The organism is Nitrospira sp. (assembly GCA_016715825.1).
Taxonomy (GTDB): Bacteria; Nitrospirota; Nitrospiria; order Nitrospirales; family Nitrospiraceae; genus Nitrospira_D.
Genome location: JADJXO010000007.1, coordinates 57672 through 115342, shown reverse-complemented (window position 1 = coordinate 115342; position 57671 = coordinate 57672). Strand labels below are relative to the sequence as shown.

At 57.6% G+C, this 57671-nt stretch carries 59 protein-coding genes (2 of these 59 cut by a window edge); 18 read left to right on the top strand and 41 right to left on the bottom strand.

Features of this window, described 5'->3' with window-relative positions:
* The 20 genes from IPM58_14475 to IPM58_14380 form a co-directional block, all read right to left on the bottom strand.
* Positions 1–839, bottom strand: the 5' portion of a protein-coding gene (locus IPM58_14475) for a sodium:calcium antiporter (protein MBK9308248.1). Its footprint begins 175 nt before the window's first position; only the first 839 of its 1014 coding nucleotides appear in the window; the start codon lies at positions 837–839; its stop codon lies off the left edge, out of view.
* A gap of 64 nt (positions 840–903) precedes the next feature.
* A complete protein-coding gene (ppsA, locus tag IPM58_14470) occupies positions 904–3321 on the bottom strand; it encodes a phosphoenolpyruvate synthase (protein ID MBK9308247.1) in 2418 nt (805 codons plus the stop codon).
* Between the two features lie 84 nt (positions 3322–3405).
* Positions 3406–4674: a glycosyltransferase gene (locus IPM58_14465; GenBank protein ID MBK9308246.1), complete on the bottom strand. Its 1269-nt coding sequence runs from the start codon at positions 4672–4674 to the stop codon at positions 3406–3408.
* Positions 4674–5699, bottom strand: a complete 1026-nt coding sequence (galT, locus tag IPM58_14460) for a galactose-1-phosphate uridylyltransferase (protein ID MBK9308245.1) — start codon at positions 5697–5699, stop codon at positions 4674–4676. The genes IPM58_14465 and galT overlap by 1 nt, the downstream gene beginning before the upstream one ends.
* Before the next feature lie 6 nt (positions 5700–5705).
* Complete coding sequence (locus IPM58_14455) at positions 5706–5891, bottom strand: YHS domain-containing protein (protein ID MBK9308244.1); 186 nt, start codon at positions 5889–5891, stop codon at positions 5706–5708.
* Positions 5892–5947: 56 nt separating this feature from the next.
* Positions 5948–6841 carry a F0F1 ATP synthase subunit gamma gene (locus tag IPM58_14450; GenBank protein MBK9308243.1) on the bottom strand — a complete coding sequence of 298 codons (894 nt, stop codon included), beginning with the start codon at positions 6839–6841 and terminating at the stop codon, positions 5948–5950.
* Positions 6838–8478 carry an alternate F1F0 ATPase, F1 subunit alpha gene (locus IPM58_14445; protein MBK9308242.1) on the bottom strand — a complete coding sequence of 547 codons (1641 nt, stop codon included), beginning with the start codon at positions 8476–8478 and terminating at the stop codon, positions 6838–6840. Before IPM58_14445 ends, IPM58_14450 begins: the two co-directional genes overlap by 4 nt.
* 2 nt (positions 8479–8480) lie before the next feature.
* Positions 8481–9302, bottom strand: a complete 822-nt coding sequence (locus tag IPM58_14440; GenBank protein MBK9308241.1) for a F0F1 ATP synthase subunit delta — start codon at positions 9300–9302, stop codon at positions 8481–8483.
* A 3-nt stretch (positions 9303–9305) separates the two neighbouring features.
* Complete coding sequence (locus tag IPM58_14435; GenBank protein ID MBK9308240.1) at positions 9306–9587, bottom strand: F0F1 ATP synthase subunit C; 282 nt, start codon at positions 9585–9587, stop codon at positions 9306–9308.
* Between the two features lie 32 nt (positions 9588–9619).
* Entirely contained in the window at positions 9620–10315 is a 696-nt protein-coding gene (locus IPM58_14430) for a F0F1 ATP synthase subunit A (protein MBK9308239.1), read from the bottom strand.
* Positions 10305–10619: an ATP synthase subunit I gene (locus IPM58_14425; protein ID MBK9308238.1), complete on the bottom strand. Its 315-nt coding sequence runs from the start codon at positions 10617–10619 to the stop codon at positions 10305–10307. The genes IPM58_14430 and IPM58_14425 overlap by 11 nt, the downstream gene beginning before the upstream one ends.
* Complete coding sequence (locus IPM58_14420; GenBank protein MBK9308237.1) at positions 10612–10950, bottom strand: AtpZ/AtpI family protein; 339 nt, start codon at positions 10948–10950, stop codon at positions 10612–10614. The genes IPM58_14425 and IPM58_14420 overlap by 8 nt, the downstream gene beginning before the upstream one ends.
* Positions 10943–11347: a F0F1 ATP synthase subunit epsilon gene (locus IPM58_14415; protein ID MBK9308236.1), complete on the bottom strand. Its 405-nt coding sequence runs from the start codon at positions 11345–11347 to the stop codon at positions 10943–10945. The genes IPM58_14420 and IPM58_14415 overlap by 8 nt, the downstream gene beginning before the upstream one ends.
* 1 nt (position 11348) lies before the next feature.
* The gene (locus tag IPM58_14410) at positions 11349–12836 is read right to left on the bottom strand and encodes a F0F1 ATP synthase subunit beta (protein MBK9308235.1); all 1488 of its coding nucleotides are present in this window, start codon (positions 12834–12836) and stop codon (positions 11349–11351) included.
* A gap of 417 nt (positions 12837–13253) precedes the next feature.
* Positions 13254–13505 carry a bacteriophage holin gene (locus IPM58_14405; protein MBK9308234.1) on the bottom strand — a complete coding sequence of 84 codons (252 nt, stop codon included), beginning with the start codon at positions 13503–13505 and terminating at the stop codon, positions 13254–13256.
* A 31-nt stretch (positions 13506–13536) separates the two neighbouring features.
* Positions 13537–14097, bottom strand: coding sequence for a hypothetical protein (locus tag IPM58_14400; protein MBK9308233.1), 561 nt, complete (start codon positions 14095–14097; stop codon positions 13537–13539).
* A gap of 73 nt (positions 14098–14170) precedes the next feature.
* Positions 14171–15796 carry an NAD(P)-binding protein gene (locus IPM58_14395; protein MBK9308232.1) on the bottom strand — a complete coding sequence of 542 codons (1626 nt, stop codon included), beginning with the start codon at positions 15794–15796 and terminating at the stop codon, positions 14171–14173.
* On the bottom strand, positions 15793–16794 hold the full coding sequence (locus tag IPM58_14390) for a pyruvate ferredoxin oxidoreductase (GenBank protein ID MBK9308231.1): 1002 nt from the start codon (positions 16792–16794) through the stop codon (positions 15793–15795). Before IPM58_14390 ends, IPM58_14395 begins: the two co-directional genes overlap by 4 nt.
* A gap of 11 nt (positions 16795–16805) precedes the next feature.
* Positions 16806–18059 carry a pyruvate ferredoxin oxidoreductase gene (porA, locus tag IPM58_14385; GenBank protein MBK9308230.1) on the bottom strand — a complete coding sequence of 418 codons (1254 nt, stop codon included), beginning with the start codon at positions 18057–18059 and terminating at the stop codon, positions 16806–16808.
* Entirely contained in the window at positions 18043–18645 is a 603-nt protein-coding gene (locus IPM58_14380; GenBank protein MBK9308229.1) for a 2-oxoacid:acceptor oxidoreductase family protein, read from the bottom strand. Before IPM58_14380 ends, porA begins: the two co-directional genes overlap by 17 nt.
* Positions 18646–19024: 379 nt before the next feature.
* Between IPM58_14380 and IPM58_14375 the strand changes: the two genes are divergently transcribed.
* Positions 19025–20158 (top strand): site-2 protease family protein, encoded by a 1134-nt coding sequence (locus IPM58_14375; protein MBK9308228.1) that lies wholly within the window; start codon positions 19025–19027, stop codon positions 20156–20158.
* Positions 20159–20180: 22 nt separating this feature from the next.
* A complete protein-coding gene (locus IPM58_14370; GenBank protein MBK9308227.1) occupies positions 20181–21875 on the top strand; it encodes a hypothetical protein in 1695 nt (564 codons plus the stop codon).
* Here IPM58_14370 and IPM58_14365 read toward each other — a convergent pair.
* The 12 genes from IPM58_14365 to IPM58_14310 all read right to left on the bottom strand — a co-directional run bounded on the left by IPM58_14365 (position 21849) and on the right by IPM58_14310 (position 34515).
* Positions 21849–22430 carry a DUF3365 domain-containing protein gene (locus IPM58_14365; protein MBK9308226.1) on the bottom strand — a complete coding sequence of 194 codons (582 nt, stop codon included), beginning with the start codon at positions 22428–22430 and terminating at the stop codon, positions 21849–21851. The genes IPM58_14370 and IPM58_14365 overlap by 27 nt on opposite strands.
* Before the next feature lie 111 nt (positions 22431–22541).
* The gene (gene acs / locus IPM58_14360) at positions 22542–24476 is read right to left on the bottom strand and encodes an acetate--CoA ligase (protein ID MBK9308225.1); all 1935 of its coding nucleotides are present in this window, start codon (positions 24474–24476) and stop codon (positions 22542–22544) included.
* A 102-nt stretch (positions 24477–24578) separates the two neighbouring features.
* The gene (locus tag IPM58_14355) at positions 24579–25160 is read right to left on the bottom strand and encodes a superoxide dismutase family protein (GenBank protein ID MBK9308224.1); all 582 of its coding nucleotides are present in this window, start codon (positions 25158–25160) and stop codon (positions 24579–24581) included.
* 26 nt (positions 25161–25186) lie between these two features.
* Complete coding sequence (locus IPM58_14350; protein ID MBK9308223.1) at positions 25187–25411, bottom strand: YtxH domain-containing protein; 225 nt, start codon at positions 25409–25411, stop codon at positions 25187–25189.
* A gap of 112 nt (positions 25412–25523) precedes the next feature.
* A complete protein-coding gene (locus IPM58_14345) occupies positions 25524–25868 on the bottom strand; it encodes a PepSY domain-containing protein (protein MBK9308222.1) in 345 nt (114 codons plus the stop codon).
* 212 nt (positions 25869–26080) lie between these two features.
* Positions 26081–27478, bottom strand: a complete 1398-nt coding sequence (locus IPM58_14340; GenBank protein MBK9308221.1) for a hypothetical protein — start codon at positions 27476–27478, stop codon at positions 26081–26083.
* Between the two features lie 135 nt (positions 27479–27613).
* Positions 27614–28045, bottom strand: a complete 432-nt coding sequence (locus IPM58_14335) for a response regulator transcription factor (protein ID MBK9308220.1) — start codon at positions 28043–28045, stop codon at positions 27614–27616.
* A gap of 164 nt (positions 28046–28209) precedes the next feature.
* A complete protein-coding gene (locus IPM58_14330) occupies positions 28210–28452 on the bottom strand; it encodes a PDZ domain-containing protein (protein MBK9308219.1) in 243 nt (80 codons plus the stop codon).
* A 354-nt stretch (positions 28453–28806) separates the two neighbouring features.
* Complete coding sequence (locus tag IPM58_14325; protein ID MBK9308218.1) at positions 28807–29157, bottom strand: hypothetical protein; 351 nt, start codon at positions 29155–29157, stop codon at positions 28807–28809.
* A gap of 380 nt (positions 29158–29537) precedes the next feature.
* Positions 29538–29756, bottom strand: coding sequence for a hypothetical protein (locus IPM58_14320; protein MBK9308217.1), 219 nt, complete (start codon positions 29754–29756; stop codon positions 29538–29540).
* 232 nt (positions 29757–29988) lie between these two features.
* Positions 29989–30675: a response regulator transcription factor gene (locus IPM58_14315; protein ID MBK9308216.1), complete on the bottom strand. Its 687-nt coding sequence runs from the start codon at positions 30673–30675 to the stop codon at positions 29989–29991.
* A 78-nt stretch (positions 30676–30753) separates the two neighbouring features.
* Positions 30754–34515, bottom strand: a complete 3762-nt coding sequence (locus IPM58_14310) for a PAS domain S-box protein (GenBank protein ID MBK9308215.1) — start codon at positions 34513–34515, stop codon at positions 30754–30756.
* Between the two features lie 266 nt (positions 34516–34781).
* Here IPM58_14310 and IPM58_14305 point away from each other — a divergent pair, with 266 nt between their 5' ends.
* Positions 34782–35243: a hypothetical protein gene (locus IPM58_14305; protein MBK9308214.1), complete on the top strand. Its 462-nt coding sequence runs from the start codon at positions 34782–34784 to the stop codon at positions 35241–35243.
* Positions 35244–35312: 69 nt separating this feature from the next.
* On the opposite strand, the gene IPM58_14300 is transcribed toward IPM58_14305, so the two are convergent.
* From IPM58_14300 to IPM58_14285, 4 genes are all read right to left on the bottom strand, one after another.
* Positions 35313–35738 (bottom strand): hypothetical protein, encoded by a 426-nt coding sequence (locus tag IPM58_14300; GenBank protein MBK9308213.1) that lies wholly within the window; start codon positions 35736–35738, stop codon positions 35313–35315.
* A gap of 132 nt (positions 35739–35870) precedes the next feature.
* Positions 35871–36263, bottom strand: coding sequence for a hypothetical protein (locus IPM58_14295; protein MBK9308212.1), 393 nt, complete (start codon positions 36261–36263; stop codon positions 35871–35873).
* 421 nt (positions 36264–36684) lie between these two features.
* Complete coding sequence (locus tag IPM58_14290; protein ID MBK9308211.1) at positions 36685–37158, bottom strand: tetratricopeptide repeat protein; 474 nt, start codon at positions 37156–37158, stop codon at positions 36685–36687.
* A gap of 78 nt (positions 37159–37236) precedes the next feature.
* A complete protein-coding gene (locus IPM58_14285) occupies positions 37237–37602 on the bottom strand; it encodes a hypothetical protein (GenBank protein ID MBK9308210.1) in 366 nt (121 codons plus the stop codon).
* A gap of 693 nt (positions 37603–38295) precedes the next feature.
* On the opposite strand from IPM58_14285, the gene IPM58_14280 reads away from it, so the two are divergent.
* The 7 genes from IPM58_14280 to IPM58_14250 all read left to right on the top strand — a co-directional run bounded on the left by IPM58_14280 (position 38296) and on the right by IPM58_14250 (position 41854).
* Positions 38296–38559 (top strand): hypothetical protein, encoded by a 264-nt coding sequence (locus IPM58_14280; GenBank protein ID MBK9308209.1) that lies wholly within the window; start codon positions 38296–38298, stop codon positions 38557–38559.
* Positions 38560–38650: 91 nt separating this feature from the next.
* The gene (locus IPM58_14275) at positions 38651–39343 is read left to right on the top strand and encodes a hypothetical protein (GenBank protein MBK9308208.1); all 693 of its coding nucleotides are present in this window, start codon (positions 38651–38653) and stop codon (positions 39341–39343) included.
* Positions 39283–39648: a hypothetical protein gene (locus IPM58_14270; protein MBK9308207.1), complete on the top strand. Its 366-nt coding sequence runs from the start codon at positions 39283–39285 to the stop codon at positions 39646–39648. Before IPM58_14275 ends, IPM58_14270 begins: the two co-directional genes overlap by 61 nt.
* Positions 39649–39656: 8 nt before the next feature.
* Positions 39657–39905 carry a DUF2934 domain-containing protein gene (locus IPM58_14265; GenBank protein ID MBK9308206.1) on the top strand — a complete coding sequence of 83 codons (249 nt, stop codon included), beginning with the start codon at positions 39657–39659 and terminating at the stop codon, positions 39903–39905.
* Positions 39906–40155: 250 nt separating this feature from the next.
* Positions 40156–40410 carry a hypothetical protein gene (locus IPM58_14260; protein MBK9308205.1) on the top strand — a complete coding sequence of 85 codons (255 nt, stop codon included), beginning with the start codon at positions 40156–40158 and terminating at the stop codon, positions 40408–40410.
* Positions 40407–40787 (top strand): hypothetical protein, encoded by a 381-nt coding sequence (locus IPM58_14255; GenBank protein MBK9308204.1) that lies wholly within the window; start codon positions 40407–40409, stop codon positions 40785–40787. Before IPM58_14260 ends, IPM58_14255 begins: the two co-directional genes overlap by 4 nt.
* Before the next feature lie 8 nt (positions 40788–40795).
* Positions 40796–41854, top strand: a complete 1059-nt coding sequence (locus IPM58_14250; GenBank protein ID MBK9308203.1) for a potassium channel family protein — start codon at positions 40796–40798, stop codon at positions 41852–41854.
* Between the two features lie 53 nt (positions 41855–41907).
* Here the strand turns inward: IPM58_14250 and IPM58_14245 are convergent, their stop codons facing one another.
* Together IPM58_14245 and IPM58_14240 are read right to left on the bottom strand one after the other, a co-directional pair.
* Positions 41908–43140 (bottom strand): sodium:proton antiporter, encoded by a 1233-nt coding sequence (locus IPM58_14245; GenBank protein MBK9308202.1) that lies wholly within the window; start codon positions 43138–43140, stop codon positions 41908–41910.
* 42 nt (positions 43141–43182) lie between these two features.
* Positions 43183–44457 (bottom strand): cation:proton antiporter, encoded by a 1275-nt coding sequence (locus IPM58_14240; protein MBK9308201.1) that lies wholly within the window; start codon positions 44455–44457, stop codon positions 43183–43185.
* A 1095-nt stretch (positions 44458–45552) separates the two neighbouring features.
* On the opposite strand from IPM58_14240, the gene IPM58_14235 reads away from it, so the two are divergent.
* From IPM58_14235 to IPM58_14220, 4 genes are read left to right on the top strand one after another with little or no spacing between them, the layout of a single operon-like run.
* Entirely contained in the window at positions 45553–46728 is a 1176-nt protein-coding gene (locus IPM58_14235; protein MBK9308200.1) for a mechanosensitive ion channel family protein, read from the top strand.
* A 57-nt stretch (positions 46729–46785) separates the two neighbouring features.
* On the top strand, positions 46786–48573 hold the full coding sequence (locus tag IPM58_14230) for a sodium-coupled transporter (GenBank protein MBK9308199.1): 1788 nt from the start codon (positions 46786–46788) through the stop codon (positions 48571–48573).
* Positions 48570–49823, top strand: a complete 1254-nt coding sequence (locus tag IPM58_14225) for an outer membrane beta-barrel protein (GenBank protein MBK9308198.1) — start codon at positions 48570–48572, stop codon at positions 49821–49823. The genes IPM58_14230 and IPM58_14225 overlap by 4 nt, the downstream gene beginning before the upstream one ends.
* A gap of 12 nt (positions 49824–49835) precedes the next feature.
* Positions 49836–50723, top strand: coding sequence for a mechanosensitive ion channel family protein (locus IPM58_14220; GenBank protein ID MBK9308197.1), 888 nt, complete (start codon positions 49836–49838; stop codon positions 50721–50723).
* Between the two features lie 127 nt (positions 50724–50850).
* Here the strand turns inward: IPM58_14220 and IPM58_14215 are convergent, their stop codons facing one another.
* From IPM58_14215 to IPM58_14205, 3 genes are all read right to left on the bottom strand, one after another.
* Positions 50851–52155: an ammonium transporter gene (locus IPM58_14215; protein MBK9308196.1), complete on the bottom strand. Its 1305-nt coding sequence runs from the start codon at positions 52153–52155 to the stop codon at positions 50851–50853.
* A gap of 211 nt (positions 52156–52366) precedes the next feature.
* Positions 52367–53632 (bottom strand): DUF2130 domain-containing protein, encoded by a 1266-nt coding sequence (locus IPM58_14210; GenBank protein MBK9308195.1) that lies wholly within the window; start codon positions 53630–53632, stop codon positions 52367–52369.
* On the bottom strand, positions 53625–53774 hold the full coding sequence (locus IPM58_14205) for a hypothetical protein (GenBank protein MBK9308194.1): 150 nt from the start codon (positions 53772–53774) through the stop codon (positions 53625–53627). The genes IPM58_14210 and IPM58_14205 overlap by 8 nt, the downstream gene beginning before the upstream one ends.
* Positions 53775–53950: 176 nt before the next feature.
* Between IPM58_14205 and IPM58_14200 the strand changes: the two genes are divergently transcribed.
* The 4 genes in view from IPM58_14200 to IPM58_14185 are tightly spaced (at most 12 nt apart) and all read left to right on the top strand, a layout consistent with a single transcriptional unit that may run on beyond the window.
* Entirely contained in the window at positions 53951–54919 is a 969-nt protein-coding gene (locus IPM58_14200) for a hypothetical protein (GenBank protein MBK9308193.1), read from the top strand.
* A 10-nt stretch (positions 54920–54929) separates the two neighbouring features.
* Positions 54930–55730 carry a bifunctional hydroxymethylpyrimidine kinase/phosphomethylpyrimidine kinase gene (thiD, locus tag IPM58_14195; GenBank protein ID MBK9308192.1) on the top strand — a complete coding sequence of 267 codons (801 nt, stop codon included), beginning with the start codon at positions 54930–54932 and terminating at the stop codon, positions 55728–55730.
* 12 nt (positions 55731–55742) lie between these two features.
* Positions 55743–57065: a hypothetical protein gene (locus IPM58_14190; protein MBK9308191.1), complete on the top strand. Its 1323-nt coding sequence runs from the start codon at positions 55743–55745 to the stop codon at positions 57063–57065.
* An 8-nt stretch (positions 57066–57073) separates the two neighbouring features.
* A protein-coding gene (locus IPM58_14185) for an alpha/beta fold hydrolase (GenBank protein ID MBK9308190.1) crosses the window boundary here: on the top strand, positions 57074–57671 show its 5' portion. It continues 239 nt past the right edge of the window; the window shows 598 of its 837 coding nt (coding positions 1–598); it begins with the start codon at positions 57074–57076; its stop codon lies beyond the right edge, outside the window.

Sequence of the window (57671 nt, the reverse complement as noted above, 5' to 3'; positions counted from 1 at the left end):
AACGGCCCGCTCTGATGGGCCACATCCACGAAAAAGAACGCGGCCATGTTAAAGGCGTTGCTGCCGAACAAGTTGCCGACGGCCAGGTCGAATGCGCCCAACCGGACTGCCGCCACCGCCGTCACAAGTTCGGGAAGCGAGGTCGTAATAGCCACGAGCGACGTGCCGATAAACGTCGCGGACACACCGGACTGTTCGGCGATCTGATTCGCCGAGCTCGCGAGAAACGGCGCGGCGATCAAGAGACCGAACGCAGCTGATCCGAACCCGAGCGCGGCTCGCTTCAGCCCATCGCGCTTGCTCGGTCCGTCATCCTCCTCACGCGCGTGACCTTCGACCACTTTTTCTTGTTCGCGCTGACGGCGCTTCACGGACTCCTGCCTGAAAATGACGCGCATACCGAGAATGTAGAACAGCAGTACAACCGTACTGCCCAATCCGATGCCGCCATATTTGATATCTTGTCCCAGGAGGATGAAAAACGCCGCGAGCCCCGTCAAAAACATGGCTAATCCGGCGCTCAACGCATGTTCGAAGGCCGCCTGCTGCCACACCCGTTTCTGCCGGTGCATCAAATCGATGAGTCCCAGCGTCAGCATATTCGTCATACAGGCACCGAACAGATCGCCGGCCGCCAGATCCGGCGCATCGAGCAGGCTCGCGCTGACGGTCGTGAACACTTCCGGAAGCGATGTGGCTCCCGCCATCAGCACGACACCGATCCAGAGTCCCCCTAACCCGGTGAGATCCGCGATCTGGTCCCCATAACGAGACAATTTCGTACCGGCATAAACGATCACGGCGGCGCTCACCAAAAAGATCGCCCAGGATGTGAACATCGGGCCTACCGTCCCCTCTCTTTCCTCTGCCCACATTTTTCCGATCCAGTTTCATCTTGCAGGCTCATCGTGAACGTTGTTTCTCCTGTTCCAGCACCGCCATCGTCGTTTTGATGACCGCGTCTGGGTTCAAGGACATGCTTTCAATCCCCTGCTCGACGAGGAAGTTTGCGAACTCCGGATAGTCGCTCGGCGCCTGGCCGCAAATGCCGATCTTCCTTCCCTTCGCCTTGGCGGCTTTGATCACGGTCGCCACCATCTTCTTAACCGCCTCGTTTCGCTCGTCGAAGAGATGGGCCACGATTTCCGAATCGCGATCCACGCCGAGCACCAGCTGCGTGAGATCGTTCGACCCGATTGAAAACCCGTCGAAGATCTCGGCGAATTCTTCCGCCAAAATCACGTTGCTCGGGATTTCGCACATGACGTAGACTTCAAGTCCCTTCTCTCCCCGCTTCAACCCATGCCGCTCCATTTCTGCCAGAACGAGTTTCCCTTCTTCAACCGTGCGGCAGAACGGGACCATGAGTTTTACGTTCGTCAGACCCATCACATCCCGCACCTGTTTCATCGCCCGGCATTCCAATGCGAAACCTTCACGATAGCGTGGATCGTAATAGCGGGACGCCCCTCGAAACCCCAACATCGGATTCTCTTCCTGCGGTTCGTAGCGCCGGCCTCCGATCAGATCGGCATATTCATTACTCTTAAAGTCGCTGAGCCGGACGATCACGTCCTTCGGATAAAAGGCCGCCCCGATCATCGCGACGCCCTGCGCCAACTTATCGACGAAGAACTCGGCCTTGTCCGAATACCCGGCCGTGACTCGGTTGATCTCAGCCCTCAGGGCCTGATCGTCCAGTCGGTCGAACTCGAGGAGCGCCAGCGGATGCACTTTGATATAGGTACTGATAATGAATTCTTCCCTCGCCAAGCCGACGCCGTCATTCGGGAGGAAGGAAAGGCCGAAGGCTTCTTGCGGGCTTCCGACATTCATCATGATCTTGGTCGTGGGCCGGCGGATCTCGTTCACATCAAGCTTCTCGACGTGAAACGGAATCTGTCCCTCGTACACAAACCCTGTATCGCCTTCCGCACAGGACACGGTGACGAGTTGTCCATCATGGAGCAGATCGGTCGCATGTTCCGTCCCCACGATGGCCGGTAGTCCTAATTCGCGGCTGACGATTGCGGCATGGCAGGTTCGTCCTCCTCGATTGGTCACGATCGCCTGCGCGTTCTTCATAACCGGTTCCCAGTCCGGATCCGTCTTATCCGTGACCAAGACTTCGCCTCCTCTGAATTCATGAATCTGCTGAACGGATTTAATGACCCGCACCGGTCCCTGCGCGATCTTGCCCCCGATGCTACGCCCCTCGACTAAGACTCGCCCTCGTTGTGTGAGTCGATAGGTTTTCAATACCCGCCCCTTTTTCAACGATTGCACGGTTTCAGGGCGAGCCTGCACGATGAAGAGTTCCCCTGTTAGGCCGTCCTTGGCCCATTCCATATCCATCGGGCTAGGAACTCCTCGCTTCGCGCTGTAATGATCCTCGATGGTGCAGGCCCATCGGGCGAGTGTCAGAATGTCATCGTCCGTCACGGCGAACTGTTCCCTCTCCCACGAAGGAACCGGGAGATTCTTGACCATTTTCCCGCCGCCGATGTCGTACACCAGTTTGAATTCTTTCGTACCGAGTATTTTCTGCAGAATGGGACGGTGGCCCAGCTTTAATGTCGGCTTGAAGACATAGTATTCATCCGGATTCACCGAACCCTGCACGACGTTTTCGCCGAGGCCATAGGCGGCGTTGATCAACACTGCGTCGCGGAAACCGGTTTCCGTATCGATCGAAAACATCACGCCGGATGTCGCCAGGTCGGAGCGCACCATCCGTTGGACGCCGATGGACAGCGCGATCTTGAAATGATCGAACCCTTTGTCGGCTCGGTATGAAAGCGCCCGGTCGGTGAACAGCGACGCGAAGCAGCGTTTGCAGTATTCCAGTACAGCAAGATGGCCTTGCACATTCAGATACGTTTCCTGTTGGCCCGCGAAACTGGCGTCGGGAAGATCCTCAGCTGTCGCACTGCTCCGCACGGCGACATCCACCGGTTCTGCATGGCTGCCGCTCAACTGATCGTACGCATCGCTGATCGCCTCCGACAACTCGAGCGGCAAGACCGCGCCCAGAATCGCCTGCCGGACTTGCCTGCTGCGCTGACGCAGATTCTCCAGATTATGGGTGTTCAGGTCTTTGAGAATGGTCCTAATCGTGCCGTCGAGGTCCGTATCCTTCAAGAAGGCGCGGTACGCGTCCGCGGTCACGGCAAACCCGTTCGGCACCTTCACACCCTTGGCAGCCAGCTCGCGATACATTTCGCCCAACGACGCGTTCTTCCCTCCGACAGACGGCACATCTTTAATGCCCAAGTCTTCAAACCATCTCACCAGCTCAAGACTCTGTGTGACTCTGCCCATGGCTGCTCCTTTCTTGGATCATTTGATTAGTCATGTCGGCAGCCCAACCCTTTATGCAACGGCGTGTAGAACCATCATCGAACCTCAGCCGACCAGTCGCTTGATCAACCGAAGCTCATCGCGAACCAATCGAGGCAGAAGGAAGTTCTTCCGCACGTGTTCGCGGCCGGCCCGTCCGAACGAACCCCGCTCACCGGGATGACGCAACAGATGGACGATGCGTTCCGCACAGGCTTCGACGCTGTGAACCAGATTGTCCTCGAAGCCTTCCGGGTACTGCATCGGAATTCCTCCTGCCTGTCCGGCCACGACGGCCTTCTCCTTCCAGAACGCTTCCGACACGACGAGTCCGAATCCCTCGCGAAGCGATTTTTGAATGACGACGTCGCAGCCTCGCTGAAACACGTTGACCTCCATGCTGCCGACACCGGCCAGATTCGTAAATACGAACATGTTCGGATCTCCGGAGGCTTCCTCTTCCACTCGGTCGAGTAGAGCCCAGCCCTCTGGATCATCCCCGGCCATCGCACCGATCAAGGCCAACTGCACGTCGGGAATTTCCTTCTTGACCAAACGATAGGCTTCGATGACGCCCAAAGGGTCTTTCCAAGGATCGAACCGCGACACTTGCACCAGCAGCGGTTTGCTCGGATCGACTCCCGAATCCGCGATGGCCCGGCGGCATAGGTCCTGAGAGAGCTCCATGTTCTTGGTCGCCAATGGATCGATGGCCGGCGCAATGAAAGCCGCTCGTTGAGCCCTGAGACCCGGCAAGAGGAACTCAGACATCGTGAAGACCACGGCATCATACTCTTCGAGGTACGGCAGCAAGAATCCGCTCACCTGCTTGTCCGGCGATGAACTATCGATATGACAACGCCAGATCCATTTCGCGTGACGAGGACCGGTGAAATGCCGCAGCGCCGCCGGTTGAGGGTCGTGCACGATATAGACATCGTAGTCGTCGCCAAGCGCTTCCGCGCTTCGCTCGTTTACCTCCAGATACAGTTTCTGTTCCGTTTCACCCAAGGCGTAATGTCCGCCTTGCAGCGCGTTGTGAAAGGCCTTCGTGACGGTGAAGAATTCCGGTTGGCCGTGGATCAAACGCCAGTCGGCAGAAAGGTCCAAGGCTTGGAGCATCGGCAGGTATCGAGAGAGAAGTTCAGCGACGCCGCCGCCGAACGCGGTCGAGTTGAGATGGCAAATCCGTACATCCCTCAACTCATGCGCCAACTGAGACAGTTCTTCGCTCAGTTCGTCGCTAATGAGCATACGGTACCGCTGAACATTGGCCAAGATTGCCCCGCATCGCCGGCTGACGGAGATTTTCGGAAGCATCGTTGCTCCTTTCATCAGGCGGATCCTCCTTCTGCTGTCGCCTGCGCATATTCTCTGATGACGGCTGCCGAATCTTCAGGCTGCATGGTCGACACGTAAATGCCCGATCCCAGTTCGAATCCGGCAATGGTCGTCAGCCGAGGAAGGATTTGAATGTGCCAAAGGTAGTAGTCCTTGTTTTCATCTTCTGCCGGCGCACTGTGGATGATGTAGTTGAAATCCGGATCACCCAGCGTGTCGTATAAAGTCCGCAGCGTGCGACGCAACACCGGCGCCAATTCACGGAGATCCTCTCCACTCACCTGTCCGAACGACGGTTGATGCCGCTTGGGCATGATCCATGTCTCGAACGCCACCCGGGAGGCGAAGGGATGGAAGACCAAAAACCGATCTGTTTCCATGACAACTCGGCTCCTCGCCTTTCGTTCTTCGTCCATGACATCGCAATACAAGCATCGGCCGGTGTCATCGTGGTGGGCGACGGCGACTTCGTATTTCCGGCGCAACAGCATCGGCGGGACCGGCGTTGCGACCAGTTGCGAATGCGGATGCACGAGCGATGTCCCGGCCGCTTCGCCATGGTTCTTGAAAACGATGATGTATTTGAGGCGTGGGTCGTTCTGTAGCGACCGATATCTCGCTTGATAGGCGGTCAGGACATCGGCCACCTCAGGGTCCGTCATCAGGGGCAAGCTTTGGTCGTGAATGGGCGTCTCAATGATGACCTCGTGGATCCCGACTCCATCCATTTCACGGAACAAGGATCCCGTTTCTCGTCGTTCGAGCTGACCCGTTGCTCCAAGCGCCGGATATTTGTTCGAGGTCACGCGCACGGCCCAGGCGGTTCCACTCACGCCCGGTATTCTGAAGACCTCATCAGGCGTCGCCGCTTCATGCCCGGGACAGAATGGGCAGGAACCGATGTCAGTTGGTTGCGAGCGAGTACGAACCGGCCGAGCATATTCGTGCGGGCGTCTTGTCCGCTCCGCGGCAATGATGACCCATTCTTTCGTCGTCGGATCTTGACGGATGATGGACATAGCACGTTACCCGTCTGATTGACTCTTTCGCCCCAGAGGGTCTGTCTGCTTCGACACATATCGGCCAGGGTCTTTCTCAAAGGCTTCCTGGCAGCCTGGCGCGCAAACATAGTAGTTCTTTCCTTGATAGCTGCTGTGCGCAGCCGCCGTCTGCACATCCACGTCCATCTGACAGACAGGATCTCTTTGCATGGTGGTCTCCTTTCATCAGCCGCGTGATTATCGTCGACGCAGCACGGTGAAGCTGCTCAACATCGACTGCGTGACAGCGCCTCGAAGCCGGATGTGACATCGAACAGTTCTTCATCGATACCGCTCTGGCGCAAACGATGGAATGTCCCGTTGAGGTACTCCAGCAATTCGTCGATATTTTTGTCGGCGCGCTGCATCGCTGCCAGGCGGCTCGCGTTCTCGCTCGCGAGGGATTCGGCGCAGGCTCGGAAGAGCGAGACAAAAAGATATTCGCGGATGAGCACCCGCAAGGTCACGGTGCCGCGACCGATGACCTCGGGCAAGTTTCCGGTCGGCCAAGGACGTTCCGCCAACTTGCGTCGCCAGGACTCGTCCAGCGGTAGCAGTCGCTGACTAACCGGGGCATATACCGCACCGGCGGTGGGGCGGTTGTAGAAGAGGTGAAGTTCGGTGAGGTCACTCTGGCTGTGGTGGGTCTCGCTCTCGACGAGAATCTGCCCGACGAGCGGGGTGATGGTCTTGATGGAGTTCGGCACAGCGAAAAGTCCAACCAGCGGCAGCCCCGCGTCCGACAGGCGGCCGTGCACGCGTTCGCCGACCGCCCAGATCTTCGGTGTGCCGGGAAGAGCGGCCAGGGTTTTCACCGCAAAATCACCCACCACATCATTGAACTGCCCAACCAGCCCCTGATCGGAACCGAATACAACCGCACCGACGGAGGTCTCGTCGGTGCGTCCGGTATCTTCTGTCAACAGCCCTTCCGGCCCGCTTTCACGGAAACACACGCTCAACCCCAGCTCCACAGTTCGATAGTAGTCGGCCAGCGCGCGCACTGATTGCTCATATTGGCCGATACTCGCTCCGGCCAGGGCTTTCATTGTGCGAACGACGGATTGGAGATCGCCGGCACTGGTGATCTTGCGGCGCAGGCTCGCCGTCGTCTCGCTCATGACTTCTCCTCGGCCTCTGCCTTTCGCTTCGGTGTAGTCACCGGCTCGGGCTTCGGTTTGGGGTGCACATCAGATATGGGCTTGTCGTTGGGTTCAGGTTTTGATCCCGGCGGAGGCTGGAAACGGACGAGTGCATGACGGGCGATTTCAAGAATCGTTGTGTGATCCTCATCGCTCAACGCCTTGGCGGTTTCGAATCGCGCGCATACCTCCGATGGGATGTGCACCGCCGCCGCCTCGCGTAAGGCGTGCTCGGCGTCCGTCATCTGGTCGATCGGCACCGAGTCGAAGAGTTTCGCGGTCAACGCCAGCAGCACAGCGATTTGTGCGGCCATGGATACCGGGGCGAATTCCGGCTGTTTGAGACAGGCACGGATACGCCGCCCATGTTCAATGATCATGCGGGTGTCTTCATCCAGCCTGGCGCCGAACCTGGCAAAAGTCTCGAGCTCCTCGAACTGCGCGTAGGCGAGCTTGAGATCGCCCGCCACGGCACGGTAGGCCGCGCGTTGCGCCTTGCCGCCGACGCGCGAGACGGATTTACCCACATCGACCGCGGGCAGTACGCCTAATTCGAACAACGACGGCGAAAGGTAAATCTGCCCGTCCGTGATGGAAATGAGGTTGGTCGGAATGTAGGCGGAAATGTCCTGCGCTTCAGTTTCGATAATAGGCAGCGCGGTCAGTGATCCGCCGCCGAGTTCCGGGCGCACGTGCGTGGCGCGCTCCAGCAGCCGCGCGTGGAGGTAGAAGATGTCGCCGGGAAACGCCTCGCGTCCGGGCGGGCGACGCAGCAGCAACGACAGCTCGCGATAGGCGCGCGCATGATGGGTGAGGTCGTCGTACACGATCAGCACATCTCGGCCTTGTGCCATGAAATGCTCCGCAATGCTGGTCGCGGCATACGGAGCGATGTAGGCGAGGCCGGGTGGATCGTTGCCTTCGGTTACGACGACAATGGTGTAATCCATCGCACCCTTTTCGCGCAGGGCGGCGACTACTTTGGCCACCCCGGATGCGCGCTGGCCAATGGCGCAATAGACGCAGAGCATGTTTTGGTCGCGTTGATTGAGAATCGTATCAAGCGCGATCGTGGTCTTGCCTGTCTGTCGGTCGCCGACGATCAGTTCGCGCTGGCCACGCCCGATGGGGATGAGCGCATCGATGACCTTGATACCAGTTTGTACCGGTACGGTGACGGGCGAGCGGTCCATGATGTGCGGTGCAGTGCGCTCGATAGGTAGGCGCCCACTGGTCACCACCGGCCCCTTGCCGTCCAGAGGCCGGCCCAATGGATTAACAATGCGTCCGATCAATGAGTTTCCCACCGGCACGTCCATCACGTGCCCCCTGCGTTCGACTTCATCGCCCGTATGCAGCTGCCAGTAGTCGCCCAACAGAACCACGCCGATTTCGTCTTCATCGACGTTGAATGCGATGCCATACGCATCTCCGGCAAACCTCAGCACCTCCTCAAAACCCACGCCGGGGAGGCCGGAGACCTTTGCGATGCCCGTGGCGATACTCGTAATCGTGCCGATTTCCCGCAGCCTCAGTTGGGGCACGAATGCATCCCGCACCTGGCGTATTCCGGTAAACGCGCGGTCGAACACGCTCTGAAGACTCTCAGGTTCCATGTTCAGGGGCTCTGTGTTTGTAGCCGAGGTTGTTCGGATTGAGGTTCGGCCTTGGCCTGAGACGTATCTTTCTTTGTCAGTAATTCGCCGACGCCTTGTTCCAGCGACAGGAGATAATCCGCGATGCTCCATGCCACTTTGTGTCCGTTCGTAGTGAGTTCGATTCCGCTGATCAAATCCGGCGCGGTCTCAAACCGGACGGAGATTTCAGCCGAGAAGGTTTCATTGAGTGCCTGTTGTATCGCCGCCCGTTCCTCCGCCGGTAAGTCAACTGCGCTGCGCACGCGCGCGGGGCTCGATGATGTCTTGAGGGCCGCGGCGAGGCCTGCTTTTGCCTGACCGTCCATCTCTTGCAAGCGGCGAATGAACACCTCTCTTATGCGCTCTTCCAGACTGGTCGTGGCGAGATCCGTCAGTGCCTTTCGCGCAATGGCAAACACTTCCTGCTGGGTCCGGCGACCGATCGCTTGATTGAGGTGATGAGCATCGTTTCTCAGCGTCTCCTGTCGCTTGGCACTCAAGGCGTCGGCCGCCTGCCGTGCTTCATCCAGGAGCCGCTGACGTTCAGCTTTCGCCTCGTCTGTCGCCTGGCGCAAGAGTGCGGCAAGCTGCCGGTCGAACTCCTTGTTTTTGCGCTGGAACTCGTCACGCTCCTTTTGGGCTTCAGTTTGTTGCGCGGCGGCATCGGCGAGTTCACCGACGATACGCTTCTCCCGCGCGTCGATGGCATCGAGGATAGGTTTGTATAGAAAACGCCGCATCAACCACACCAAGATAAGAAAGTTGAGCGCCTGTGCAATGACAGTGAACCAATCGATCAGCATCGGTTACTTTCCTGCGGTTTGGGCGATGACGTGGTTCCAGAACGGGTTCGCGAATATCAGGATCATCGAGACCACGAAGCAGTAGATGGCCGTGGACTCGATCATCGCCAGGCCGACGAATAAGGTCCGGGTGATGGTCGCGGAGGCATCTGGTTGCTGGGCCAGCGACGTCAGCGCGCTTGAGACCGCCCTCCCCTCGCCCAATGCAGGCCCTATGGCGCCGAAGCTCGTGGTAATGCCCGCAGTAACAATTGATGCCACCGCAATAATCGTCAAACTATCCATCCGTATCTCCTTTGGTTGTCGTAGTTCATCATTCAATGTGTTGCATCTGGTTCAGGCTTGGGCCTACGGACTCGCGTGGCAGCCGCGATGTACACCGCCGCCAGGATGCTGAAGATGTAGGCCTGTACCATGCCGGTAAGCAGACCGAGCGCCGTCATGGCGACCGGAAAGATAAAGGGCGTAATCGTCAGCAGGATGCCGATAATCATGGCTCCGCTCATCATGTTGCCGAATAGACGGACGGCCAGGGCCAGCGTGCGGGACATTTCGCTGATGATATTGAACGGCAACATAATGGCCGTTGGCTGTGCGTAGGACTTGAGGTATCCGCCCACGCCTTGCTCTTCAATGCCGAACAACGGGACGGCCACGAACACACACAACGCCAGCGCCGTGGTGGTCGAGAGCGAACCGGTCGGCGGTTCATAGCCGGGGATCACGGTGCCGAGGCTGGCGGCGGCGACAAATAGGAAGAGCGTACCCAGAAAAGGGAGATATTTCTCCGGGTGGCGGAGACCGACCTCTTCGATTTGTTTCTCGATAGCAGTCACGATGATTTCCAAGAAGTTCTGCCAGCGGGAGCGTCGCAGGCCAGTGGACAGTTTGCGCGTGATGAGTTCTGAACCGACCGCTAGTACGAACATCAGCCCCCACGTCACCACAATCGTGGCGTTGAGTTTGAAAAACCCATATTGCCAGAAGATGATCTCGTCGGGACTAAGACGCATGACCGGCCTCCTTCGCCGGGGAATGGTGGCGTCCGACCGGTGGGCCGGTAAACCGCGTCACCATGAAATGCGCGATGACGAATCCAAGGAGGCACAGCAGCAACCGCTCCCAATGACCGCCCGCTACAAAGTAAAATCCGGCAAGGACGATCCCAGCCCGCAACAGCAAGCTTCCCAGAAACCACAGCCCTGGACGTGTGGCAACAACACCCTGCCGTACCGTCCACCAAAGGCCGCCAAAGAACAGTGTCCCTAGCAATACGCCCGCTATCAATGCATCCATCAGGCTCACTGATTCAGTCATGGTTATTCTCCTCTTGCTCGCGTATTTCTCTGTCTTCCTTCGCAACCCAATGCCACGCAATGAAGCAGCCGATCGCGAGGCCGGCGACCAGCAGGGCCACCGTCCAAGAACGGCCTCCCGGATAGTGCCGGTCCAGCCAGAGCCCAGTCGCTGCGCCCAGCAGTGTCGGCACCGCCACCGACCACCCCACCATGCCCATCATGCCCAAGCCGGACCAGACGGTCTGCGTGACATGACGTTGCGCCTTGAGCTTGCGAGCCGCCTTCACGCTTACCTGGTGGCTGAATTCCGTCTCGCCCTCCGCAGGCTTTTCTTCCGGCTCTTCACTCATGATGAAACGCTGCGAAGCGACGAATAAATCCGCTCTCTAATTTCGCCAGCACCGAACGCACACTCTTCTCCTGTTCGTCCAGATTTAGAAATTCCCGCTCGACCGCCTCGTGCAGTGTATCGAGGTCCGTTCCGCCGATTGCGTTGCGCACGGAGACGAGCACATCCAGGCCGGTCTTGACCAACACCCCTTCATCCACGGCCACGTACACCTCGCCCTCCGCTTCGTGTTCGTAGACCAGAATCCCGGGCGCGAGCGCCGCGACGCAATCGAGACGGTGCGGCAAGAGTCCGAACGAGCCCTCACTCGTCTCCGCGACGATGCGCGACACGCCGGTTTTCTCGGCGAAGATTTGGAAGGGCAGGAGAATCTTAAGATTCATGAGTATCGGCGGCATGTTAGACCTTCGATTGAGGTTCGCCACCGGGATTCGTATGCGGTTCGGACTTGGCGTTGGGCTTGGAATCGGCGGTAGGCTTCTGATCGGCCTTGACTTCGTCAATTGCCCCGATCATGTACAGCGCACTCTCCGGGATATCTTTGAACTCGTCATGCAAAATGCGCTCACAGCCGTCCAGTGTATCCTTGAGGTTGACGAGCTTTCCTTTAATCCCGCTAAACTGCTCGGTGGCGAAAAAGGGCTGGGTGAGAAACCGCTCCAGACGTCGGGCTCGCGCAACCACGTTACGGTCCTCCCGCGACAGTTGCTCCAGACCGAGCATGGCAATGATATCCTTGAGTGCGGCGTATTGCGCGAGCGTCCGCCGGATGTCCTGCGCGAGAGCATAATGGCGCTCACCGATAATGCCGGGCGTGGCCATTTTGGAACTGGACTGCAACGGGTCGATGGCCGGGTACAGCCCCTCACTCGCCCGTTTGCGCGACAGCACGATGGACGCAGAAAGATGTGAGAACGTATGCACCGCTGCCGGATCGGTGAAATCGTCGGCCGGCACATAGACCGCCTGGATCGAGGTAATCGCGCCGGTATCGGTATTGGCGATACGCTCCTCCAATCGCGACAACTCGGTGCCCATCGTCGGCTGATAACCCAATCGGGAAGGCATCTGCCCCATCATGCCGGATATCTCCATGCCGGCCTGGATGAAACGAAAAATATTATCGATGAGCAGCAGCACATCGCGATGCTCATCGTCGCGAAAATACTCGGCCATCGTCAGTGCGGCATGGCCCACACGGAAACGGGCGCCGGGTGGTTCGTTCATTTGCCCGAACAGCATCACCATATTCCGCAGCACGCCAGCCGCCTTCATGTCGCGGTAGAGCTCCTCCCCTTCGCGACAACGTTCGCCGATGCCGCAAAAAATACTCATGCCTGCGTGTTGCCCGACCATGTTGTGAATCATCTCGGTCAGTAACACCGTCTTACCCACGCCCGCCCCGCCAAGCAAGCCCGCTTTACCACCGCGCTCCAGTGGCAGGAGCACGTCGATGACCTTGATGCCCGTCTCGAAGATCTCTGATTTGGTGGAACGCCGTGCTAACGCCGGCGGGGCACGATGGACGGAGCGCCATTGCACATCTGTCGGTGGCGCTTGGCGGTCAATGGGGTTCCCGAACACGTCGAACATGCGCGAGAGAATGCCCTCGCCAACCGGCGCCTTCAACGGTCCACCCGTATCTTCCACTGCCATGCCGCGTGAGAGACCTTGGGTCGGGGTCAGCGCGATTCCACGGACGCGATGCGCATCAAGTTGCGACAGCACTTCGATGGCGATGCGCCCGTCATTCCCCGCGCGCAGCAACGAGTAGATGGGCGGCAAACGTTTATCAAAGCGTATATCGACGACACTGCCGCGAACCGAGACCACGGTACCAAGACGAGGCGATAAATCTTCCGCTTTCCGACTTTCTTCCCTCCTCATACGCCTTCCCAATCCAGCGAAGCACAGCCTAACGCACTAGCACATTATCAGTGGTAGGTCATCGAACACCGGCATCAACTAGCGAGATTGCAGCGGCCGCTCCGAATCTTGTCTATGTTGCGACACGTCTTTTGACAGTTCCGTGTAACGCAGTGGAATAGAAAATCAGTCGTATCTGGGGCGTGCGCGCCTCGCTGGAGTGCTCGACGAGTTCGGAAGTACAACCCCTCACTCAGGTTCTGCTGATCGAGGAACTGCACCGTGGCTCGATCATCCGGATCTACCCACTGAGCGATCTTTTTCACTTTTCCTTCATCCGCCATAGGCGCCGCATCCGGACTCCGCGTTTATATTGAATCTCAGCCGAGCAACCCTTAATAGCGACTGCGAACCGAATCACAGGGGCTATGGCTATCGTTATCGCCCCGTCACCGATCGGTTGTACAGCCACGCGAACACCGCGCCTCCGATCCAGCCATCAAAAAACCTCCAGACCATGCCGACCATGCTCCCTATCGGAGTGATGGAATAACCTCGATAGACACGCCCAATGAATGTCGCCTCTCCCGTCGAACCGTCAAAGGCAATGACCCACCAGGTGAGCACAAACAGCCCCACGCCCCAGATCAGTCCGCACGCCAGAGCACAAGCTTTGACGTCGAGTTTCATCGTCTGGCCTTTCAGATGAAGCCGCGCTCTTCTACGACGACTCCTTGCGACGAGATGTCGTTGGTTTTGCCTTTACCTCAGGCCCCTGCCAGGTCACCCGGACCATCATGTCGCGATGCGCCCATTTGTATTCGGCCTTCCCTTTATAGGCCCGCACCAGCGCGCGTCCGAGCCGCTGAGCCAACCGATCATTGGTCGTCTGGATTTCCAAGTCCTTCTTGCGTCTGGCGATCTTCATCACCCGGTCGAGGGGATTCACAGAGACGGCACGCGCTTCCACATTGGCGATCAATCCCCTGATCTCGTCTTCGTGCACTCGTAGGTCCGACCATTTCAACGTCACGATCCCTTCCGGATAGTCGTCCTTGATCTTCTGACAGGCGGGACAGAGAAGTTTCTGGGTGGTGGAAGCTTCTGCCAGCCTGCCGGCTTCACTGCTGTCGATGTACCACCGCTTATTCGCATAGATGGCTTTGCACTTTCGGCACATCGCCGGTCCCTTCGGAGCCTTGAGCATTGCGTAGGGATCCTGGTTGGGGTGCTGTTTTTCCTTGTACGAGGTCGTATAGCGTTTCCCTTTTCTGGTACTCATGGATCTCTTCTCCTCTGTACTGTTTCGCTCGATCCTCTCGATCGCCGTTCAGACAGTGACCGATCCCTCTGCACTACTTCACTTCCTTAAGCATGTCGATCGCTCCGCAGGGACACTCCTCAGCACAGAGGCCACATCCCTTGCAGTAGTCGTATTTGATTTCGAACCGATTCCCGGCTCCCAGTTTGCTTACCGCATTATCCGGACAGACGGCATAGCAGTTGTCGCACTCGAAACAATTGCCGCAAGACAAACACCGGCGTGCCTCCAGCAGAGCAGTCTCCTGATTCAACCCTCCGACCATCTCATCGAAGCTTGCCCGCCGCCTGGCGAGTGCCAGCACCGGTTGTTTGGACTGCTCCGCGTCGGTGTAGTACCAGGGATTCAGCCGATCGAACGTCGCAAGCGGATGCGGAGGAGACTTGACGTACTGAATCCCGCGCAAGTAGGCGTCGATGTACCGCGCAGCCAGTTTCCCATGACCGGTCGCCATACTGACTGACTGTTCGCCTGGAACCATGTCTCCCCCGGCAAACAGGCCTGCGTGACCGGTCATCATCTGTTCGTCCACCTGAACGGTGCCGTCGTCCCGCACACAAACTCCCGTCACATTCCGCAAGAACCCGGTATCCGCCTTCTGTCCCAATGCCAGCACCACCGTATCGGCCTCCATGGTCTCGAACCGTCCGGTGGGTTTTGGTGTTCCCTGCTCATCAAGTTCCATCACTTCGAGCATCAAAGTTCTGTCGTCGCCCGCTGCAAGGCTGCGCAGCCATTGGAACCGCACACCCTCATCGCGCGCTTCTATGACTTCCTCTTTGAACGAAGGGGCATGCGCTTCATCCCGTCGATAGATGATCACCGGCTCGGCACCCAGACGCTCAGCCGTACGGGCCACATCGATCGCGGTGTTCCCCCCGCCATACACGGCCACCCGCCTCCCGATTTTGATCGGCGAATCGCCGGCCATGCTGCGCAGGAACGTCGCAGCATCGAGCAATCGCTTGGCATCGAAGCCAGGAATGTCGATACGCCTGGCGAGATGGGCCCCGACCGCAAGGAACGTGGCATGGAACCCGCCTTCCTGAATCGCCGCATCAAGATCCTCGACTCTCGTATTGAGCAAGATCGTGACACCCATCGTTTCCATCCGCCCCATCTCTGCGTCGACGACCTCACGCGGGAGTCGATAAGAAGGAATGCCGTAGCGCATCATCCCGCCGACCTTATCAGACGCTTCGTAGATCGTAACCCGGTGACCCATCCTCGTCAGATGATACGCGGCTGACAGCCCGCTGGGTCCCGCACCCACGATCAACACCTTCTTCCCGGTTGAAGGGGCACAGGGCACCCGCCACCCTTCCCTGATCGCCAGATCGCCAAGAAACCGCTCCACGGCGCGGATGCTGACGGCTTCATCCAACTGGCCCCGATTACACGCAGCCTCACAGGGGTGATAGCAGACTCGCCCATGAATGGCCGGCATCGGATTGTCTTCCATAAGCCGTCGCCAAGCGGCTTCATAGTTCTTTTCTTCCGCGAGATAGAGCCACGCCTGGATGTTCTCCCCGGCTGGGCACACATGGTTACAGGGAGGCAGCCGATCGACATAGACCGGTCTCATCGTGCGCCAGTTGCCGGTATGGTTGGCCAGACTGCTGTTCGGATCGAGCGTGATGGCAAACGGTCTATGGTTCATAGAACTCTCGAATCGATCAATCCATACGTCGCGATGTTCCGGTCGGCGATGGCTTGTATGGCAGCGATCGCCTCATCATTCCTGCGCGGTTCGAACAAATGCTTGAACCGGGTTTGGAGTTCGAGGTACCGCTCCACCGAAACCCTTCGCCGGATCTTTGTCCGATCGACCACACTTCCCGCTCGCGCTTCGAACAATGGAAAGAGGCCGGATTCCACCGCCATTCTGGCAACCTTCATGGTGTGCGCCGGGTCCGATCCCCACCCGAGCGGGCAAGGCACGTGGATATGGATGTACCGTGCTCCGTTCATACCCATCGCCGTCGTAACCTTCGCCTCCAGATCATGGAGATCCGCCACCGAGGCCGTCGCAACGTAGGGAATGCCGTGCGCCATGGCGATGCGGGGGACATTCTTCCCGGTACCCAAAAGATTCCCCGGGGCCTCGCCCACCGCCTGTGTCGTGTTCGTCCGCGCGAAGGGAGGCGTCGCCCCGGACCGTTGCACACCGGTGTTCATGTAGGCTTCATTGTCGTAACAGATGTAGAGGACTTCGTCGTTCCGTTCGAACATCCCGGACAGACACCCAAACCCGATGTCGACCGTCGCCCCGTCGCCGCCCTGAGCAACGACCTTCACGTCATCATGCCCTTTGGCCCGCAACGCCGCCGCGACGCCGCTCGCCACCGCCGGAGCATTACCGAACAGCGAGTGCATCCATGGAATCTGCCAAGCGCTTTCAGGGTAGGGACTGGAAAAGACTTCGAGACAGCCCGTCGCATTGATCGCGATCAGTCGCTTATGCGCAGCACGCATCGCGGCGTCGATGGCATAGCGGGCCCCCAGTGCTTCACCGCATCCCTGGCACGCGCGATGGCCGGAGTTCAGGGAATTGGTGCGATCCGGTCGCGATTGTACGGTACGGGTTTCGTCGTCCAGCAAGCGATTCCCCGCCGTATAGGTTCCCGTCTGATAAAACTTGATGCGCTGAGTCGTCATTGAGTGCTCCGTCACACAACCTTCGTTCCAATGGCCTTTACAGCTCGAATCAGCTGCTCGGCGAGCGGCCCCGCCTGTCGCTGTTCCTGTCTTCTGGCAAGTTCTTCGTCAACCACCCTCATGTTCAGATCCAGGAAGTACGGCTCGCTCAGACGCTCGGCCCGAGCATCACGCACCATGTGTTTCAATGATTCGGCGGAGATCGACCGTCCTCCCAATCCTGCGATGACGGTGTGCACCGGGATGGGCAAGCCGTTCAACGCCATCCGGACATCAGCGGACACGATGCCGCCGATTCCCACCGCCAGATCCTTTTCGACGACGATCACGCGCGTGACACCCTCCAATACCGCGCGTAGCTGCATCGCCGGAAACGGCCGGTAGCACCCGACCTTCAGGCAGCCTATCGCGATGCCTTCATCGCGCAACTCGTCCACAGTGTCTTTGATCGTCCCGATGACGGATCCGAGCGCGATGACGACCGTGTCGGCGTCAGTCATTCGATAGGCCCTGTAGAGGCCTCCGGATTCACGATGAAATTGTTGTTGGAATGAATCGGCGATGTCCGGCACCAGCGTCAGGGCCCGAAGGTGTTGCCGATGAGCCAGGTACTTTACCTCGGTAAAGGCTTCCGGCCCCACCATGGCACCGATGGAGATCGGATCACTCGGATCCAGCACCTGGACCGGCGAGAACGGAGGCAGAAATGAATCGACCTCCGACTGGTCAAGGAGATCGATCGGTTCGTACGCGTGAGTCAGAATGTACCCATCCATGCACACCATCACCGGACAGCTCAGCTCCTCCGCCAGTCGAAACGCCTGAATGTGGAGATCCGCGGCCTCTTGATTTGTTTCCGCATACAACTGAATCCATCCCGCATCGCGTAACGCCATGCTGTCGGAATGATCGTTCCAGATATTGATCGGTGCGCCGACGGCACGGTTCGCAATCGTCATGACGATCGGCAACCCCAGACCCGCCGCGTTGTACACAGCTTCGGCCATGAAGAGCAGTCCTTGACTCGTCGTCGCAGTGTAGGTCCGCGCACCGGCCGCCGAGGCTCCGATCAGGACACTCAGCGCCGCGAATTCGGATTCGACATTCACGTACTGGCATTGACCGGCGTCGCCCCGCTTGACCATGCGCGACAACCGCTCGACGATATGCGTCTGGGGCGAGATAGGATAGGCCGCGATGACCTCCGGACGGCACAAAACCACCGCCTCGGCCACGGCTTGCGATCCTTCACGCTGTGCGAGCATGGCGCTTGTCGCTCCCTTCTCCGACTCGATGCGTGATGACATGGTCATGGCCGTCCTTCGCGGCGGCCGCGTTGGCCTCGCCTAGAGATCCCGGAAACTTCTGATGCATTGCCGACTGGACCGAAGCCAGATCAATCACCCCGGTGAGCGCGGCGAATGCCCCCAGCAGCGGGGTATTCACGATGGGACGCTTCATGTGTTTCACACCGATGTCCGATGCCGGTATGACACAGACATGGTCACTTGGAATCGACTTCAGAAATTCTCCGATCCCTAGTTCATCCAACGAGAAGGTTGAATTGATGAGGATGTAGCCTTCACGTGACAACCCGGCGAACAGTTCAACCTGATGGAGCAGGGTCGGATCCTGAACGATCAGGACGTCGGGATGGGTCACGGCTTCGCGGGTTCGAATCGGCTGTCGAGCGATGCGGCAGAAAGCCATCACCGGCGCCCCCATCCGCTCCGAACCGAAACTCGGGAAGGCAAGCGCATACTTACCGCTGGTAAACACGGCAGTGGATAGTAGCTCTGCTGCCGTGACCACCCCCTGCCCCCCTCGGCCATGAATGCGAACCGTCAACATATTGATCAATACATCCTTGAGCCGTCAGTCACTTGGTATGTATAACCGTGCATGCCTGTTTCCTCGAAAGACTGTAGATGCAGGCCTGATTCCCTCTTATGCCTGCGCAATCATCATGCCACTTTATCCAAAATGGGCCTGTGCGTGACGTGGCTCAAGTCGCCTGAAAGAGGTGCCGTTTCGAACGATCGCTCCCTGCCTATCAGGCAAAAGACCCCACAGCGGTCGCAGTCACTGTCGCAAAGTGCTACAGACGTAGAACTCCACGGAGCTATTGCTCTGCGCCTCCGTTCCCCGTACGACGCCCGCGTACTGCATGACCGCCCGAGACTGGGAATTGTTGTGGCTTTCCAAATGGTACGATGATAGAGAGACGGTAATGTTCAACAGACAAGTGACCCTATGTGAGATCCTGGGATTCAAGGTCCGGCTCCATGTGAGTTGGATCTTCCTCGCAGCCTTGGCCACCTGGTCGCTGGCACGCGGCTACTTCCCCGAGTATTATCTTGGTCTTTCGGATTCGACCTATTGGTGGATGGGCAGCGTTGCAATGATCGGGGTATTAGGGTCTCTCGTCTTCCACGAGTTCGCCCACGCTTGGGTCGCGAGACGCGATGGGATTCCTATCAGCAACATCACGCTGTTCATCTTTGGTGGCGTGGAGCAGATGGACAGGGAACCGCCGAGCCCAAAAGCGGAGGCGCTCATGGCGATCGCCGGCCCCCTCTCCAGCTTCGCCTTGAGTGCCGGCTTCTATCTGGCATTCGAAGTCGGGTATCAGACCCACCTTCCCCTTCCCGCCTTAGGCGTGCTTGGCTGCCTGGCAACCGCCAACAGTCTTCTCGGTGGATTCAATCTCATTCCTGCATTTCCGCTTGACGGTGGGCGTGCCCTACGGGCCGGGTTGTGGCACTGGAAAAAGAATTTTCGCCGTGCCACCCAGTGGGCCTCACGGGCCGGATCGATCTTCGGTCTGCTGCTCATATTGTCAGGGTTGGCGTATGTGATCACCGGTAATTTCATCGCGGGCATGTGGTGGTTCATCGTCGGCCTGTACATGCGAGGAGCAGCGGCGACCTCATATTATCAGGTGGTGGCACGAACGATGCTGGGAGGCGAGCCGATTCAGCGATTCATGACGCCCAACCCGGTGACGGTCTCCTCCGATCTCTCCGTGGAAAAGTTGGTCGAAGAACATTTCTATCGAACCCTTCACACCATGTACCCGGTTGTCGATGAAACCCGTCTGGTCGGCTGCATCAACTCGAAGCAAATCTCCGGGATTCCGCGCGACCGATGGAGCCGACTCCTGGTACGCGATATCGCCCTGCCCTGCTCACAAAACAACACAGTCGACATGGAGACCGGAGTGCTGGCCGCTTTGGCGCTGATGAACCGGACCGGCAACAGCCAGCTCTTGGTCGTGGATGGGGATCGTCTCGCCGGAATCGTGACGCTCAAAGACCTGCTGAAATTGCTTGCGTTGAAATTAGATCTGGAAGGCGTCGCATAAGGTCATTCTTTGAGGTACCACCATGAAACATGATGACCGTACCGAGCTTCATGCTGATCAACATGCCTTGACGGCCATCTTCCCGTCTTCGGTCGCATCCGGTACCTCGGGCCGGATATTAGCGCAACGCCTGACTGCGCTGGCCGCCGCGCTCCTGTTTGGAGTCGGTGGGGTGCGAGCCGCGCCGGAACACCGCGGCGCTGAGGTTCAGGCGGCTGAGATAACCCAGACGCCGCTCTATCAAGACCTGGGTGAGCATCACTACCGGATTACGACCGGCCAATCGCTCGCGCAGCGGTACTTCGATCAAGGGTTACGGCTGTACTATGCATTCAACCACCAGGAAGCCATCCGGTCCTTCAAGGAGGGAGCTCGGATCGATCCTGGCTGCGCCATGTGTTATTGGGGTATCGCGCTTGCCTACGGTCCCAATATCAATGCGCCGATGGATGTCGCCGGCGGCCGTCTCGCCTATCGTGCACTTCAGCAGGCGCTCAAGCAGGATAAGAAAGTGAGCGCGCGCGAACAAGCCTTAATCCGTGCACTCACGATGCGATATGCAGCTGAACCGCCGAGCGATCGTGACCAATTGGATATCGCCTATGCGCGGGCGATGAAGGATGTCGTCCTCCGGTTCCCGGATGACATGGAAGCCAAGACCTTGTATGCGGAATCACTGATGGACTTAAGCCCCTGGGACTACTGGACCAGTGAGGGCAATCCAAAGCCACATACGGGAAAGCTCTTGTCACAGCTCGAGCAGGTTTTAGCCGCAAATCCCAACCATCCGGGTGCCAATCACTTGTACATCCATGCGGTCGAGGCGGTCCACCCGGAACGGGCGATCGAGGTAGCCGAGCGTCTTGCAGGCCTGATGCCGGGATCGGGGCATCTCATCCACATGCCGGGCCATATCTACATCAGGGTCGGCCGGTACGAAGATGCCATCAAGGCCAACGAGCATGCCGTGCATGCCGATGAGACCTACATTCGCGACCAAGGTCCTGCGGCCGGTATCTATGTGCTTGGGTACTACCCGCATAATTACGATTTTCTGGCATTCGCGGCGAGCATGATCGGCCGTGAGAAGCAGGCTATCGACGCTGCCGATAAGATGACGTCTCTGGCACCCGGAGACCTGCTGCGCGAGCCAGGGATGGTCTTTCTCCAGCACCACCAGACACGCCACCTACAGATGCGTGTGCGGTTCGGACACTGGGATGAACTGCTGGCAGCAGATGAGCCTGCACAGGATCTGCCGCACGCCCGTGCGATCTGGCTCTACGCCCACGGTCGAGCGCTGGCAGCACGTGGCCACATCAAAGCAGCCGACGCAACGCTGGTCCAGTTGCGCACGATCGCTCAAGATTCCAACGTGAAGTCGCTGCACCTTGAATTCAATACCGTCGGGGCCGTATTGACAATCGCCGAAGAAGTGCTGGCTGGACACATCGCTGCCGCCAAAGGCGATCTGTCTCGTGCGATCGATTATCTCCGAGAAGCCGCGCGTCTTGAAGACACGCTCGTGTACGGTGAGCCGCCTGAATGGACGGTGCCGGTGAGACAAGAACTCGGCATCTTGCTGCTCAAGGCCGGACGTCTCGATGAGGCCGAGCAGGCATTTCATGAAGATCTGGGACGTTTCCCCAATAACCTTTGGTCTCAGCAAGGCCTTGACCAAACGCTCCAATCAGCCAGGAACCGGGATGGAAATTAAGACCGCTCCCAGCACATCGTTCAGCTTATAGTCTCGCTTGGGGCTCTGTGGGTGCGCGTTATGACACGTGACGCAGACGGGCGAGACCGCCCGATCCGCGTACAAGGCTTCAAACCGTCGTTTCCCTCCCTCCGTAACGAACCCCTTATAGGGACGATCCGGCTCCGCCATGATGGCCTCCATCCCATTTTTCTCGAACTCGGTCGCAGGCCCGCTCAATTTGTTGATGGGATTGAGGCTGATCAGCCCGTACCGCACCTTGACCCCTGTGAGCGACGCTAAGCTCGATGACTCCTGCACAAACTGCGCAGGTAACGGCAATGCGCTTTCCGAACGCCAGCGTTCGGAGGATTCGATCACTCCACGCTGTTGCATCCGCTCCACGACATGGACGGTGTAAAACGTCCGGTCGGAGGCCAAGACGGCATAAATGTAATCCACGACGGTTTCCGCGGGTACCATGGCCGATTCCTTACCGGCCAAAACGGAACCCCCAGCCACGAATAGGCACAGCATAAGGCCCAACAATCCGGCAAGCGCCTTTCTCAATGGCATCACGTCCTCCCTTCGATCGATCCCCACCCGGTCAAGAAAGTTTCCACAGTCACCAGTCTCTGATCATGCGACGTTGTCGGCACCGGAGTGCGATTCCACCTCCGTGTTTGATCAGACCTTCTTGCGATCGGCGACCAAGGCATCGACCACGGTGGGATCGGCCAAGGTCGAAGTATCCCCCAGGTCACCTAACTCGTTCGCCGCAATTTTGCGCAGGATACGCCGCATAATTTTCCCCGAGCGAGTCTTGGGAAGCGCCTCAGTCCATTGGATGTAATCAGGTTTGGCGATCGGACCGATTTCCTGCCGTAGCTGCTGAAATAGAGCCGTGCGCAACGTTTCCGATGGCGCCACACCTTGCTTCGGCACCACATAGGCATAGATCCCCTGGCCCTTGATCTCATGGGGGAACCCGACGACGGAGGCTTCGGCCACATCCGGATGTTTCGCCAGCGCACTTTCCAACTCGGCCGTCCCCATGCGATGGCCGGACACGTTCAACACATCGTCGATTCTTCCCGTGATCCAGTAATACCCATCGGCGTCGCGCCGGGCGCCGTCTTCCGTGTCGTACAGCCCGGGGAATCGACTGAAATAGGTCTTGAGATACCGCTCATGACTTCCATGGATCGTGCGGGCCAGCGCAGGCCAGGGCTTGGTCATGACCAGGCGGCCTTGAGCCTCTCCCTCAAGAATGTTCCCTTTCTCATCCACGATGGCCGGCACCACGCCGAAAAACGGTTTTGCGACTGAACCAGGTTTCAACGGCATGGCCCCCGGCAACGAAGTCAACAGCAGCCCCCCGGTTTCCGTTTGCCACCAAGTGTCGGCAATGGGGCACCGCTCATCGCCGACGACGCGATGGAACCATTCCCATGACTTGGGATCGATCGGTTCCCCCACGCTGCCCAGCATACGCAAACTCCGACGACTGGCCTTCTTCACCGGATCATCGCCTTGCGCCATCAGAGAACGGATCGCCGTAGGCGCCGTATAGAAAATCGCGACCTGGTGTTTGTCCACCAGCTGCCACAGGCGAGAGTAATCTGGATAATTGGGAACGCCTTCGAACAGCAGCGTGATTGCCCCATTGGCCAAGGGACCGTACACGCTGTAGGTGTGGCCGGTTACCCAGCCGATATCCGCCGTACACCAATACACTTCGCCATCATGGTAATCGAAAGCATAGCGATGTGACATGGCGGCGAACAACAAGTAACCGCCGGTCGTGTGCACGACGCCCTTCGGTTTGCCGGTGGAACCGGAGGTGTAGAGGATAAACAGCGGATCTTCGGCGTCCATCTCCACCACCGGACATTCGGAGGAACTGCCGTCCATGGCCTCGTGGTACCAGACATCCCGCGAACGGTCCCAGGGAATCTCCCCACCGAGTCGTTTGACGATCAGAACCGTGTTGACGCCCGGGCATTCGCGCAATGCCCGATCAGTCTTCTCCTTGTGGTCGATGGCCTTGTTACCATGCCGGTAGCCGTCGACGGTGATCACCAAGCGGCACGCGCTGTCCTGCACACGATGTTTGAACGCCTCGGAGGAAAACCCGGCAAACACGACGGAATGGACCGCGCCGATACGGGTGCAGGCGAGCATAGCAAAGACGGCTTCGGGAACCATCGGCATGTAGAGACAGACCCGATCGCCCTTGCCGATGCCACGATCCTTGAGCACATTCGCGAGTCGGCAGACCTGTTCATGCAATTCGCGATAAGAGATCGTGCGACTCTCGCTTGGCTCGTTTCCCTCCCAGATGATTGCCGTCTGCGCACCGCGCATCGCCAGATGACGATCGACACAGTTGAAACAGGCGTTCAGCCGCCCCCCCTCAAACCAACGAACGTGCCCTTTCGTGAAATCCCAATCGAGCACCTTGTTCCAGCGTGCGGACCAGTTCAGAAACTGGCCAGCCTGCTCGTCCCAGAACCCTTCGGGATCATCGATCGAACGTCGATACAGCTCCTGATACCGTTCCTCGGTGATATGGGCATGTTTTCGAAACTCATCAGGAATAGGGTACAGGTCTTGGCTCATAGAACCTCATGATGACGTGTTCAACGTGTCATTGGTCAGCTCGCAGGCCCTGTTCCGATACGGCCTGAGAGATGGCGACGTGAGGTATCGTCTTCCTCCTCGCTATCGCTTCACGATCACGCCGCAGGCGATGCGTGTGCCACCCGGTCCGTCTGTCGTCGGCGGATCCGGCAGATACTGGTCTTCCAACTCATGCACGATAAAGGCACTGCCGTCCTGATCGAAGAGTGTATTCAAGCCATCCGACAACGTCACCCGGCTTGTCATGGTATAGAGTGAGCCTTTCCGGTCCTCGTTCACTTTCAGGTTCGGAAGGTCCCCCAGGTGATAGGGATGGTTTCCCAATCCCGGGCTGACATTCGCCTCAGGATTGACCAGCGTATCGATGTTGCCGTCATAGTGTCCCTTCGCCGCCGTGAACGGGTCGCACGATCCGGTTTCGTGAATATGGATCGCGTGACGTCCGGGAGTCAGCTTGCTCACCGCAGTACCTTCGAGCTTCAGCTTGATTCGGACACGGCCTTCATACTCTTCGTACAGGTCCACTTCACCGATTATGCCTTGCCCAGCAATCTCGGCGTGGGCGTGAAGCGTCGTATCACGCTTCCCCGTATGATACGAACTGCAGCCGACGAGCAGCGACAGCGCAGCGACGGACGGGATAACAAGAGACCGCATACTCATGAGACCCCCCCCCTTCCCCTTCAAGATCAACGGACGATCCGTTTTCCTTGTTCCACGACGTTCTCCACGACTTCCTTCGCATCAGTCGCCAGTGCGGATGCCTGGTCCTTCATATCTTCCACTAGGTTCTGGAGTTGTCGCCTCGTGTAGGCCCCGGAGTGAGGCGCGAGTAACAACCCGGTCATCATGCCGATCGTCAACCCGGCCAGAAACGTGACCGCCATCTCACCACAACGACAATCCTCTCGCATGATGCCCTCCTCTTGCCGCTACGCAGTTAGCCATGGTGGTTCTCCAACCCTCCCAGGCTACGGATTCCCCTACAGAGTCGTCGGCGGAGGGTTCCGTATGTTTCCGTTTCCGTTACTGCTTGCGCTCATGCTTCAGGTCTTCCTCGGACACATTCACAACTGTGCCGCTATCGGCGTCGATGATCACCTCCATCACTTTGTTTTGGCCGGTGACGACTTCGACCTCCCAGACGAGCCTGCCAGCCTTCTTCTCTAATTCAGCCTCAATCACCTTGCCCGACACTTTCCCCGCGGCTGTCTTGAGGGCCTCGTGGATCGAGACCTTGGCCGCAGCAGCCATCTCCACGGCTTCCTTCACCTCGTCCATCTTGCTCGTTCCCTTGTCGTCACTCCACGCAGGACTGACCAGCATCGCCGTCACACAGAGCACTGTTGCCGCACCACCTAGCCATTTCATGGATACCTCCTCTGTTGACACAATGATTCTCTCCTCCGCATGAGCCTTTCCGGCTCTGCGCATTGACGGCTAGACAAACTGCAAAACATGCGCCGCTTCCGATGTGCCATTGAATACGTCAACGACCGAGAGAGGCTGCCCCTTCACGCAACACATCGGAGCGATGTACTGAGGAATTTGGCGACAGCACACTTCGTCATCTGCGGGACCTGTCAACCCAACACCGGAAGAGAGAGGGTCTCTTTCATCGCCCTATGAACGCAATGCGCCACCGCTTCATTGCCTTGCGGAGAGTAGTGGCCACCAGCCATGAACCGCTCTGAGGGCTTGACCTCGGACAGACAGGAGGTAGTATCGACATATCGGATACCGGCCTGCTTCAACACTCGCTTCCCAAGAGGTACTGTGGAAGCCGCTTGCCCTAGCTCCGCCCTCACCGGGAGAAATACGACGAGAGGGATCGAGTCCGCTTCTTGAGCCGACCTCACAAACGCATTGAGGATCGATGCATTGATCGATACCAGCGCATCATCAGATAGAGTGGGACCAGCGCCTTCCCAGGAAGGAAACAGACTCGTGAGAAGCCGAACAAGGTAGGAGACATGATACCAACGTTGTTCCCAGTCTCTCGACTGATAGCCTCCTTCATACTCCAGCAGAGGTAGGTCAGAAATCGTCTCTGCAGAAAAGATCTCCTCGGTGGAAGGCGGAGTCACATTCACATTCATGAGGTCTCCAGCTTGCAGAATGAATCGTGGTTTTGAAAAAGGGATGTTCCAATGAGGCCTGGCGATAGGGGGATACACGATCATCGTGCGGCGAAGATCAGGAGTGACGAAGCTCAAGATTGAGACCGTTGGTCTCCGCTCGCGAACATCCTGCTCGTACCGCACCAACGCCTGGCCCAGGCCATATCCACCGACTCCGAAGTTGACGACTCGAAATTCATCGCCCAACATCTGCTCTAGCCGATGGCCCCAGGTCTCCTCGTAGCTCACCTCATTGCCGAAGGTGAAGGAGTCCCCTACAAGAGCGATTTCATTCTTGCCCTGGATCTTGGGGAACACGACTCCCTTCTGGGGAGCCCGGGCCCCTTCCACGCTTGAACAGTAAAGACCGTCCGAGCTGCACTGGTTTGGCACGACGGTCCACCCCATCCCGTCATCATAATCCAAATAACGAGAATGATTGGAAGTGACGTACTTAGGAAGGAGACGTGATCTTGCCTTGTCCCAGCTTCTCGGCTTCAACACCACGTTGCCGAACACTTCGCCATCCATGTGACTTCGAGAACCGGTTCTCACGACGATTTCACCCGTGATCACAATCACCAGCACACTGACGACATTCATCATCACCACCAGATGAAAGCGACCCGTAGGCGATCGTTTGTCGACCAGATACCGGTGAACGAGATCCGCGCCACTCATGACAAAGACAACGACCGCACACAGAAACACCAGCCCCGGCCTGCTGGGAAGAAAACCTTGGAAAGACCTTTCTCCTTTCAGGTGGAGCGCGATCAGAAAAACCGCGATCGCCGATTCAAAAAGAAAGAGGGAAGTAAGAAGAAGCAATTCTCGTTTCGAGAGTGAGGTCTCTGGCGTCATGTATCGTCCTTTCTAAGTTCCAATACTTTTGAGCTAAACTCACGCACGGCGGTGCTCTGTTTGGAGGAAGCACGTGGGATTTTAGTAACACTCTAACGCTATTTCGGCTTTAGCACTCTGCGACTCGTATAGGGGTCAGCCGCTATCGCTATTCTTCGGCGGTGGTGCGGCATAATGTTCCAGCGACGGACTGACGAACGTTTCGCCGGCCAAAGCCGCATGGATGGCCGGCACGAGATCTGAGTGGGCCGATTGTTTCCGCACGAACCCGACCGCACCGGCGGCAAACGCTTCGTCTTTGGTGTTCTCGTTTGCATGAACAGTGCACACAACAACCCGGCAATCCGGTAAGTCCTTTCGGATCGCCCGCGCCGCATCGAGCCCGCCGACTCTCGGCATGATGAGATCCAACACGACGACATCGGGACGAAGGCGACGCGAGACGTCCACCGCCGCCCGCCCGTCCGTGACCGCTCCGACGACCTCGCCGGCTTTATCCGCCAAGCGGCAGAGATTCGCCAGCATGTGCGGATGATCATCGGCCAACAGAATGTGCGGTTTGCTCATGCGACCTCCTACCTCGACAATGCAGACGTCCCCCTCCAGGCATTCCAGAACTCACTCAGGCGTGATCGCCAGATAGATCGTGGCCCGTCCCCTCGTCACCAATAAGAGCACCCGGTCTTTTGCTTTCAGCTTGCCGACTTCCTTTTCAAACTCTTCGACCGATGTCACGGCCTGACGATTGACCTCCCGGACCACGTCACCTTCGTCCCCGGTGCCGAGTCCGCCACAAGCGTGCGCAGATGGGTCGGATCTCTCACCGGCTTGCCGTCAAGCTCCGTGATAATGTCCCCTCGCTCAAAGCCGGCCTTGCTCGCCGGGTTATCCTCCATCACATCGGCGACCAGCGCACCTGCCACCCACGTCACCCGTATGAGTCGTGGTCTAGAGTCGACCAGAGGATCTACCATGCGCTTCCTCTCCTCCTTCTGCGGCTCACGCCCCGGCCTGCACGCAAGCACATCACAACAGGCTTCCGCCGCCTCGGTTACAGCCCGCGTATTAGAATAATGCGAGCCATCACGAGGTATCCGACAAATGCGTACCTTTCTTATTCGACAATGTACGAAAACGAAATCGACAAGAGAACTAGGATGGTTCCTGGCCCTCCGGCAAGAAGGCACTAGGAACAGGACGGCATGGGAAAACGATTGCGGCCGAATCCCGACAACCAAACGAGAGGCGGGGCGGCCCTTCTTCTCCTGACGCCGCCCCCATCGACGGGTCTCAACGCACGGACGACCCCGCAGATGCCATCTTTCGCATCAAGGCCCCACGCCCTGTCGCATCATCGCCCGGTGTTTGCTGGCCAGTTGCTGGTCCTTCTCCGCAGTTTTCCGAAAATCCGCAGCAGCCTCACGCAACGACGCGATATGCTCTGACACCTTCATTTTCCCGGTGTACGCATCTGGAAACTTTTCAAAGTAATCAGCCGCAAACTCCCAATCCATCGCTTTGCTCTTGTTCTTCTGAGCCTCTTCCTCATAGTACATCGCGAGATCGTGATGATCGCTCGTGGCAGTATCCGCCAACTTCGGATGCCCGCCCGCCTCACTCTGCGTGGCCAGTAACAAGGTGATGAAAAGCAGAGCCCCCAACCATGTGAAAGTACGCATGAGATGCCTCCTTCTTTCTTTCCGTGTGCCCTCCTCGATCCCCGAGTTTCGCACCGTTCAGGACACATTGATCGGTTACGAAATTGTGATGGCTCGTTCTGAAACTCAACATCCCTTCTCCCATGACCCCTCAGAACCCCACAATCATCACGTTTACCATTACAGGTTCCCATTCCCTAAGACACTAGGCAATCGGCTAGAAGTGAACAGAATTTGTCCTGGTGGCGTTGAAACTCTAAGGAGGAGACCGTGGAAGAGTAGGAATTTGCCTATCCCGCCCTTGCGCAACCAAATCCTTTCAAGGGAACACTCACACCCATTCACTCTGGTCTGGACGAAAGAATGAACGTGACTATGGCCTTACCGATAAGAATCGACTCTTACTTCATGCCCTGGTAAGGATCGTCGATGATGGCCTGGCATTCCAGGCAACGGACCTTGCCGGTCCGTTTTCCTCCCCTCGTCCGTACCTCGTCAATCAGGCGGCCATGGACGCATCCCTGCTTCGAAAGGAGCTGGACATCCGGTGCTGCGGCGGAAGCTTTGATCAATGTCAACCTCTGTTCCATGGCGCCCCCTTTGATACGTGATAACTGCATGGCTCCCCTCCTTCTCACATCAACTCATACCCGCATGATCACCCGATATGATTCACGCGATCGGGGAATCGCATCCTTTTCCATCGACGACTGATGCAGCGATGAAAATACCGACTTCATCTCACGAACGATACTGGGTGACTATCTAGGGGAAGGAAGAAATACTGCTAGCCCTGAGCCCCAGCAATACGAGCGGAGTTTGCCCACAGCTGCCGACGCGCAATATTATTCTTTACGAATTCTGAGAGAGGCCGGTGTCGGCACTGACCAAGCCTTCCGCGATGGCGAACTTGGCTAAGGCCAGCGTAGAGTGAAGGTTGAGTTGCTCCATCAACCGCGTCTTATGGAAGTCGACGGTCTTGACCGACACATTCAAGAGGACGGCGATGTCCTTGGGACTCTTACCCTCCGCCAGAAGCTGCAGCACCTCTCGCTGCCGAGAGGTCAACTGCATCAACGACTTTTTCAGATCCGTCGATTTCTGATTCACTATCGACTCGAGCACCGGCCTGGTGATGGTCGGCGTGAGATAGGTCTGTCCCTTGAGCACGGTGTCGATCGCATACGGCAGTTCAGACGCCGCCGATTGTTTCAACAAGTACCCGCTGGCCCCGGCTTGAAGCGCCTCGGTGGCAAACACCGGGGAGGCATGCATCGTCAGAAAAATGAACTTGGCCTCCGGCACCGATTTCCTGATCTGCCTCGCCGCGTCCATCCCGTTCAGCAGCGGCATCGAAATATCGACCAGAATCAGGTCCGGTCGCAACCGCTCGGCCGCCTCGACCAAGGCACGGCCGTCTTCGACGGCCCCGACGACCTCACAGGTGCCTTCAACCAATTTTCGTAAGCCAGCCAGCATGATCGAATGATCATCGGCCATAAGTAAGCGGGGCTTCTTTGTCGTGATCGGTACCTGCATAAGACTAGCCTACGCTCCCATCTCCGCACGATGCAAGCCGCTTCTCTGCTGACTGTCGTCGTTCACCAGGCGCACGCTTCACGTTTCACACTTCACGTCTTCCAACGGCACCCAGGCGTGGAGTTCCGTCCCATCGTTCGGTTTTGCCCGGACGCGAAACGTGCCGTTCAGCATTCCCACCCGCTCCGCCATACTGGTCAATCCCAGCCCCTTCCGCCGGGCAGCCCCATCGGAGTTCTCGATCCCTCGCCCATCATCGTGGATACACAGCCCTAAACCTCGGCCTGTGCGCAAGAGCCGCACCAACACGGTGGTCGCATTGGCGTGCTTCTGCACATTCTGAAGGCCCTCCTGTAACACGCGATAGAGACAGGTCGCATGGTCCAACGGGATCTCCTTGGGCACATCCTGCGTGATCAGTTCCGCCGACAATCCGGTTCGCGCGCCGAAGTCGTTGACCTGTTCGCGCACGGCCATCTCCAGCCCCCCAAACTCCAAGACCGACGGATGAAGCTGATGTGCCATGCGTTGGAGATCGGTGGTCAGTTGCTCCGCCGACGCCCCGCAAGCCTTGAGCTGTGAGAGCAGTTCCAGATCTTGCGAGGGTGCGGAGGAAGCAAGGCCATACAGCTCCAACGCCAGAGCGCCCATCCGTTGCATCACATCGTCGTGGAGATCCCGTGAGATCCGCCGCCGTTCTTCTTCCTGCGCCCGTAGCAACCTAGCCCCAAGGTCGCGGAGCTGCGCTTCTCGATCGCGCAACAACCCCTCGGTCGACTTCAGCGCCGTGATGTCCGTACTCAACGCAAAGAGCCCTATGACCTCACCCTGGTCACTCCGATCCGGCACATACCGTGTCGACAAGACATGCACGCTGCCGCCCGGCACCTCCAGTTCATATTCGAATGACACCGGCTCTCCCGCAAGAGCCTTATCCAGATAGGGTTTGACCTTCGCATACCCTTCGAGACCCAGCAGGGCAGAGCCCGACATGCTCTCGATCTCCTTATCGGAGTGCCCGAAGAGTTGCTCATACTGTTTATTGACGAACCGATAGCGTCCGTCACGGTCGATATAGGCAAAGAGAGCCGGCACATTGTCCGCGAGGGTGTGGAACACCTGTTCTCTGCGGCGCACCTCCTGCTCGACACCCTTGCGCCAGGTGATGTCCGTCTCCGCACCGACCATGCGGACAGCCTGCCCCTTCTCATCCCTGATCGCGACGCCCCGGTCGAGCACCCAGATAGAGGTGCCGTCTTTCCGCTGGATGCGATATTCCTCCCAGAACTCCCCCCTCTCGCCGCAAAGATATTCTTCAAGACTGGACAGGACGGACTGCTGGTCTTCCGGATGAATACGCCTCTGCCAGTCCTCCCTCGATTCCGGCTGGTCGTTTGCCTGAAATCCATGCATCTCCTTCCACCGAGGGGAAAAGTAGGCGGTGTCGCTGAGCAAATCCCAATCCCAAATCCCGTCGTTGGTCGCGCGCACGACCCAATCCCAGCGCTCGTTGGCCTCGACAAGTTGTGCCGTCCGTTCGCGCACATGCGTCTCTAAGATTTCGTTCAGGCCCTGCATCTGTTCCTGATTCTGTCGGCGTTCAGTGATGTCGAGACAGACGCCGACCACGAATCGACGGTGACCATACCCATCCTGTACCGGACGACCCGACCCGAACAGCCAATGCACCGAGCCGTCGGTATGGACGACTCGAAACTCGTCTCTCACCGTCACCCCTTCCTCCAGCACCCTGCGAACGGCAGTGCAGACACGTGCACGATCATCGGCGTGAATCCTCGACAGCGCCTCGGTTCCTGTGCAAGGACCAGTCTCGACCCGGACACCGAATAGCGTGAACTGCCAATGGTTGCACCGTAACGAGTCCGTCTCGGCATCCCACTCCCATGTGCCCATATTGGCGCTCTCCAGCGCCAACAGCAGCCGTTCCTCGCTTTCGCGCAGTGCCGTTTCAACCTGTTTGCGCTTGGTAATGTCCTGCACGGTTCCGAACAGACCGACGACCCGGCCGGCCGCATCTCTGCTCGCGTAGCCGAGCTCGCGCATCACTTTCATCGAGCCATCCTGCTTCACGACCCTGAACTCCATATCGAAGGATGTCCCGTGAGCCCTTGCCTCGACGTTCGCCTGGACAATCCCTGGTCGATCATCGGGATGCACCAGAGCCAGGAAGGACTCGTACGTCTGCCCAAGCGGCGATGGCTCAACGGCGAACATGGCGCATAACTGATCTGAGAGCGCGATGCGGTCGGTCTCCACGTCGAACCGCCAGCTGCCGAGCTTGGCGATGCGCTGGGCCTCGGCAAGGTCGGCTGCCGTACGGAGGACCATGTCTTCGGCTTGTTTGCGCTCAGTGATGTCGTTGCCGACGGTGATCAGACAAAGCGTCCCCCCGAGCTCCGCCAGGTCGGAAGACACAAGCACATGGCGCAAGGCCCCGGATTTGGTCTTGAAGCTTGACTCAAGATTGCGCACCGGCTTGCCGGCTTTCAGGCGCTCGACGAGCCGCACTCTGTCCTCAGGATTCGGCCAGATGTCCAACATCAACGTGGTGTTTCCGATCACTTCCTCGCGACTAAAACCGAACAGCCGCAAACAGGCCTCGTTCACCTCAATACAACGACCTGTGGCCACTTCCGTGATCCCTATCGGGTTCGGACTTGTCTGGAAGGCTATGGCGAACCGTTGTTCGCTCTCGCGTAGAGCCTTCTGCACCCGCAGGATGTCGTCCACATTCGTGACCGAGCCGACCCAGCGAGTCACCTCCCCTCGGCGGTCGCGCACCGGCAACGCCCGTGCAATGACCCACGCATAGGCTCCATCGACCCGCCGTAACCGCTGCTGCGATTCGAACGGCGTGCCAACCGCCATGCATTGCATCCATCGATCGATGTTTGCCGTTCGGTCATCGGGGTGCAGTGCCTCGACCCAGCCCTGTCCGGCCACTTGTTCGGGCGTCTGCCCGGTGAAGCGACACCAGCCTTCACTGGTCCACACGTTCCGGCCCGCCGCATCGGTCTCGAAGAGGAAACTGGGGACCGCCTCAGCCATGGTGCGGAAACGTTCCTCGTTCTCGCGCAAAACCTCTTCCGTCCGCTTGCGCTCGGTGATGTCGGTTTCGGATCCCGCCATGCGAATCACCTTGCCCGCGCTGTCCCGCTGAGCGATCCCGTGGTCCAGAATCCAAAGCCAGCAGCCATCTTTGTGGCGAATTCTGTACTCCTCGCAGAACACCGCTGTCCGCCCCTCAAAATGCGCGTACACCGCCGCCATCACTCGTTCTCTATCATCAGGATGGATTCGACTGCTCCACTCGATCTCGTCATCACTCACTTCATCGTCAGCAAGTCCGCGCAACGTTTTCCAGCGGGATGAAAACAACACCCGTTTCTCAGGCACGTTCCAATCCCAAATCCCGACCTGTGAGCCCGCCACCACCAACGCATAGCGCTCCTCACTCTCACGCAAGGCCATGAGATCCGCGGCACGTTGCTGGGCCATGGACTTCTCTTTAAGTAGGAGCCCGGCAACGACGAGCAATAAAAACGACGTCAGAGCCCGGTTCCCAACAATCACGGGCGTGACCTGTTCAACATGCTGGATGATCCCTGCCCAGGTGAGGGGGACAACGCAGGCGGTCAGGGAAAGAGTGCTCCGCCAACCAGGAATACGCCTCGTGAGCAAAATTGGTAACGCATAGAGCATCGGCACAGCGATGCCCAGCGGGGTCACAAAGTCGAAAACGAATATCCCTGCTGCTGCTGCTGCTGCTGCTGCAACGATCCAGCCAATCGGCTTTGTTTGAGTCTCTATTGGAGTCATGGACTAAGCTCCTTGCCGAAGCACCGCAACAAGCGGTGTAGAGATTGCATCGGGAATAGAGGAGTCTATACCTAAAGCAAACTTCAGCGCACTAGGCGATCACCTAGGGGACAACAGTATCTTGCGGGCTGGTGATAGTTCGTCATCAAACTAGGTTGTTGCCTAGTTCCTCCGTTGCTCATCTTAGAGCATGGTAGGCCGAATTCTGAGGGGGATCGGTTCGATCCCATTCATCGATGCCACATGGCAAGACAGGAGGTGCTGTCATGTCTACCGTACAATCAACCATCGAAGATGCCGTAATCGATATCCTGGCCCACACCGGCCCTTGCACGATTGATGAGGTGGTCCAGTTACTTCCCGCCCACGACTGGAGTGAGGTCTTCTTCGCTGTCGATCACATGTCACGAGACGGTCGACTGGTATTTCGGCGCCCTTCGAGTTCAGTCTATCAGCTCTCGCTCTCTGCATCAGGCCAAGGGGACGGACCTGAAGTCACCAGGTCCACTCAGGTGCGGTTTTGTCTGGGATGCGGGTACCTCTGCGACAAGATCACGCCGGAAGATCGGCCGTCGCCGTGGGTCGAAGCCAACCGTTACCTGAAGAAGCATGGATTGACCTGGTTTGAGCTCGAACGGATCGACGCGATGTGCCCGGCCTGCTCCCATGTACAGGCCTGCGGGACGCGCCGAGTCCCTCCACGCGCTGTCGCGACGACGGCTCGTTAGGACACCCAGCACAGGGCGGGCGGAATCTGTGAAGAACGTTCCGGACGCGAATGTGGCCTGGAAAACAGTTTAGGAGGACGGCGCCTCAGGTGGCACGCCCAAAAAGCGGAGGGGCTTTTCTTTGGTGAGGTGCTGCGGCTGGACGATGTAGTCGCCGGTCATCGACGGGATCCAGACGGATTTCGCGACCTCCGCTTTTCCACCCGTCATCGCCCAGGCGAGGCCACCCACAACCCCGCCCCCGATCGCGTAGGCCACCTTCGCGGCTCCATACGGAAGGGTCAACAACCAGCTAGCGGCTTGGAGTCCGGCTTCTTTCGTTCGCGATGGACTCGGTTGTTGGATATCGTGAGAGTTCCCCGGGCTGGCTTCAGGTATTTCTTCAACATGAGCCAGTACCGATCCCCCCATCACCGTCACGAGTAACAGGCACAAGGCCGTCCCAATAACACGCGACCCTATCGTATGTGCCCGGCGAATACCGCTCGTACTCATGTCCTGCTCTCCTGAGAGGCATGCCTTCTACCATAAACAACCCAACGCGAACAACATGCCGGGTGCTCCCCCTGCTCCCTTACCTGCTCATATGTTTCTGCAGAATGCTGCCTTCTGTGTCGTGATCCTGCCTCAAGCGCGTTGCATGACTTCTTGTTCACACGAAGCCCGGATGGCGACCTCGACACAGCAAGGATCAAACGCCCCGCCGGTCACCTGGATACCGCCCACCACCCGGTCTATCCCAATTTGCCAGCATTCTCGAAGCGTGGCAGATGTCGATGGGCCGGCCATGACCACAACTTTCCCTCTATAGCCTGCTCTCCGTGCCTCCCGGAGAATCTCCGTGGCGCTAGGATCCACCGCGTACAGATCCACTACGAGAACCTGCGGTGGTTCCTGCTTCAGGCTCGACAAGACGTGGTGCCGATCCACGGGCACGGACAACTCATATCCCCTTTCACGTAGACATTCCGTCAGCCGAGTCTGTCGCTCGGCATCATGGGTCACGATCATCACATGCATGGCTCACCTCCGATTATCCGCTCTGTCCGCTACCCCACAACGTACCGTGGTTCTTGCGCCGTTTCGGCATTCATCAGGCCGCATCGACTTCCTCACGGTTGTATGAGCAAGATACTGACCAGAATCTTCCTCTGAGGCAGTCGCAAAAAAGCGGCCCCGATTCCCGATTGATCCGACTCAATTGAATGAACAAGGGGTAAATCGCGCCAATGTACGTCGAAGAAACAGAGGAATTATGCCACGACCGAACCGTAGCTCCACGGGGATCCATGACTCGCGCCCTATCCATCGACCTTTCCCCCGCTGCTGCCCAGCTCCCGTAGATGTTTGCCGAAGAAGCGATCCTGAACCGGGTGGGAAGCAGATCGCTCTCATGTGAGGCATGCCCCATACGAGAGGGCATGCCTTGGTGGGTCGGTGTTCAGGAGCTCGTGTGTTCTTTCAGGATCGGAGATTCTGTAATCATCGTATTGTCCGGTGCCATTTCAGCAGCCTTCTTGAACGCGGTGGTCGCCTCGTCATGTTTGTCCTGTTTGCTCAACGCCAAGCCGAGGTTGAACTGCGCTTCCGCGAGTTTTGGGTCAGCCTCAAGGGCTTTACGGAAGTGGCCTTCCGCGACGTCCCAATGACCTGCCTGGGCGTGAGTCACCCCTTCCTTATTTTCAGCTCGCCCGACCGAGCTCTCCGGCGCCGCTAAGGCAGCCACGGTTGCCGTTTCGGACGTCTCCGGCTTCGCCGCCTCGGTCGGCGCAGCCTCAACCTTCGGCGCAGGTGCCTCCTGCTTTGACTCCATCGGAGGCTGCCGTTCCTCACAACCGGCCAGACCCATCATCGCGACGAAGCCGACACAGGCCACGCCAATGGTTGCTACTCCCCTCCAGTCCTTGTCCCTCATCGTTCTCCTCCTTATATGGTTACGAACAGGTATGCACCCACTGCGCTCTGTGTTCGGGTTCATGCTCACCGACAGTGGTTATTGTGGTTCCGGCACCGCCTTCGTCGCCTCTTGTATCGGTGGTTCGATCTTGATGATCGGACCGTCGACCTTGGGGAGAAGTCCCGCACCGGGCTTCTCTAAGATGCGCTCGTCCTGTCGATTGATGGACAGGCTCTGTGTGACGTGGCCGACGTCCGTAACGGCCGCCTCTTGTAAGGCTTGGTCCCCGACTGCGTTCTTCTGCCCGGGATCGTTTGCGAGCGATTGACCCCGCACGGGATCAACGGCCTTGCCCATCGGATAGCCGGGATGGGTGGGCAACATCGACGGGTTGGCAAATGCGAACGAAGCCCCGGCCAGAATGGCGGCTCCGACCAAACACGCACTCAATGAGGTGTTCATGACGCGCCTCTCTCGTGTGGTGACATGTGGATTGAGGGACATCGCTCTTCACGCACAACACATTCGTATAAGGCTTTCTTCAGCTACCGCTGACCGCACCGAAGATATTTCTCGACTTCATGTGGTGACAGATCACCTTACCGTATTTTTTGATGCCTAACGAACTAGGGAAATGCCTAGTTTTGCCGTTCGTCGACACCAGCAATCGCCTACCGTCACCGCAACGCTCTGCCGTGCAGCCATCGTCACAGCAAAATCCGGGAAGAATCTGTGCTCAAGGACGCGGTTGGGCCGCCTCTTTTCCGCTTGGCCTCCGGCGATGCCGCCTCTCCTCACTAAGACGAAATTGCCATTCCTTCCGGGATCATTCGCTCGTCGTACAAGGTTCTTTCCTAGTCGCACGACGCCCGCCCGTACTTTATGGTGCAGACCCAGGCAGACGGATGCGGGAGATACGTGTTTGGTGATTAGCAGGATGCTGAAAAAGTCCACCAGCGGCATTCTCGCATCGCTCAGAGGCTCAACGTACCGAAGCGTACGCCTTCCCTCTTCACTCGCTGCGGCCTTGCTGGACGGCCTTTTTGAGCAGCCTGGGAAGTATCGTGTCGGACTTCCTTCTGTCATATTTCAACGGTGGTTGATGAATACTCTGAGTTTTTCAGCAGACTGTTAGAGGAACGAGACGAGGTCATCATGAAAGATCACAACGTTCTTGAAAAAACCAGCACGGTGCAGAAGGACATCTGTAAGCGCTGTCAGGGATTGGTGGTGCCGTCCTTCACCGATTCGTTGTTCCTCGAAGTCGCGGAAGCCGTGCAGGGGCCGTCGTGGCGCTGCGTGAATTGCGGGGAGTGGTTTGATGACACGGTCTTGTCCAACCGCCTCGAGAGACATCCTGCCGGATCCGTCTCAACGGACTCTCCGCCGCAGTCTCGCCGACGTCGTTGGAGACGGTAGTTGTCTGCCGAGGGAGCATGACGCGTACGGACGGTTTTGACTCGGGTTGTGCAGGATGCCGGCCTATAACACCGGAGAAAGGGTGTAAATCATGACTATGCTGCGCATGACAGGGAAGAATGTGTGGTCGATCGTTCTGGCCGGAGGCGACGGCGAACGGGTGAAACCGCTCGTCCTTCGATGGCTGGGCCGCCATCGTCCGAAACAATACTGCACGTTCGTCGGGACTCGTTCGATGTTCGAGCGTACCCTCAATCGCGCGGCGCTGATTGCCTCGCCCAAACGAACCGTGGTCGTGGCGGCTCGGCATCATCGAAGCGAGTTGCGAAATCAGCTGTTCGCGCATCTGACTCATAAAATGATTGAACAGCCGCTCAATCGCGACACAGCGGCGGGCCTTTTCCTACCGATTTCATACGTACGCGCCCGCGACCCCCAGGCAATGGTCGTCATCCAGCCTTCGGACCACTTCGTCTATCCGGAGCGGCGCTTTGTGGAGGCAGTACGGCAGGGCGTGGCCTCAGCCGAGGCGATACCGGATCGCCTCGGCTGCTCGGGGTTCAGCCGGATCGCTTGGAGACCGAATATGGATGGATTCAACGGGGCGCCAAGCTCGAAGGAACCTCCGCAACCTCGGTCCATGCCGTGTCGTCCTTTCTCGAAAAACCCGATCCTGCAGGGGCTGATGCCGCATTACGCGCCGGAGGCTTGTGGAACACGCTCGTGCTCACAGCGACCCTGGACGCCTTGTGGAAGGCAGGATGGACCTGCTTTCCCGACCTGATGACGCTGTTTGAACGGCTGTGTGTGGCCTGGGGGACTCGGGACGAGGCGGCCATCCTCGAAGACCTGTACCGAGAGATGCCGCAATACAACTTTTCATCCCATCTGCTTCAACCAGCACCTGAGCGGGTCGCGGTGATGGAGCTGACGGACGTGCTCTGGAGCGATTGGGGGAGACCGGAACGCATCGCCGAATCGATCCGCCGGATCGGCAAGGTACCCACGTTTCCGCTGGACTGTCTCGAACGGCCGTTCGCTCCGAATCCAATTCCGCAGAAGGCCGAAGAAATTCTCATACCCGCATAGGGAGGTGCATGATGTTACGACGACACACAGCGACCACCACGACCGCTCTAACCGTGACACCAGTTGCCACGAGTGACGTCCCGGCGTCCTCGCCCGCTCATCAGCAGAGTCAGGATCTGGACGAACTCCAAGAGACGATTGCCACCCGCGCCTATGCCCTCTACGAGGAACGGGGCTATCGGCAAGGTTGCGATCTTCAAGACTGGCTGGATGCGGAACGGGAGATTCTGAGTCGACCGCCACACATGGCGGCATGAGACGGCCGAGATTGAATCCCTCCTCATCCTCTGCCTAGGTCCTGTCTTATCCGCGCTGAGATCGCAGAGGATGACACCGTTACATACCTTCCTGTACCTCGTTGCAGAAAACCAGTACCTGTCCGGTCTGGCGTAAGCCCTTCGGATCATGCCATACTGACTCCTGACATTTTGATGATCTTGGCACCACACCGACTACAGTCGCATGGCGTGTCGGATTCATCTTAAGATCTGAGAAGGGAGAACGGGTATGGCAATTTTGGCGATTATCCTGTCACTCATAGCCATCGCCATGGCTTACGTCGCGCTCCAGCGCACCGGAGGGTTGAAGGATCTCAAACAGCAGATGGACCATCTCACCAACAAGACCGAGGATGTGGCAAAAGGGGCCAGAGAAACGACTGCCGACATTTTACATCGCCTTGAGCATTTGGTACGGGGCTCGGAGACTCAGGAAAAAGATAAGAACGTTCCTCCACCACAAGACACTGGATCAGACAAATGAAAACATGGGCGGGCCTGCTTGGCGGATTTATACTGGGCTTCCTCTCCTCGGTCGTCGTGGATCTCGTCGCTCCTGAATTGCTGGAGCCCTATACCAGACAGTTTATCCCGGCGAACCAGATCGAGTCTGTGAGTGGGAGGGTCGTGAAGAAGGAACGCGAGTCGAATCGCTTACTGATGACCTTGTCCACACCCAAAGGGGTGCTCTTGGCGACCTTTACCCAAAAGATCGAGGAGATCGACCTCCTCGTTGCAGAAGGATACACCACGACGATCCGGCTGAGAACCTACTCCCCATTCGTAGAAAATCCGGTACTCGAACGAGTTGAGGCTTCTACGGCGGATCAGGACTCCGAATCACGCCCGAACACACCGTAGTTGATCGAATGGAGAAATATCATTCCGCATGGGGAGGCCGCACTGACACGGTCGGTCCCCGCCTCCTGGTTACACCGAACGGTTGGTCTCCGGCCAGAATTCTCGGCACGCGACTGCTGCTTGTGTTTCTTCTGTTCTGTTTTGTATTCACCCTACTCTGGGTGGATCGTGATGGGTTGCGCGATCATGCCGACGGCGAGCTGTCCTTCTCGGACGTGGTGTATTTCACCATGATCACCGTGACGACGGTCGGCTACGGGGACATCGTTCCCGTGTCCACCCGTGCGCGACTGTTGGATGGGCTGGTCGTCACGCCGGTTCGTTTCGGCATCTGGTTCTTGTTTCTGGGGACAGCCTATCAGTTGATCATCCGGCAATACATGGAGGAATACCGCATGGCGAAACTCCAGGCGAATCTCGACAGGCATATCATCGTCTGTGGCTTCGGCCATACCGGGATGTCGGCAACGAAAGAGCTCCTGGCACGCGGCACAAAAGCCGAGCACATCCTGGTGATCGACAGGTCGGAAGAGCGCGTGCGCCTGGCCGGTACCCTGGGAATTGCCGCCTTGCAGGCCGATACCACGCAAGAATCCGTCTTGCGCGACGCCGTCATCGATAAGGCCAAAGCCGTGATCGTTGCCGCGGGTATCGACGACGCCAATGCGCTCATCCTGCTCACGGCCAGACACCTCAATCCAAAGGTCCGCATCATCGTCAGCGCCAAACAAGAAGAGAACGTCAAACTCTTCAAACAGGGAGGAGCGGACGCCATTCTTTCTCCCGCAACCTTCGGCGGCTACATTCTGGCGGCGGCCGTGGATCAAGGGCACATGGTGCAGTACCTCGACGATCTGCTGACCACGCGGGGTAACGTTGCCTTGGTGGAACGAACGGTCACGCCTGATGAAATCGGGAAATCCCCTGCCGACCTACACCCTGATCTTTTGCTCCGTCTCTATCGCAAGAAAACCATGTATCCCTATTTGAATCTGGATCAGGCAGGTCCCCTTCAGGACGGGGACATCATGGTACTCTTCACGAGTTCGCCGACCAACACGGAATAACCATTCATGTATCCGCGACCTAACGGTGCGATTCTCCGGCGGCGTTTCGTCGCTTATGCCCGCGACGAAGCTCGCACCAGACGTTCGATGGTGAGGCCCTGAACGAGGATTGAAAAGACCACCACGATGTAGGTCATCGTGATCAGCACATCCCGATAGGAAGAGGGCGGGAGCGAAAGCGCCATCGCGACTGAGATTCCACCGCGCAGCCCGCCCCAGGTCAGAATCAACGTGGCCCGGTCGGTAAACTCTTGAAATAATCGGAACGCTTGGACCGGGAGACTGACACTGACGAACCGAGCAAAGAGCACCAGCGGAATCGCGATCAGGCCTGCCTCTAGATACGCAGGCTTGAAGGTCAGGGCCAAGACCTCGAGACCGATCAAGACGAAGAGCACGGCGTTGAGCAATTCATCGATGAGTTCCCAAAACGTATCCAAATACTCCCGCGTCGTCTCGGACATCGCCAGGTGACGGCCCTGGTTGCCGATCAACAGACCGGACACCACGACGGCGATCGGACCGGACGCGTGGAGTGCATCAGCCAGCGCATATCCCCCCATCACCAGCGCCAGCGTCAATAAGATCTCGACATGATGCTGATTGATCGACTTCAGCATCAGATAGGTCAGATACCCCAAGGCGAGCCCGATGGCCGCCCCGCCCAGCGCTTCTTGTACGAATAGGAGGACGATGGAACCAGGCGTGATGGTCCCGGTCTCTACCACGGCAAGAAGCACGAGGAACACTGCGACGCCGACTCCATCGTTAAACAGCGACTCCCCGGTGATCTTGATTTCAAGCTGTTTCGGAGCCTTGGCATTTTTCAAAATCCCCAGGACTGCGATAGGATCGGTGGGAGAGATCAACGCACCGAACAGCAGGCACCCGATGAACGGAATCGGCAGTCCGATCCAACCAAGCAAGAGATACGTCAATGCACCGACGATGCTGGCCGACACCATGACCCCCAGACAGGCCAACGTCCCGATGAACCATTTCTGCTCCAGCAGATCGTCCAGATTGATATGCAGCGCACCGGCAAAGAGCAGAAAGCTGAGCATGCCGTGCAAGAGCGTCTCATCGAAATCGATACTGCGGATAAAGCTTTCGGCTTCCGCCTGGATCCCATACCCGAGCTTCCCGAGCAGCAGGAGTGCAAGCGACATCACCAGGGCGATGGCCATCAGGCCGATCGTCACCGGCAACTTGATGTACCGATGATTCACGTAGCTGAACACGGCGGAGAGGCACACGAGAATGGTGATGGTTTCAATCAGCGACATAGACAGAAGCGTCAAATCGGAAGGCAGTTACTCGAAATGTCTTCACGAAACCGATGGCTCCGGAACTGATTGATCAGTACTCGAAGGATGCCGTCGTTGGTACAGTGTCAAGACCAGCGTCATGCCGAGCACACACAGGACGATCACGGTCAGTGCATAGATCGGGAACAGTTCCGTGCCACGGATTCCCGTGGACGTCGGAAGAAAGGCCATGACTGCAGTCGCCACACCTCGGGGGAACATCGCAGCAATCACCAGACGCTCACTCGATGTCCATGAGTTGCTGACGCGAGCCAGCCCTTCCGTAACCGCACCCCGAACGAGCACGACGATACAGAACAAACTCAAGCTCATCAACGCAATCTCGACGGTCAATGCGGAAACGTCAAGTATCAACCCCAGCAATACATAAAAGAAGGTCCGCACGAGAAATGAGAGTTCTTCGTTCATTCGTTTCATGAACTCGCTCAACACGAATTGTGCCTGGTCCAACTCGTACCCGATCAACATGCGGATCGGTCTGACCATGTGCCCCACAAGAAACTCCATGTTACTCAGCACGAGGCCGAATAAAAGAATCGTGATGGCTCCATTGGCGCCGATCAATTCCGCCACATAGTACAGCACCAAAATTGCGGCCATCGTGAGCATGTAGGACAGCGCTTGCCCCTCGAGCCAGGCCAATAGTCGTGCCCACAGTGCGCCGGCCAGGAGCGCGAGCATGATCGCATCCCAAAAGGCATGAAACACCTCGCGAATAAAATGCCCCCCACCGGCGGTCTCCCTCATCGTCCCCATCAAGGCCAACGCCAGCACCACGACAAAGACTTCGGAGATGGCCGAATCGAGGCTCAACAACACCTTCGTCGAATCACGGAGAGAGGACATATGCGACGTCACCGGAATGATGATGGCGGCCGCGGTTCCTCCCAGGATGGTGCCAAGAAGCAATCCGTGCAACCATGACGCATGGGTGATCCACACATAAAAGCCCATGATCGTGAGAATCGTCAGACCGAAGACCAGCACGGAATAAAGCAGCGCCAACGGCGTCTCGCTGACGACTTTCATGATATGGAGGTTGATGCCGCCGTCGAAGAGGATGATCAGCAGTGCCAAGGTTCCGAAGTACGGAGCCAATTTCATGACGGCGGTCGGTTCAGCCACATGAAAAACCGGTCCTAACAAGATTCCAAATCCCATCAGGAACAGCACGCTGGGAATGCCGGTCCGTTTGAACGCCAGCTCTCCCCCCAAGCCGACCAGGATGACCAATCCGGTCAAGCCCAGTACGAGTTCAACGCTTAGAGAATCCATCGATCCATGCTCTTCCACACGACTTCGACCCCATTCGCAACCGCATTATGCATTGCTCATTTCCTCTAGGCAACTCATCACGGCTGAGAGAAAAGATGCCAAATACCCGTTTGTCCCTAGCGGAAAGATAGATGCCGTGGCACAATAACTGCGTATTTTTCCTGAAATCAGAATTCCACCTTGGAAAGGGGCCTCGATCAATTGAGTAGCCGGAACTCCCCCTTCGCGACAGACATTCGGATGCCCTTCGCAATCGGCGTCTTCCTGCTGGCCTGTCTGATTACTGTTCCCGCCTTTGCCGAATCGTCAGGGGCCGGTTCGGGCGTTCCGGTTCGCCTCCACGGCGAGACCTTGTTCACGCTTCGGACCGGACTGGCCAACGTCGATGCCGCTTCCCGAGCGGCTGCGATCGAAACACGCCTCGATCGCCTGACTCGGGCGACACCTTCTGTCATCGAGAGCCTCAGGGTCGAGGACCATGAACAGACCGCTTATGTGTTGACGTCGGAGGAAGTCCTCTTCGTCGTGACCGACAATGAGGCCAAGGCGGCGGGAAAACCACGACGCCTATTGGCCGAGGAGCAGACGGAAAAGATCCGAGAAGCCCTCGCAGGTTCTCCGCCAACCCAACCAACACGCGAATCAGGGCCGGAACTGAACGTGCGGAATCTGCTATGGGCCGGCGTCGCGACGGCGTTGTTGATCTTCTTTGCCGTGGCCTCTTATGTCTTCTTCCCTCAGCTCTACGAAGCCCTTGACGTGTGGAGCGAGACACGACTGCGCGCCGTTTCACTTCTCGGCTTAGAACTGATCGCAGCGGACCACCTCAGCAACGTCCTTGTGTTCTGCAGCAGAGTCCTTCGAGGTGTCCTCTCCGGTCTCGCCCTCTATTGGTACTTTCACTTCGTCTTGAACCTCTTCTCTCAAACGCGGGCATTCGAGCAGAGGTTTCTGGAGTCGCTGGCGGTACCCTTTGAACAGATTCAGACCCTATTCGCCAACGGAGGAGGGCTGGTCATCGGCCTTCTGTTAGCACTGGTCGCCACAGGGCTGTTCTGGGGATTTCTAAAAGCCTTCCAGCAGCTGTTCCCACGCATGTTGGACAAGGTGTCCGCCTGGGGTTTCACGACAACCTACTCGCTCAAGGTTCAGCGCGTGGAACTGCTGACCGGCGCGCAAATCTCGGACGGCCTACTGGGGTTGTTGCGGATCATTCGATTGGCAGCGTACGTCACGCTCACCTACCTCTACATCACATCGGTTCTGGGATTTTTCCAAGCCACCCGCAAACTGTCGGTCGAACTGCTGAACTATATGATCGAACCGGTCAGGATGATCGGTCACGAGTTTATCGCCTCAGTACCGGACCTCATCGCCATCGTGATGATCATCGTCGTCACCAATTACGTCATCAAGCTCATCCACTTGTTCTTCAATGGGATGGAGCGCGGGGCGATCACCTTTCAAGGCTTTCATCGTGAATGGGCGACCCCGACCTATAAAATCGTCCGCTTTTTCGTCCTGGTCTTCGCCGCGGTCGCGATTTTTCCCTACATTCCAGGATCACATTCCGAAGCGTTCAGAGGCATCTCGGTGTTTCTTGGAGTCCTCGTCTCGCTGGGTGCCGCCGGATCGTTCAGCAACATCGTTGCCGGTGTGGTCTTGACCTACATGCGACCGTTCAGCATCGGTGACCGAGTCAAGATCGCCGACACCGTCGGAGACGTTACGGAAAACACCCTGCTTGTCACGAGGGTCCGAACCATTAAGAACGTCGACGTCACGATTCCCAACGCCTTGGTCCTTGGCTCGCACATCATCAACTTCAGTTCATCATCGATGCAACCTCCACCGCTCGTTCTCCATACGAGCGTGACCATCGGCTACGCCGCCCCGTGGCAGAAGGTCCATGAGCTGCTCATTACCGCTGCTCAACAGACCACGCATATTCTGGAGACACCGGAGCCCTTCGTCTTGCAAACCAGCTTGAATGATTTCTACGTGACCTACGAAATCAATGCCTATACCGGCGCTCCGAATAAGATGGCCGCCATCTACTCGGAACTCCACCAGCATATCCAGGACCAGTTCAACGAAGCGGGCCTGGAGATCATGTCCCCCCATTACACCCAAATTCGTGACGGCAACCGGACGACGATTCCCGATCAGTATCTGCCGAAGAGCTACCAGCCGACGGGCCTCAGGATTTGGCCGTTGGGTTCGCCGCAGCTACGTCAGGAGTCTCCACCATCCGAAGGAAGCATCAGGTGATCATCACCCTCCGTGCGCAAGCCGCAGTGACGGTCGCCCTCCGTATGGAGCGTGCCTATGACCGTTGAGATGGCCCTCGTGCTCATCGTCATGCTGTCTGCGGTGATCTTATTCATCACCGAGAAGGTCCCGCTGGATCTGGTGGCGCTGACCATCATCGCCACACTGATGATGAGCCGAATCATCACACCGGAGGAAGGCCTTTCGGGATTCAGTAATCCCGCGACCGTCACCGTCGGTGCGATGCTGGTGTTGAGCGCCGGACTGTTTAAGAGCGGCGCCGTGAATATGCTCGGGGCGGGCTTACACAAACTCAGCCGGTATGGTTCGAGGATCATGACGCTCGCGATGATGACGGGTATCGGCGCCATCTCTGCTTTCATCAACAATACCGCTGCCGTCGCCATGCTCCTGCCGGTCGTCATGGAAACGGCGCGGAACATGCGCATGGCCCCTTCCAAACTCCTCATGCCCCTGTCATTCGCATCCATGTTCGGAGGCGTCTGTACACTGATCGGGAGCTCGACCAATATCCTGGTCAGCTCCATCGCCGAACGGTATGGGCAGCCCGGACTTGGCATGTTTGAAATGACGCAACTCGGGCTGGTCTTCTTCTTCGGAGGGACGGTGTACATGCTCGTCGTCGGCTCGCGAATGATCCCGGACCGCCGAATGGAAGACGACCTGACGCAACGGTTCGCCATGGGTGAGTATCTGACGGAAATCGTGCTGCTTCCTGAGGCCCAATCCGTCGGCACAACGATCGCCGATGCTCCGCTCGGGAAGGATATCGACCTCGAAATTCTAGAGGTCCGGCGCCACGCGGGTCGATTGCAATTTCCCGGCCCCCACACGATGTTGCAAGCCGACGACATTCTGCTTGTCCGGTGTAACGCCGCACAAATCACGCGCCTTCAGGAGCGGGAGGGGATCACGCTGAAATCCGAGATGCAGTGGCGCGATAAGGATTTGGAATCCGACGAGACCCGGCTGATGGAAGCTGTTGTAGCACCCTATTCAGTGTTGGACGGCCGATCCGTCAGCGGCATCCGATTTAAGGACAATTTCGGTGCCACCGTTCTAGCCATCCGTCATCACGGCGAACTCGTGCACGAGAATCTCAATACGCGCATCCTGCGAGGCGGCGACATGCTCTTGCTCAAAGTGCGAACCGATTCGTTCAAGCGGCTGAGAGACAGTCCTGCTTTCGTCATGCTGTCGGATGTCGGCCTTTCAACGTTTCGAACCCAAAAACTCCTGACCGCCCTGGCCATTATCGCCGCCGTGGTAGGTGCAGCGGCACTCAATGTCGTTCCCATCGTCATCAGTGCCATCAGCGGCTGTGCACTGCTCATCCTGACAGGCTGTCTGACCATGGAAGAAGCGTATCAGGCGGTCGAATGGAAAATCATTTTTCTGCTCGCCGGAGTGCTGACGTTGGGGGTCGCACTTGAAAAGACCGGAACAGCCCTGTTGTTATCGAACTGGCTGCTTGCGACGGTCGGGCTCTGGGGTCCCATCGCGCTTGTATCGGCCTTCTATCTCATCACCTCGCTGCTTACGGAGGCCATGTCGAACAACGCCACCGCCGCGCTCCTCACACCCATCGCCATCGCCGCCGCTCAGTCACTCGAGGTGGATCCCCGACCGTTTCTCATGGCTATCACGTTCGCCGCCTCGGCCAGTTTCATGACTCCCGTAGGCTACCAAACAAACACGTTGATCTATGGACCAGGCCAATACACGTTTACTGATTTTCTCCGTGTCGGCGCTCCTCTGAATCTCCTGTTCTGGATTCTAGCCACTATCTTCATTCCCATCTTCTGGCCGTTCCAGCCCACATGAACAAAGACCACAGAATCGACTCAACAGTAACGCAATGTGATACCAGGAAAGACACCGACAAGAGGCGGGGTGGCCCTATAATGAGGAGAACTGAGACTTTCCAGCTCATAGCCCTGGCGTTCGCGATCTGGACTCTGCCCCTATCAGGCTTCGCAGCCGAGACTGACTCAGGTATCAATGACTGGCATTATGGAGGATCTATCGACCTGAGCTATGTGATCGACTCCAACTTTCCGGAGAATCACCTGTGGCGCTCCAAAACCACAACGCCCAACGTCAATGAACCGGCGCTCAACATGGTGGTCGGGTACATCAGAAAGGATGCGACCGAACGGTCGCGCTGGGGACTGGAGTTCGGTCTACAAGAAGGGAACGACACAGACGGCCTCGCTCCTCCCGCAATCCCAGGCCGGGATAGACCGATCGACCATGCGAATCAGCTCCAGCACTTCTCTCGTGCCAATATCTCGTTTCTTGTGCCGATCCGCAACGGATTGAAGGTCACGGCCGGTCTCTTTAACAGCTACATCGGCTATCAATCGATCTATTCACGGTACAATTTAAACTACACTCGAACCTACATGGCTGATAATTCGCCCTATTTCATTTTTGGGCTCGGGGCGACCTATCCGGTTAATGCGGACGTGCAGCTCGGATTCTATGTCATCAACGGATACAACTATCTCTCCCACATTAACAATCAACCCAGCTATGGCACGCAAGTCGTCTGGAAGCTCACTAGTCGGCTGACATTGACCGAAAATCTGTATTATGGCCCTGATCAGTCGAACACGGCTGTCGAATTCTGGCGCTTTTTCTCAAACAGCATCGTGGAGTGGAATGACGGACCGGTCATTGTTGCTGCAGCCTACGACATCGGTACCGAAAACGCGGCCGAGCTTCCAGGCCATCCTCCCACCGTTTGGACGGCAGCTGCCCTCTTCGCCGGCTGGAATATCAGCGGTCCCTGGAGCGTCGCGTTCCGTCCTGAGTTCTATTGGGATCGTAACGCGAGAATCACCGGCGCCGAACAATTCATCACGGCCATCACGTCGACGGGTGAATACAGGTGGCGTATGGGTCTTCATACCTTCCTTAGTAGACTTGAGCATCGTTACGACGACTCGCGCGGTGCAGAGGGCGGCTTCTTCACAGGAGACTTCATCGGTCCCGGGAGGATCGGAGTGACTCCGGGACAACATCTCGTGTTCTTTTCGTTGATCTGGTTTTTCGACCATTCAGCCAGTTAGAACGGAGTAGCCATGGATCGGATCTTTGACCTCTTAGAACCGTTCGGGACGTTCACGAAAATTCCTCTGTATTCGATCGGAGACACGACGATCACGCTGGGCACGATGCTGTATCTGACGGTATTGGTCGTCTCGCTCTTCTATATCACCGGTAAACTGAAAACCTGGATCGTCGAAGGACTGCTCGTGCGCAGCCAGGTCGACCTGGGTGTCAGGCACGCGGTCGGCAACATCGTGCGCATGGTCTTCCTGGCCTTAGGTCTGATCATCATTCTCCAAACAGCCGGTATCAACCTGAGCTCCTTGACTGTTCTCTTCGGCGCATTAGGCATCGGCGTCGGATTCGGCCTCCAGGGTGTGACGAACAACTTCGTGAGTGGGATCATTCTCTTGCTGGAACGACCGATCAAGGTCGGAGACCGCATCGAAGTGGGCAACGTCAACGGCGATGTCATCAATATCTCGCCGCGCGCGACCACGATCGTGACGAACGACAACATCGCAATCATTGTCCCGAACGCCGATTTCATCTCCTCGAAGGTCGTCAACTGGAGCTATACGAACCGGAATGTGCGGTTTAACTTTCCGGTCGGGGTATCGTATGGCTCAGATCCCGAGCAAGTCCGCAGCGTACTGCTCGAGGTGGCGAGGGCTCACCCTGGAGTCCTGAAAGAACCGGGACCTTCCGTGCTCTTCGACTCATTCGGCGACAGTGCGTTGAACTTCGTGCTTCGCGTATGGACGAGGGACTTTTCGACGGTGCCCGGCGTGTTGCGGAGTGAATTGTATTTCGCGATCAGCCGGGCATTCAAAGAGCAGGGCATCGAGATCCCCTTTCCGCAGCGGGATCTCCACATCAAGAGCGGAACACTCAACGTGCGGCAGATGTCATCCGGCTAAAGAAACGGCTACCCGCCTCATGTGCCGAAGGGAAACGGACGACCCTGGCAGTCTACAACGCAGTGGCACTCGACCGATGCGTGACAGATGTACAGGTCGTCCCCCCTCGAAATCTCCAGCTTGTAGATTACGCAGTCGGGCTTGCCTCTTCCTTCCCCGATCGCATTTTTGACGCAGCCCGAGCCAGCAGTTCTTTCTGTAACACTTCGATATCGGCTTTGGCGCCCAACGCCATCTCTTCAACCCTCCGTTCACTCTCCGGACCCGGCACGTGGGAAAACTCATGGCAGTCTTCATAGGCCTGTTCGGTCGTACCGGTCGCCCTGATCACCGCACCAGCGATCACTCCACCGACCACCGCAATGACGAGCGTCAAGGCAATACCGGTCAGCTGCACGCCGGCAATGCCGGGTACGACAACGATGGCACAGAGTCCCCCGAGCAAGCCCGGCATTCCATGCAGGTTGTGGACGCCACAGGTATCGATCAGCTTGATCTTGGATTCAAGCACGGGAAGGATAAACACAAACCCGATGACGGACAAGGCACCGGCGAGCAACCCGATCGAGAAAGCCCCGACCGGACTCACCAGGTTACAGGTCGAGCCGATCGAGACCCCGCCGGCCAATGCAGCGTTCGCCATATCCACCATCGACGTCTTGCCATGATGAAAATACGTGCTGAGGAAGTAGGTGGCGAGCGTCGCCCCGCTCAAGGCCAGAATAGTGTTCACGATCGTCTGCGGCATTTCCTCAAACGGCACGATCGCCGTCGCGAAGCTTGGCCAGAACAACCAGAGCACCATCGATCCGAGCATGGCGAATCGATCGGAGGTCGGATCGGATTCGATCGGCTGACTACGTTGCTGCGCGGTCGTCAGGACCAGAGACGCGGCCAAGCCAAAATACGCACCGAAGGCGTGAATCACGATCGAGCCGGCTGAATCTTGAAACCCTTTCGTGAGCCCCAAGCCGTTGTCCAGCACGACATATTCATTGAGTGCGTAGAGCGGCACGAGCAACAGGGTGAGTAAGGCGTATTGAAACACGCGTAAACGGCCGAGCACCGCTCCCATCGCAATCAACGCCGTCGCGACGGAGAATTCAGCCAACATCAGTGTTTCAACCGAATGGGCCTTGATCTCATGTCCCACCACTCCGTTCGCGCGGAGCACCATATACAGCGGTAATCCGGTTGCGACCACGAGATAGGTGCCGGTCGTCGCGCCGAAGCCGTACCGCCTGACGAACACCATGAGAAATCCGAACCCCACCACCAACATGGCCAGGATGTGAATCGAGTAGTTGTATTGCGCAACCAGGCGCGCTTCATTCACGGCACCCGCCGGTTCTTCGGCACCGGCCCAACTTGTGACACACAGAAGACAGAGACTTGCTGCGCTGAGCACCTTCAACCAGAAGCTGTTCCGCATGGATGCCTCCTTGGGCAGTGGGAGTATGTAGGGAGACTCTGGGGGCGCAGTGTACCCCACTCCTCAGCGCTCTTGTCAAACTCCGTCTGGAGGATACGAGCAGGGCTCGCAAGCTTCCTGGCGTTGGGAGTCGGAGAAAGTCCGGCTAAATAGGCGCTAAACCGTAAGAAATGCCGGTTTCTATTCTCGCACTCTATCTCTATCCTGTGGATTAGGAGGTGGGAGGACCGAGTGCGGGAAGCTCCAGTCCCTCGATCTCTTGAATGGTTTTTCCGGCGATTCCCTGAAGGTCTCCATACATCCCCGCCGTCGCCTGCATCACCCGGTCGATCTGTTCCTCCCGCTTGGCCCATTGTTTGGTGATCGCCTTCTTCTCTTTATCAAGGTCTTCCTTCATCGTCGAGAACGCTTCGACGATGGCTTCGACTCGATGCCGAAAGCGGGGCCCGGTCAAATATTGGTAGATCATTTCTGTTTTGGTTTGTTGGCCCTCGGACGCTTGTCGTGATGAGGCGACTTCGATAAGGGTCTGGCGGAGTGCGAGTGCCAATGGGAACACGGTCTTCGTGTGAGTCACCCACACGTGATCGACCAGACCGAATGTCTCAACGTCTTTAGGAAGCGACTGACTCACGATGACCGCCATCTCAGCCTTGGCAGTCCGCTGATCTTCACGGAGCTTGACCAGCCATCCGTCGCTCCAGTTCTTGGTCCGCTTCGACTCCCAAATGATTGTCCCGCAGGGCTGCCCATGAGAGCCCACAACACGCTGCAGCGCATCCCCGCCGTGTTCGCCTTTGGGAACGGGATCAATCGTGTCCCACGGAAACTTCTCCCGTAACAATGCCTCTAATTCCAATTCCTGGACTTCCCCCTGAAGCTGCTGTGACCCTTGTTCGGCCTTTCGCTTCAACTCTTCGATCTGCCTCTGCATCGAGGTGATGGTTTGCTCTTTCTCAAGGACTTTGAGCTTGAGCCCGTCTTCCGCTTCTTTCTTGGCTTGTTCCCTGGTCGCCGCCAATCCCTCTTGCACCCGTTTTTCAACGGTCAATTCGAGTTCACGCTTGGCATCGTCCAACTCGCGCTGCTTACGCAAGAGATCCGCTTGTGCTTTCTGCGCGTCGGCCAATTTAGCTTCCCGCTGCTTAATGACTTCCTGAAGATCCATGACTTCTTGTGCTTTTTGATCGAGATCATTCTGTAAGGCGAGCTTGGCTTTTTTGGCTTCCTCGGCCGTAATCTTGGCGCGCTCGACATGAAGTTTTGCTTCGACCTGGGCATCGAGCGTGTGCTGCGCCTTGGAGAGGGCTTCTTCCCGCTCCCGCAAAGCCGTATCGCGCTTGGCCACATCGGCATCTTTCTGGGCCAACCGCGTTTCATACTCATGACGTGTCGATTCAATGAGCGGTGCCGCAAGGGATTCCGTGAGTTTGATTTCAGTCTTACAACTGGGGCAGATGATCGTTGGTTCAGCCATGAGACATCATCATAGGAGGAAGTCCTTTCGTCTTGTTGGATGGCGCCGGGAGCAGCGCCTCGGCTTCGACCGCGTATTTCGCCTCCGGCCCGTATCGATCATGCAAAGGCACCTCGCCCCGATACTTTTTACTCTTCGCCATGAAGGAACCTCCTTACCTCGATGTTCCGCATTACGTAGGTCGAGGGATGAAGATACCGGTTTATGTCTTGGAAATCATCTAGGAATACTCGTGCACGTCGAAACGATGCCAGAGCGTCGCTGTTTTCTGACGCTACTAGACTCTCGCTCGGCCCTGAGTATAATGGCATCATCTCAATGGCTATGATCCGCCCTCTCATACTGCTCGTCTCCCTCTTGTCGACACTTCCTCATCCGACCGCGTCATGGGCCGGCGCTAGTTATGAAGACACCCTCAAACAATTAGCCGACGCCATCACCGAAGCCGCGACAAAGGCCAAGAAGCAACGTCTGGCTATTCTCGATTTCACAGACGCCGAAGGGCAACCCACAAAAGTCGGACCGTTCCTTGCCGAGGAGCTCGGGACTCAGCTCATGCTGGCAGGAGAATTGACGATCGTCGATCGAACACTGATCAACTCCACGCTGAAGCAACTCCACGTCGATCAGATCGACTCCGACCATACGAAGGCGGCCCAGCGTGTGGCAAAAGCAATCCGCGCCGACGCCTTCGTCAGCGGAGTCTCGATCGAGACTCCTGACGGCCTGCAGGTCACCGCTAAGCTGATCAATCCTTCGAACGGCCAGCCCATCGGCGCCGCGCGAGCGACGTTACCGAAAACAGGCCTCTTGAATTCGTTCTCTAAAAAAGAGGCGTCGTCGCAGCCGGAAGTCGTCGCAGAAAACCTTCGTGAGCTTCCGCCTCCGATCGGCTTGGGGACTCATCGGAACGAGTCCTACGAGTTTGTCGTGACGACGATCGACAAGCGACAGGGTCGAGTGACGTTGGATGCCACGATTGAAAACCATTCGCCGCGCGACCTGAAGCTTCTGTGTCAGTTGCACGAGACGGTTCTGAAAGATGAACATGGCACGATCTGGCGCCAGGCAGTCGAAGACAATCGAGAAGGTCTCTGTACGCGTGGCCTCGAATTATCACCTAACCGGAAACGACGGGCCGTCCTCATCTTCACCGCATCAGCGGGTGAGCCGAGCACACAGTTCACCTTTCACTTTTACGAAAAGTTACCAAGGCGACATGCGTCCTTCACGATTGATGGATTGACGCTCGGCCCCACATCGGGTTCCTCGGAAAAGTCGCCTTAGAAAGACCGTCATGCCGACTACGCTGAAGCAAGTACTCACCGTTGCCGGATCGGACTCCGGCGGAGGCGCAGGAATTCAGGCCGATCTCAAGGCGATGTCCGCGAACGGTGTCTTTGCCATGTCTGTGATCACAGCCGTCACGGCTCAAAATACCGAGGAAGTGACAGATGTGTTCGAACTGCCTGCTGCGATCATTGCGTCGCAACTCGACGCCGTCTTCGACGATTTCGACGTGGCTGCCGTCAAGACCGGCATGTTGTCGTCTTCCGCCATCGTCGAGGTCGTCGTACGCATACTGACTCCTCAGAAAGTCGCCAACCTCGTCGTGGATCCGGTCATGATCTCCAAGAGCGGCCATCCCCTGTTGCAACCGGAGGCTGTCCAAGCCGTCAAAACGAAGCTGCTTCCACTTGCCTTGATCGTGACGCCCAATGTGCATGAGGCCCAGCAACTGTCAGGAATTGAGATACGATCATTAGCCGATGCACGACGAGCAGCGAAGGTGATTCACCAATTCGGATGTGCGCACGTCCTGATCAAAGGTGGTCATCTCCTCGAGGAACGGGCGACCGACTTGCTGTACGACGGACGGTTCTTCAACGTGTTGAAGGGGGAGTTCATTGAGACACGCCACACCCACGGCACCGGTTGCACCTTCGCCTCTGCCCTGGCGGCGCATCTGGCTCGCGGGCGTTCCGTCTTGGATTCCGCGCAGGCAGCAAAATCATATGTCACGGAAGCGATTCGACATGGCCTCGCCATCGGCCACGGACAGGGTCCCACCGATCATTTTTATTTCTTGGAGCGCTAGGGGACGAACCGGATGCGCGCACGGGACTCTTCGCCTCTTACATTCTGCCTGACAGGTTTTACCTGGCTCACCCTCGGCTCCATGCTTGGGTTGGCGATCCTTATCGGGTTGGTCCGTGGTACTCCACTGCCGTCATGGGTACGGTCACTCCACGTTCATGCAACGCTGATCGGCGGAGTGGCGCAGATTATTCTCGGCGGGCTTCTTTTGCTCGTCGCTCCACCTGAGTCGAAAGCCAACCTAGGATCAGACGCTCGCCCCTTCACATTCTGGGCATTAAACGGCGGCGTAATCGTGATGCTCGTCGGCTTTTGGTTGCATCGCGATCTGGTTGTGGGTATCGCCGGCCTCGTCGTGATTGCCGGGGTTCTCGCTCTCATCCGCGGCATATGGACGGGTGCCAGGCCGACCTGGAACTGGTCGTTCGGCCCATCGTGGTACATCGCGCTCCTGTTCTTCGGCCTTGTCGGCGGATCGATCTGCGGAGCGCTCATGGCGTTCGGGGTTTTCCCAGAACACCACGGTTATGTACGGCTTGCGCACATCCATCTTGTCGTGCTCGGGTTTGCGACATTGGCCCTCATCCACATGATGCACCAGATCCTGCCGACCGTCTGGAGCACGACGCTCGCACACCCGAGGCTGGTACGGTTCACGACCATCTTCCTGGCGATGGGAGTGGTCGCCCTGATCGGTGGATTTTTGAATTCATCCGTTCCGGTTGAAATGCTGGCTGGTGCCGTTTTATTCGTGAGCGTTGGACTCCTGATCGGCAACCTGTTCGGAACGTGGCTCTCCTCCGCCCACACCGGAAGCGCCGCATCGGACCATCTCCTGGTCTCGAGCTTCTTTCTCCTGTTCACCGTCCTGCTTGGTATCCTGATCGGAGCGAACAACTGGTCCAGCCCCCCGGTGTTGCCATACGGCACACTCCACCTGGTTGCCTACACCCATATGGCATTCGTCGGCTTCATCATGAACGCGACCATGGGTACATGCTCTCATCTTCTTCCCATAGCCCTTGCCGCCCGTCGCGTCGCCGGTCACAAGAAACGTACTCTCTACTGTGATCAACTCGCCGCCATCATGAATCGTTGGAGATCCATACAGATTGCCACGCTTTCTCTCGGAACGATGGGGATCGGTATCTTGGCGACCCTCACCTGGAATGTCCCGCTGAGCTCGATCTATATCCACACAACGATGTGGACATGTGTCGTTCTGTTATTGGCCAGCTTTCTTCTCTTCGCGGTCAAGCTGACCGCCATGGTGTCCAAACAACCTAAGCACCTTGCCTCCCACCATGAGTCGAGTCCGACGGCAACTCCAAGCTGACAGTATGAATGAGCCTCTCCCCTGGTCTCCCACCTGACCACGCCATCGGATTCTGTTACAATCCGACCATGGAAGAACGATTCTCATTTCTTGATTCCCACAGCCATCGAGTGGCCGCTATCTTGACCAAACCCAGCAGAGAAACGGATAAGATCGCAGTGCTGTGTCACGGTTTTCTTTCGTCAAAAACAAGCTCGACGAACAACGCCCTGACTCGAATGCTCATAGAGCAAAACATCGCTACCTTTCGCTTTGATTTCTTTGGGCAGGCGGAAAGCGAGGGGCCGTTCGATCAGATCACCGTCACCGTGGCCGTCGAACAGGCCATCGCAGCGATCGATTTGATGCAGCAGAAAGGGTTTCGGCATATCGGTTTGATGGGATCGAGTTTTGGCGGCCTGGTTTCGATACTCACTGCTTCACAACGTGCGGACCTCACGTGCCTCGCGCTCAAATGCCCGGTGGTGGATTTCGCGGAAGAGCTACGGTTGGAGTTTGGAGAGGAGGGCATGGCGCAGTGGAAGGCAACCGACACGATTCCCAATATCATGGGCGGTCCTGACCGAGTGAAACTACAGTATGCTTTTTATGACGATTGCCTGCGAC

Coding starts and splice junctions, on each gene's coding strand:
- IPM58_14310 (MBK9308215.1), bottom strand. CDS start 34,515: ATGACTCCAATAGAGACTCAAACAAAGCCGATTGGCTGGATCGTTGCA.
- IPM58_14435 (MBK9308240.1), bottom strand. CDS start 9,587: ATGGATAGTTTGACGATTATTGCGGTGGCATCAATTGTTACTGCGGGC.
- IPM58_14190 (MBK9308191.1), top strand. CDS start 55,743: ATGCGCGCACGGGACTCTTCGCCTCTTACATTCTGCCTGACAGGTTTT.
- IPM58_14280 (MBK9308209.1), top strand. CDS start 38,296: ATGAAAGATCACAACGTTCTTGAAAAAACCAGCACGGTGCAGAAGGAC.
- IPM58_14220 (MBK9308197.1), top strand. CDS start 49,836: ATGGATCGGATCTTTGACCTCTTAGAACCGTTCGGGACGTTCACGAAA.
- IPM58_14300 (MBK9308213.1), bottom strand. CDS start 35,738: ATGAGTACGAGCGGTATTCGCCGGGCACATACGATAGGGTCGCGTGTT.
- IPM58_14240 (MBK9308201.1), bottom strand. CDS start 44,457: ATGGATTCTCTAAGCGTTGAACTCGTACTGGGCTTGACCGGATTGGTC.
- ppsA (MBK9308247.1), bottom strand. CDS start 3,321: ATGGGCAGAGTCACACAGAGTCTTGAGCTGGTGAGATGGTTTGAAGAC.
- IPM58_14235 (MBK9308200.1), top strand. CDS start 45,553: ATGTTGGACAAGGTGTCCGCCTGGGGTTTCACGACAACCTACTCGCTC.
- IPM58_14330 (MBK9308219.1), bottom strand. CDS start 28,452: ATGGTAGATCCTCTGGTCGACTCTAGACCACGACTCATACGGGTGACG.
- IPM58_14455 (MBK9308244.1), bottom strand. CDS start 5,891: ATGCAAAGAGATCCTGTCTGTCAGATGGACGTGGATGTGCAGACGGCG.
- IPM58_14350 (MBK9308223.1), bottom strand. CDS start 25,411: ATGCGAGAGGATTGTCGTTGTGGTGAGATGGCGGTCACGTTTCTGGCC.
- IPM58_14210 (MBK9308195.1), bottom strand. CDS start 53,632: ATGGCTGAACCAACGATCATCTGCCCCAGTTGTAAGACTGAAATCAAA.
- IPM58_14405 (MBK9308234.1), bottom strand. CDS start 13,505: ATGAAACTCGACGTCAAAGCTTGTGCTCTGGCGTGCGGACTGATCTGG.
- IPM58_14245 (MBK9308202.1), bottom strand. CDS start 43,140: ATGTCGCTGATTGAAACCATCACCATTCTCGTGTGCCTCTCCGCCGTG.
- IPM58_14440 (MBK9308241.1), bottom strand. CDS start 9,302: ATGCTGATCGATTGGTTCACTGTCATTGCACAGGCGCTCAACTTTCTT.
- IPM58_14410 (MBK9308235.1), bottom strand. CDS start 12,836: ATGAGGAGGGAAGAAAGTCGGAAAGCGGAAGATTTATCGCCTCGTCTT.
- IPM58_14415 (MBK9308236.1), bottom strand. CDS start 11,347: ATGCCGCCGATACTCATGAATCTTAAGATTCTCCTGCCCTTCCAAATC.
- IPM58_14285 (MBK9308210.1), bottom strand. CDS start 37,602: ATGAACACCTCATTGAGTGCGTGTTTGGTCGGAGCCGCCATTCTGGCC.
- IPM58_14375 (MBK9308228.1), top strand. CDS start 19,025: ATGTTCAACAGACAAGTGACCCTATGTGAGATCCTGGGATTCAAGGTC.
- IPM58_14380 (MBK9308229.1), bottom strand. CDS start 18,645: ATGTTGACGGTTCGCATTCATGGCCGAGGGGGGCAGGGGGTGGTCACG.
- IPM58_14425 (MBK9308238.1), bottom strand. CDS start 10,619: ATGACTGAATCAGTGAGCCTGATGGATGCATTGATAGCGGGCGTATTG.
- IPM58_14400 (MBK9308233.1), bottom strand. CDS start 14,097: ATGAGTACCAGAAAAGGGAAACGCTATACGACCTCGTACAAGGAAAAA.
- IPM58_14295 (MBK9308212.1), bottom strand. CDS start 36,263: ATGCATGTGATGATCGTGACCCATGATGCCGAGCGACAGACTCGGCTG.
- IPM58_14390 (MBK9308231.1), bottom strand. CDS start 16,794: ATGACGACTCAGCGCATCAAGTTTTATCAGACGGGAACCTATACGGCG.
- IPM58_14205 (MBK9308194.1), bottom strand. CDS start 53,774: ATGGCGAAGAGTAAAAAGTATCGGGGCGAGGTGCCTTTGCATGATCGA.
- IPM58_14420 (MBK9308237.1), bottom strand. CDS start 10,950: ATGAGTGAAGAGCCGGAAGAAAAGCCTGCGGAGGGCGAGACGGAATTC.
- porA (MBK9308230.1), bottom strand. CDS start 18,059: ATGCTCGCACAGCGTGAAGGATCGCAAGCCGTGGCCGAGGCGGTGGTT.
- acs (MBK9308225.1), bottom strand. CDS start 24,476: ATGAGCCAAGACCTGTACCCTATTCCTGATGAGTTTCGAAAACATGCC.
- IPM58_14325 (MBK9308218.1), bottom strand. CDS start 29,157: ATGCGTACTTTCACATGGTTGGGGGCTCTGCTTTTCATCACCTTGTTA.
- IPM58_14430 (MBK9308239.1), bottom strand. CDS start 10,315: ATGCGTCTTAGTCCCGACGAGATCATCTTCTGGCAATATGGGTTTTTC.
- IPM58_14365 (MBK9308226.1), bottom strand. CDS start 22,430: ATGCCATTGAGAAAGGCGCTTGCCGGATTGTTGGGCCTTATGCTGTGC.
- IPM58_14320 (MBK9308217.1), bottom strand. CDS start 29,756: ATGCAGTTATCACGTATCAAAGGGGGCGCCATGGAACAGAGGTTGACA.
- IPM58_14250 (MBK9308203.1), top strand. CDS start 40,796: ATGGAGAAATATCATTCCGCATGGGGAGGCCGCACTGACACGGTCGGT.
- IPM58_14265 (MBK9308206.1), top strand. CDS start 39,657: ATGATGTTACGACGACACACAGCGACCACCACGACCGCTCTAACCGTG.
- IPM58_14315 (MBK9308216.1), bottom strand. CDS start 30,675: ATGCAGGTACCGATCACGACAAAGAAGCCCCGCTTACTTATGGCCGAT.
- IPM58_14340 (MBK9308221.1), bottom strand. CDS start 27,478: ATGACGCCAGAGACCTCACTCTCGAAACGAGAATTGCTTCTTCTTACT.
- IPM58_14395 (MBK9308232.1), bottom strand. CDS start 15,796: ATGAACCATAGACCGTTTGCCATCACGCTCGATCCGAACAGCAGTCTG.
- IPM58_14255 (MBK9308204.1), top strand. CDS start 40,407: ATGAAAACATGGGCGGGCCTGCTTGGCGGATTTATACTGGGCTTCCTC.
- IPM58_14355 (MBK9308224.1), bottom strand. CDS start 25,160: ATGAGTATGCGGTCTCTTGTTATCCCGTCCGTCGCTGCGCTGTCGCTG.
- IPM58_14290 (MBK9308211.1), bottom strand. CDS start 37,158: ATGAGGGACAAGGACTGGAGGGGAGTAGCAACCATTGGCGTGGCCTGT.
- galT (MBK9308245.1), bottom strand. CDS start 5,699: ATGTCCATCATCCGTCAAGATCCGACGACGAAAGAATGGGTCATCATT.
- IPM58_14260 (MBK9308205.1), top strand. CDS start 40,156: ATGGCAATTTTGGCGATTATCCTGTCACTCATAGCCATCGCCATGGCT.
- IPM58_14465 (MBK9308246.1), bottom strand. CDS start 4,674: ATGAAAGGAGCAACGATGCTTCCGAAAATCTCCGTCAGCCGGCGATGC.
- IPM58_14450 (MBK9308243.1), bottom strand. CDS start 6,841: ATGAGCGAGACGACGGCGAGCCTGCGCCGCAAGATCACCAGTGCCGGC.
- IPM58_14345 (MBK9308222.1), bottom strand. CDS start 25,868: ATGAAATGGCTAGGTGGTGCGGCAACAGTGCTCTGTGTGACGGCGATG.
- IPM58_14225 (MBK9308198.1), top strand. CDS start 48,570: ATGAACAAAGACCACAGAATCGACTCAACAGTAACGCAATGTGATACC.
- IPM58_14370 (MBK9308227.1), top strand. CDS start 20,181: ATGAAACATGATGACCGTACCGAGCTTCATGCTGATCAACATGCCTTG.
- IPM58_14275 (MBK9308208.1), top strand. CDS start 38,651: ATGACTATGCTGCGCATGACAGGGAAGAATGTGTGGTCGATCGTTCTG.
- IPM58_14200 (MBK9308193.1), top strand. CDS start 53,951: ATGGCTATGATCCGCCCTCTCATACTGCTCGTCTCCCTCTTGTCGACA.
- IPM58_14335 (MBK9308220.1), bottom strand. CDS start 28,045: ATGAGCAAACCGCACATTCTGTTGGCCGATGATCATCCGCACATGCTG.
- IPM58_14305 (MBK9308214.1), top strand. CDS start 34,782: ATGTCTACCGTACAATCAACCATCGAAGATGCCGTAATCGATATCCTG.
- IPM58_14215 (MBK9308196.1), bottom strand. CDS start 52,155: ATGCGGAACAGCTTCTGGTTGAAGGTGCTCAGCGCAGCAAGTCTCTGT.
- thiD (MBK9308192.1), top strand. CDS start 54,930: ATGCCGACTACGCTGAAGCAAGTACTCACCGTTGCCGGATCGGACTCC.
- IPM58_14230 (MBK9308199.1), top strand. CDS start 46,786: ATGACCGTTGAGATGGCCCTCGTGCTCATCGTCATGCTGTCTGCGGTG.
- IPM58_14445 (MBK9308242.1), bottom strand. CDS start 8,478: ATGGAACCTGAGAGTCTTCAGAGCGTGTTCGACCGCGCGTTTACCGGA.